The organism is Bradyrhizobium sp. (genome assembly GCF_035484855.1).
GTDB lineage: Bacteria > Pseudomonadota > Alphaproteobacteria > Rhizobiales > Xanthobacteraceae > Bradyrhizobium.
This window is the reverse complement of record NZ_DATHOP010000273.1, coordinates 1-57671: the sequence shown is the minus strand read 5'-3', so window position 1 is coordinate 57671 and position 57671 is coordinate 1. Positions and strand designations below refer to the sequence as shown.

Sequence of the window (57671 nt, the reverse complement as noted above, 5' to 3'; positions counted from 1 at the left end):
CGTCTTGATGAGAAGGTGGTGTCCCTGCGGCAAATGCCGCCGACCCTGACCGACCCGGACCAGCACTGCAGCGATGGCGAGCACAATGGCGAACAAGATCGGCATGCGGCCGGAATACAGCAGCGCATAGCCGATGGGACAGAGAATCGACAGTTGCGCGAGAAACGCCGCCCAGCCGCGGACTTCCTCGCCCTTCAGGACAAACAGCACCAGCGAAACGAAGCCGAAGGAGAAAGTGAGATAGCCTGCGTAGAGCAGCGGGGTCCGTCTGATTTCGATGACGTCGATCAATGTCGGGGCGCAGCGGAGCAATTCCGCATATCCGCTGTTGCCGATACCGCTCAGCACGATGCGATCGAAAGCGATCGACGCGATTCCAGCCAAGCCGAGCAGCGACATCGCGATCACGGCAATGTTGAGCGTGCCGACCGGCGGCGCGGGCGGGCTTGGACGAAGTCGCGACCAGGCGCGGAAGCACCAGGCGCCCGCCCGGTCGCCAACGACGAACAGCGACACGCCGACTGCTACCAGCACCAGGACCGCGACCGAGGGCTGCCGCGGAAAATCGATAGGACCGAACGCGACGCCGATCAGGGTTGCGCACCAAACTACCGCCATGAGGATCGCAGGCGACGACAAACCGCGGGTTATTTTGACGAGCTGCGGCATGCTGTCCGGTTCTGACGGATGATCCACTGTTACGTGGCGGCTTCGAATTCCCTGGTCCGCCTACGGGTATAGCATACCCGTCTCCGTTGAAAGGCCGGCCAAGGCGGAACAAGCCACTGTCGCAAGCCCTTGCCGACCGACCAATGGCCCCTTTCCACGGCGAACAAAACCATGTCGTTATTTACGGTACGGTGGCGGAGATTACTTCAATCCAGCTCGAACCTATCCTTGTAGTCGAGGCGCAGAGCGAGGTCTGGTCCTCCTTCGGTGCCCAATAGACCTCGCGCAGATCCTTCTTCATTGTTGCCTGCGCCGAGAGCGGGACCTTTCCAGGATATTGACGGTCTTGTGCACCCAGCATCGCTGGTGGCGCGTGCCGGGGAGGACCTCGTCGAGCGCCTTCCAGAAGCCGAGCGCGCTGTCGCCGACCGCAATTTCGGGGGCGATCCGCAACCCGCACTGCTTGACGTCGATCAGGAGCTCGCGCCAGTTCTGCGCGCTCTCCCGCACGCCGACCTGAAAGCCGATTAGTTCCTTCTTGCCTTCCGGCGTCGCGCCGATCAGCACCAGCATGCATTCGCCGTGGCCTTCCATGCGGGCCTGAAGGAAGACGCCTCGGCCCACACGTACACATATCGCCGCGCCGACAGATCGCGCCTCTGCCAGCGCTCGTACTCGCCTTGCCACTCGGCCGTCAGCCGGGACACCACCGCAGGCGACAGGTTGGGGGCGTCCTTGCCCAGCAAGGCCGTCAGCGCCTCATGGAAATCGCCGGTCGAGACGCCACGCAGGTAAAGCACCGGCAACAGCGCATCCAGACTTCTGGTCCGCCGGCCCACAGCGGCAGGATCGCCGAGCTGAACCGGATCCGCTGGCCATCTCCGGCCGCCCCGCGGTCGCGAATCTTCGCCCGCGCAACCTCGACCGGGCGACCCATCTCGATAAGGACGAGCTTCGATGGTTTAGATCGATAGTCGGCGAGGATCTCGCGACTCCGTCTGTGTTTCGGTAAATCCAATTTGGGCTTGGATCGTTAAGAAAAACGCGCTTGATGGCGGATCGGTCCGCGCCGTTGAGCAGCAAGAAACCGGCAGGATTCCGCATATGGTCGAGCCCCCGGATAAGCCTCACCCAGCCACCGCATAGTGCGAGCCTCCACCCCCCCCTTTAGCTTTCGACTAAGGCCAGCCGACGTTCGAAAGCTGCAACCGCTGCGCATCAGCGATATCATCCAGCCTGCAGCGAAAATGCCATGGACTGAAACGGTATCGCAGTTCCGCTTTCAGTTGTCCGGTGAACAGGAACGCGCCTTGGTTGACATTGGCTCGCTGAAAACGCGCCTGCTTGCCGTCCACAATGTCGACGTCGAAGCAGTGGCTGAACTCGACCGGCAAGATCAGCAGCGAGGTGCCCTCGCTTTTAGCCTCAACGACGAGGCGATCACGAAAGACCCTGATTTCCGAAGAGCTGCCTGCGACGAGCGACGGCGGCACGTGTTCGTATACCGTCGCATCGTTTGAGCTCCCGGGATCGGCCATCCATCGCATGGCCGCATCCGTCGTCTGAACCAGAGCGGGCGAGGTGGACCAATACCCTCCCGTTTTCGCGTCCCGAATTTCATACAAGAACAGAGTCCACTTCTCCGGATTCCCCGGGTCGGTGACGAAACGGCTCTTGGGCGCAAGATTTGGAACTGGATGGTCGGTGATGACGAACCGTACTCCCAGCATTGCAAACAGGCGCGGCTCGAAACGCGTAAACGTCGTGACGACTCGTACGTGCTTTTCTGTTCGCGCGCTCAGCAACCGCGAGTTGATTGCGTGAAAAAAAGGCGACGAGAACGGGTTGATTTCGATGAGAGTGGGGATATCGAAGTACCACATCCCATAGTAGCGGTGATCATTGCCCGTCCTAAACGAAATATCTTCGGAATAAATATGCTGCCTGGTGAATGGCAACGGGACGTCGTGGCGTTCAAAGTCGGTCCCACTTAGGTTTACAACACGCCCGCGGAAGACGGCTCCTTCCTCGAGACCGATTTCGGACTTTAGCAACTCCACCAGCGACGTACTCCGCGGTGGCCAGCGTAGAGGATTTTCCTGACGGAACTGGCTGTCCGAATATGGGTGATGCAGTGCAAATATGGATGCCCACGGCAATAGAACAAGGCCGGGCATGGCCCACCTGAAAAGCCGCGGTGAGTCTATCCACCAGCCAACGAACAAATAAGCGCTAAAGATTGCATAGAAAGGCAGGCAGAACATATCTACATAATAGCCGATGATACTGGGCCCTGACCACTTCACGCCGCCAATCTGCGCATACAAGAGAATGCTCAGCTGCAGCACGATGAAAAGGAGAAAAGCAATCGCGAAGATTCGCAACCGCCCTCGCTCGCGCCACCCGACGAGCACCGCGCCGGCCAAGGACGTGGGCCACAAATACGGTCCAGGTCCAGCGCCAGAGCCAGAGCCAGCCGTAAGTATGAGAAAGGACTGGTCCGTCCATTTGACTGGTTGCTCGACGAAATCATCCCAGAAGAATGTGGTGGGGGCGTAATAGAGCAGAGCGTAGCCGTAAGCCAAAAATGCCGCGGCGAGAGTCAGAGAGACAAACGCTGCTGCGGCCGATTTCCGCAACCGCTCCGAATTGTCTTTGGCTGCGGCGACAGCAGCCAACCCAAAAACCAGCAGCATTACGCTGGCAAGCGCGGCGAGGACCGGCCGGGCGATTGCGAAGTGCCCAAGCAAAACCAGGATAGTCAGGACAAGTTTCGCATCCGTCCTGGTCCGGGTTCGTCCGATCGCGATAAAGGCGCATAAGGCCAAGGTACTTTCCGCAATAGCTTCCATGAAATGTGGGTTGCCCCACATCCGCTGCCCGGTGAATGCCGGGACAAAATATGGCAGCGTCAACAAGGCTCCGATCAGGGCAGCGGCCAGGCTCGTGAGGCGGCCGGCGCCGAGGCATCTTGCCAGGACGATCGTCGAAAAAAAGAATTCCAGTGCAAATGCCAACAATGCAACAACCGGCATCCACTCATCGGCGACGAGCGACGCAAGGATAAATCCCGGCATCAGCTGCGTTGCTTGCGGAACCCACATATCCCCGAGCCCCTGCAAGAAATTCAATGAAAAGCCTATCTCCGGACTCATCCATTTCTTTTGCGAAGTCACGATCGCAAGAATGAACGTTCCGTCAAAACGGTAGAACAAGGCGTCCCGCATATAGGAGAAATTGACTGCGCTGAGCGCCGCGAACGAAGTAGCAGGCAGAGCCCACCAGTAGCGACCGCGCACGATGGTGGAGAAAATCGTGCTCTTCACGGAGCGCTCTGAAGACATTGGGCGTCTTTCAAGTCACCTGTTCGGCGAGTGCTTCTGGCGCGACAGTCTTGCTATAAATGCGCCATGTCGTCCAACTCGATTCAAACAAATTCGGTAACCGCTCGGCTGATGACGTCGCAATATGTCGCGGCACTCGCCGGATTTCAAGAGCGTGAATCTGCGATTGGGGACCTTTGGGTCCGGGCCGGCTATCGCCAGACCGCCTTGCCGGTCGTCAAGGCCTATCGTGGGGATTCTTCTTACAGCTTCCGGAAACGAGTCGGCAACTCAGCACCCGCACCCATTCGGCTTCCGGCACTCCCAGCTTGACCCGCAGTTCCTCCTGGATCAGCCCGGTCATCTGAATGCAGAAATTGCGCCGGCCCGACCACATGGCATTGGTGTAGATGCCAAACAGCACGAGGACGGCGATGGCTTTGATCAGCAGCAGTTCCGCATATCCACTATTGTCGATCCCGCTCAGCACCAGACGATCCAGCGCGATCAACGCGATTCCCGCCAGGCCGAGCGGCGAAGTCGCGACCACCGCAAGGTTCAGCGTGCGCGCCGGTGGCGCGGGCAGGTTTGAACGAGATTGCAACCAGGTGCGGAAGGCCCAGATACCCGCCCGGTCGCCTGCGATGAACAGCGACACGCCGACGGCTACCAGCATTGCGCACCAAACGCCCGCCATGAGGATCGCAGGCGAGGACAAACCGCGAGCTGTCTTGATGAGATGCTGCATGCCGTCAGGTTCTGGCGGATGATTCACTGTTGCGTCGAGGTTTCGAATTCCCTGGCCTGTCTACGGGTAAAACATATCAGCCTCTGTTGAAAGAGCGGCCACGGCGGAAGAAGCCCTTGGCGCAAGCCCGGACACTAGGTCTCTGGATCGTGCCGAGAAATCGAAATGGACGAAGGCTCCAGAACTTCCCTGCCTTGCAACTCGCTGTCAGATTGTCGGGCGCAGGTCGTCGTCCGGGATCGGGGGATCGCCGTTTCCACCCGCTCTGCGGTAATAGAGCCTGTACAATTCATTAACCGCGAATGCCCAGTCGCCAAGTCTGCCTTGCGTCCGCAACTGGTAGACGAACATCTGTCCGAACGGAGCAACGCTGGCGAGTTGTCCGTTTTCGACGAGCGCGAGCCAGCTATCCACATCCGCGACGGCGCGGCTCAGGCATTGATCGGCAAGCTCTTGGTCGGGCGGTTCGCTCATCGTCCGGACGCGTCGACTTGTCGGGATCGCCGGCAGCTCTCGGTTCTGCGGATCATCCATTGCTCGTGTCGCAAGGCGGGAACGCGTTTCCTCGCCCTGCCTAGGGGTAGAGCATATCGGCTTCCGGTGGAAGGCCGGCCGACCGGGCCACGCCCCCGGTCCCAGTCCAATGATGGACAGATCGTCGCGGGCCGGCGCGGCGAGGCCCTGCGGCCCCTTTTCACGGCGAACCGAATCATATCGTTATTGACGCGGGCGTGCCGGCTTCGAGGCATGACGGAACTTTGGAGGCCGTCACGCCGCTTCATCGAATTGTTGCGTGATCGAGTTTCTTCATCGCCACTCGTGATCCTTCGATTTGTCTTGACGTTCCGGTCATTTGGAAGCCGTGATCGAAAGCATGCGTTCGCTGGAAGATGGGGATCAACGGTGCTAACGGTCCGCCGCCGGTAATTGCTCCCCGGGTTTCGCCCGGACTTTCGAGGGACATCCGTTTCCCATGCCCGGTAAAATCGTGATTGTGAGTCAGTATTTCGCTCCCGATCCCACGACCACAGCGACTTATGTAACCGCGATCGCCAATGGACTGACGACCGACAGCGAGGTTCTCGTGATTTCCGGAACCGCCCATTCCAGTGCCGCTGCCGCCGGGTTCCGCGTCGTGGAAGTCGCAAGCTGGACGCCGCAGAAGGGCGCGGTGCTGCGCCGGGCGATCGCCATGCTGTGGCTGTCCGCAAAAATGTTGGTTGCCACGCTCAGGCATGTCGGCAGAGACGATGTCGTGCTTTGTGTGACCACGCCGTTTGCACTGCCCTACCCGGTCGCGCTGGCGACCAAGCTGCGCAAGGCGCGCGCCGTCCTGTTGATTTATGATCTCTACCCCGAAGCGCTGATCATGGCGGGACTGGTGCGGCCGCGATCGCTGGTGGCGAAAGTCATCCGCTTTGCCAACGGCCTGCTGTTCCCGGCGCTCGACGCCATCATCACCATCGGGCGCGACGTCGAGGCGTTGCTGCTCGCCTATAGCAATGTCGTGAAGCGCAATATCCATTTCATTCCGAACTGGCCGCTGCTGCCGATCCGATACCGCGAAATCTCCGCGGCCAAACCTTTTCGCGCCTTCCCGGACAAGCTGGTGGTCGGCTTGTCGGGCAATCTGGGGTTCACCCACAGTGCGGCCACGGTTTTTGAAGCGGCGCGACTGTTGAAAGACGAACAGAATATTCACTTCATGCTTTCCGGATGGGGAAGCGGATGGACACAATTGACCGGGCTTTACGCCGCAACGCCGCTTCCCAACGTCACGCTCGTCGATCGGGTGCCGGAGTCCGAACTCGAGGCATTCCTCGCGGCGGCCGACGTCTGGGTGATTCCCTATCGTCGCAATGTGGTGGGCGTGTCGGTCCCGAGCCGGATCTACAATCTGCTGGCGGTCGGACGGCCGGTCATCGTGACCGCCGAAGCCGGTTCGGAAGCGGCATTGATGCTGAAAGAGGAAAATATCGGCTGGGTCGCAAGGCCTGAAGATCCGCGCGATCTGGCCGACGCGATCCGCTCTGCCGCGGCCGATCGCCAGGAGACGCTGGCCAAGAGCAAGCGTGCCGCGCTTGCCGCGCAAAAATATACCGCGGACCGCGCGATCGACCGGTACCGGCAGGTCGTCGGCGACATCATGAACTCGGTCCGGTAGCGCGAGCATGGCCCCGATCGTCCTCATCACTGGCGCCGACGGGTTTGTGGGACGTCACATGGTGGCGGCGCTGGCGGAAGCCGGCTGGCAGGTGCGTTGCGCCCAGCGCTCGATCTGCCCGGCGGCCCGCGCGGACACGGTTGGAGGCCTCGAACTCGGGCCGGCGACCGACTGGCGAGCCGCTCTTCGCGGGGTCGACGCGGTGATCCATCTGGCGGCACGCGCGCACCGCTCCCGCAGCGTGCAGGAACGCGAGAGCGATCTGTATCATTGCGTCAATGTCGAAGGCACCCTGCAATTGGCGCGCTGCGCGGCCGCGGCCGGCGTGCGCCGGTTCATCTTTCTGAGCAGCGTCGCGGTCAACGGCGGCACCACCGAGGGACGGACGCCGTTTTGCGAGCACGACGGCATCGCGCCCAAAACCGTCTACGGCAAGACCAAGGCCGCCGCGGAACGGGGCCTGGCGGAACTGGCTGTTGGGACCGCGATGTCGATCACCGTGATTCGCACGCCGATGATCTTCGGCACCGGTGCCGTCGGCAATTTCGGCCGGCTGCTGTCGGCGGTGCGCGCCGGCGTGCCGCTGCCCTTTGGCCTGATCGACAACCGGCGCGCCTTTCTCGGAATTGAGAATCTGACTTCCTTTGTCAGCCATCGCCTGACCGCGCAACATTCCGCGCCGTTCGACGTGTTTCTGCTGGCCGACGCCGAGCAGGTTTCCACGCCGCAATTCATCCGGCTATTGGCGCGCGCGAGTGGCCGGCCGGCACGCCTGTTGCCGATTCCGCTTTCCGTGCTGCGGGCGCCGATGAGCTATCTCGGACTGACCGACGCCTTGATCGGGTCGCTGGAAGTGGATGCCCGCAAGGCCAACGCGACGGGGTGGCGTTGTCGGCTCAGCCTCGCCGAGGGCCTCGCGCATGCCGTCGCAACCTTGCCGGCACTCGACACGGCCGCCTGAGCCCGGTCCGGTTCATTCGCCGAGGCACACCTTGCCGCGCCGGATCCGCCGGTAGAGCGCAAACGACAGCGGCGGTTCGAATGTCGAGAATACCGGCTCCGCGACCTGCTCGAAACATTTCTCCAGGCCGGTTTTGATCAGCGGCGCATCGGGCGCCCAGATCAGCCAGGGCAGGACATGATCGACCGGCTGCCGCTGCACGACCATCCAGTTGCCGTTTTGCTGTATCCACTCTCTGGCGGTCTCATCCGTCCATGCCGTAATTTGTCGCAGCTCCTCCCTTGCCTGCGCAGCGTCCTCAGCGGTCACATTTGCATTCAACTCACGATAGGATGACGTCAGAACGAGAGTAACTGGTGGGACCCGGATTTCCGCCAGTGCCAACGCCAACGGGATGCGTGAATCGCGGCCGACAAATTCCACCGCCGAGCCGGGAGGCAAAAGCGTGCGCATCACCTCGCCGGCCGTACGAACTTCTTCCGGCAAAGAGTTGGCGCGATTGCGGATCGAGGGTAGTTGATTATAGACGCCGGTGAGACTCCAGGCTTGTTCCGCGGCCAGCCCGATCGAAGCCCCAGCTACCCCAACCGCGATGACGCGAGCCCGCAGATCGCTCCGACTCATCAGCATTAAGCCGTGCAAAGCAAGTCCGCCTGCCAGGGCGGCGAGATAATTGAAATAATTCGCATAGGCCTGGATGCAGCCGCCGCAAATCGGCTGCAGCCCAAGGTGGTTGAAAGCGAACATGTACCAATAGGATGCTGCAAACAGCGCAGTCCAGCCACGATTGGGGATCGGACGAAGCGCGGCAACGATCGTTGCGGCCAGTGCGCTTGCGATCGGCACGATATGGTGATTGAGAAAATAATGTCCCATAATGTCCCAGCCGAAGGCGTATGCGAGCAAATCTTGCAGCGTTGGGTGAGAGATCACGCCCAACATTTGATGGCTGAGACGCAAAGCGTGCGGATAGAGGCTCGGCAGCACCCCCGCCTGAATCAGCCAATCCGTCACACCTGGAACCCAGAGGGTGACGTAAACGAACCGATGCCCCCAAAGCAAAGCCATTAACGACCACGTCAGCACAAGTATCGCAGCCGAACAGAAATACACGCGACGGCGATCCCGGCCGGCCCTCAGCCAGACAATGCCGAGGCTCAACGCGATAAATGCAACCGAATTGATGCGAAGCAGATAAGCCATGGTCAGGACGGCGCCGAAGGCTGTCGCGACCGCAAAACTGGCACTCTTCTTCATTTGCAGGAGAAGATGCAGTGCGACCAGTTGCAGACAAATGAAGACGGCATATGGCGTCGCGCTGTTGAAGTAAAAAATACTGTCTTCGTTCAACGCAAAAACGACAATGGCAAATGCAATCGGCCAGACCGAACAGCCCAACCGTTGCAGCAGGCTCGCCAGCAACCCGATGTTGATGCCCGTCATGACAAGCGAGAAGGTGCGTGCCGAAACGACGCCATGACCGAAGATCCACTGCCAGGCACCCAGGGCATAGAAGAACAACGGCTGATACCAGGTCGCATCCTCGGCAGTGTAGGGCCTCACCGCGCCGCTGACGTACCACCACGATTTGATGATGTAGTCCGTTTCGTCGCCCCAGGTGCCCTGCCGCAACACAGCCGTGATCGAGAGCGCGATCCAGCAGACCAGGACGGCCAGCAGGACGCCGGCGCCGGCCCTGCTAAAGCGTCTATTGTCGTACGAAACGTCCATAAGGATATCGGTTCCCGCGGTTGTCTCGCAGAATCACGGGTTGGTTTCAAGCCGCGGTCTGGGCGACCGGTTTGCGGGGTATCTTGCCTAGGCAGTAGCCTCTGGGACATCCAATGCGTTTGTCACGTTCAGGAAGCCTTGCGGGCGATCATGATAATGTGGTCGTACGGAATCCGCAGCAAGTCGTTCAGGAAAAGGGTTTGAACGTCGAACCCCATACCGTTCAATAACCGGAGATAGCCCTCCGGGGTTCTGATGTTGGTTCCGGAGTCCAGATAGTTGAACAATCGGACCGCAACGCGCTGTCGGGGTAACCAGACGTTGTCAATCGTGACAATCCTTCCGTTCGGTTTCAGCAGACGCGCGAGCGACGCAAAAAGCGAAATAGCCTCGCTGTCCGCGATATGGTGAAGCAATGCGGAAATATTTATGAGATCGAATTGCTTGCCCTCCTGCTTCAAATCATCGGCGGCATTTCCAGCGATAAAGCGGCCGCGGTCGCCGTACCGCCGTCGGGCGTAGGCGATGTGCTTCGCGTTCAAGTCGATGCCGGTATAGTCGAGCGAAGGAAGATAGGACAGTATGTTGGCCGGTCCGCATCCCACGTCCAGCATTTTCATGCCAGGCGTCGGCCGCAAGACTTCGTTCACGTACCGTGTAATCGCTTTGTCCGCACCAAGCGAAAACATTAATCCCTTGTGGATCGACGGAACCGTTATTAGTCGGTAAGCGCCAGAGATTCGTTGCGCCATTGTTAACCCCCGAAACACCCCAAAATATGCCGCTCGTCGGCATCACGTTAAGCTGGGGAACGTATCGGAACATCCCCGCCGGGAACAGTCCACGTATTTCCAGACGCGGGCTCGGACGCCGCGCGGGTTCGCCCCGCCGCACAGCGGCTTGTCTCGAAAATCGGCCTTGAGATACCCGCGAGAGCGCACCTGACATCACGCCTTCGCAGCTTTCCCATTCCAGGGCACCAGCGATGGAGATCATGGGTGAGCCCCCGTACCGGGGAACACCGCTAAAGCGCAAGTCTGGCAAGTGAGCGACGATAGTCCCCGCAATACCGGCCCGATGCCGGACAGCCAGCGGTGCGGAGCTAAGACCCGCAAGGGCGGCTCCTGCAGGTCGCCGACGGTCCACGGCAAAAGACGCCGCCGGATGCACGGCGGCGCAGCGGGGTCGGGGGCGCCCAAAGAAAACGAGAACGCGCTTAAGGATGGCCTATTTACAAAAGAAGCAATTGAAGCGCGGAAACACCTACGAGAACTATTGCAACAGTCCCGGAGGCTTCTGCAGAAAATCCAGTGATGTGACGAAAATTGCCCCAAATTCCAAAGTTTTTTTATCCTACTTTGAGTGTGGACAATAGCTGAATGCGGAATATCGATGTCCTGCAGCTCGGCCCGACCATTCAAAACACGCGGTCAAATGCGAGGCAAGCACACACCGGAAGGCCGCCTCCGAGGTGGTTTTGATCCGGCCGGCGTCACTTTTGATATCGACTTTTCCGGCGACCGTCCCTGCATACCGGTCATCTCCGCCGCGGACGCCAAGGGTCGCTTCCTGGTCCACCCCCCGGCAACCAAGCGCGTCAAACTTATCAGGGTGCGTGGGAAAACCTAGGTTATGTGATCAGAAACATGATGCCGTGACAAGATCTTTCGATCGGCTTCCAATGCCGCATCGATAGAAAGCCTGGGGTTACAATGCCGATTTTTGGTATCATTTCACTAATACGTATGTCGGCGGCGAACACCGCAGCAGTACGATGCAGCGTGACGCCTGCACCAGGATCATCCACGGGCTGAATTCGCGACTTTTGTGCCGCTTGCCTCGAAATCGGCCTTGAGTTATCCACCGCGTACCTTGCCGCAGAGGGGAACAGGTATGTCAAGCACTGGCCAGACGCTGTACCGGCGCGCGCGCAAGGTCATGCCCGGCGGCACGCAGTTGCTCTCGAAACGTCCGGAAATGTTCCTGCCCGGCCAATGGCCGACGTACTACAGGTCGGCCAAGGGGGCCGAAGTCGTCGATCTCGACGGAAAAACCTATCTCGACATGAGTTACTGCGGCATCGGCGCCACCGTGCTCGGCTATGCCGATCCTGACGTCAACGCCGCGGTCAAGACCGCAATCGACATGGGCTCGATGTCGACGCTGAACTGCGCCGACGATGTCGAGCTCGCGGAACTTCTGATTGAGCTGCACCCGTGGGCGGACATGGTCCGCTTCGGCCGCGCCGGCGGCGAGGCCATGGCGATCGCGGTGCGGATTGCGCGCGCCGCAACCGGGCGCGACATGGTGGCGTTTTGCGGCTATCACGGCTGGCATGATTGGTATCTGAGCGCCAATCTCGGCGAGACCGCCGCGCTCGACGGCCATCTCCTGCCTGGTCTCGCCCCCAAAGGGGTGCCGCGCGGCCTCTCCGGCTTGATGCATCCGTTCCACTTCAACAAGCTCGACGAAATCGAAACCATCGTCGCCGGGCACGGCGAGCGGCTCGCCGCGATCGTGATGGAGCCTGTTCGTAGCACCGACCCGGCTCCCGGGTTTCTCAAGGGGATCCGCTCGCTCGCCGATCGCTGCGGTGCGGCCTTGATATTCGACGAGGTGACCGCCGGATTTCGCCTTAATTCGGGCGGCGCTCACCTCGCCTATGGCGTCGATCCCGACGTGGCCGTATTTGCGAAAGCGTTAGGAAACGGATTTCCGATTGCAGCGATCATCGGCCGTCATTCGGTGATGGATGCTGCACAAGAGACCTTTGTCAGCTCCACGGCCTGGACCGAGCGCGTCGGACCGGTTGCGGGGCTCGCCACACTGCGCAAGCATCGCGAGCAGAACGTCGCCAGGCATCTGATCCGGATTGGAACCCGCGTTCAGCGCGGATGGCAGGACGCCGCGGGCGCGAATGACCTTCCGATTCAGGTCTCCGGAATGGCGCCACTCGGGCATTTTGTATTCGACCGATCGGACGCACAGGAGATCAAGACATTGTTCACGCAGATGATGCTGGACAAGGGCATCCTCGCCCACGGCTCGTTCTACGCGATGCTGGCGCACACCGACGCGCATGTCGATCGGTATCTTGAGGCGGTCAATGAGGTGTTTCGCGCCTTGAAGATCGCCATCGATCAGAACGCCGTGCGGCAATTGCTGCGCGGACCTGTGGCGCATTCCGGGTTCAAGCGGCTGACGTAAGCAAGGCCCTCGAAATATCGCTAGCCACATTGCGGCCAGGTCCGATCTTGTCTTCCGATCCCTATCGACCGAAAACCTGCCGGATCGCTTCCGCGTTTTCATGCACGGCCTTGTTGGCAAGGAACATGAAGATCGGAATGGCCACCATCAACAGCAACATCATCACCAGGCGCGTGCGGCTGAGAAAGCGCCTGGGTCGGTTGATGGGATGAAGGTTCGAGCGGTCGTCGTTCTCTTTGATTTCCATCACTCCAGCTTATCCGAACCCGCGCGACGGATTGGGCCACAGCCAGGGGCCTAGGCCGCAACCCGACGCGGTTTCACCAGAAGATCGGCCGGAATCTTCCACGCTTCGCTGATCCTATGGATCATCTCAACCGTCAGCGGACGCCGCCGGTTCAACAGCTCGGATGCACGCGACCTCGAGCAGAGCAACTCGCGAGTTCGGCCTGCGAATGGCCGAGTTCCTCGATGGCGTAATTCAGCAAGTCGATCGGATCGGAGACATCGATATTCGGCCAGCGACGGTCCTCGTATTTCTCGACGAGGGTTGCGAGAATGTCGAGCTTGTCGCCTTCTTCAGTCCCCGGCGCAGCGCCCCAGAGTTTCTCGATCTCCCGAATTGCCGCGGCGTGATCGTCGTCGTTTCGAATGGGGTGAATTTCCATGTTGTTCTTCCTAGAGTTGCGAAACGGTCAAGGCGTCGACCCTATCGTACTCGGCATGCGTTCCGATGAATTTGACGAACGCGATGCTCCTCGTGAAATCGAAGGCAACAATCATCCGAAAATCGCCGCCCGCGATTTCGAAGCGCGCTCGCTCGCCATTCAGAATTTTTGCATTCGGAGCGGCAAACCGCACATCCTCCATCGAATTCCATTTGGCATTCTTGACCAATGTTCTCCAACGTTGCAGCGGAACCTTCATTTCCGAATGTCTCTCGGCATAGGACGAAAGCACGTTCTACGAAACAGTTTGTTCCCAAATCGGGAACATTGCAATACTCGATGTAAACACCCGCAAATAATTCTGGATTACGGAAATGGTGCTTATGAGTCTGACCTGCGACGTTTTGTCATACTGCCGAATTTCAGAAGAATCACTTGCCGGCCCACCCAAATCACTTGGTCCGGGCTCAAGGCTGGCGCGTGGGGAATGCCGGATGATTCCGGTGTGACCTAACTAACGCGTATTCGCTCTACTACTACCCTTTGCACACGCGGCTATCGGGCGCATCGGGCGCCCGGCATTCCCTGCACCCTCTGTTTGGAGGGCGGGAAATAAATGAATACCTCGCGCAAAAAAAGGATGCGGCGAGATCGCGAAGTCATGTCCCATCGTCATTGCGAGGAGCACTCTTGTCCGCCGAAGCCCGCCTTCGGGCGAAGGCGGATGCGACGAAGCAATCCAATCTTTCTTTTTGTTGCGCGATGGATTGCTTCGCTTACAATGACGGTGTCAGGCAGATAGTGCCGGTGGTGCGGCTAAGCCCCGAAAATATCGCGGACGACATTGCGATTCGTGTGCGACCGCCCGGCGTTCGGATAAACCCCGTGCAGCACGCTGTCGGCTTCGAGCTTGCCGCCGTCGATGACGATGGCGCCGGTCGACACAAAACTGTTGTCGTCGACCGCGGTGTTTCCGATCACGCGGCTGCCGCCATACATCACGATGCCGCGGCCGAACGAGGGATAGTCGTTGTCGAGGTTCGCGCCGACCGTGCAGTTGTGGTAGCAGAGGAAATAATCCGAATAGCTGGCGCGGCCGAGCACGGTGCCGACCGGGTGCTGGACCGCGAACACGTCGGGCAGCTGCACCTCGTAATAGGCGTCGAGCGCGTGCAGGGCCTTGTTGAGCGCATAGGCCTTGTCGGCAATGGGGTGGCCGGGCTTTTCGCGAAAGGTCGAGTTGGAGAGGTAATACAGGAAGATCGCGTATTGATCGCAATGCAGATGCGAAAAACGCGGCTGGCCGTTCGCGAAATAGCCCTTCAAGCGGAGGCGGGAGAAGCAGTGCTCGACCCGGTCGAGCGCGAGATCGACGAGGCGCGGCAGGTCGGCCAGATCGGCGGCGTCGGGAAACAGGTTTTCGAGCTGCTTTCGCAGATACCGGGCGAGGTCGGTTCGGCTGAGCGAGGTTTGCACGGACCTAGTTCCTGCTGCTGGCGCTGGTGCGGACGTCGAGGCCGCGCGAGGCGAGATGGCTGCGCAGCTTGATCGGACTGTGATCGGTAAACAGGAACATCGAGGAGATCGCGACCGCCGAGGCGCCTGCCTCCAGCGCGTCGATGGCGTGCTGCAGCGAGCCGCAGCCGCCGGAGACGATCAGGGGAACGCTGAGCCGCTCGGCCGCCTCGTGAATCATGTCGAGATCGTAGCCTTCCATGGTGCCGTCGCGATCGATCGAGCCCAACAGAATCTCGCCGCAATGCAGATCCTCGCAGCGCAGCGCCCACTCGATCGGATCCAGCGCGGCCGGCTCGCGGCCGCCTTCGATGAAGACTCTGGCGCCCTCGGTGCCGGTGCGCTTGTAGTCGATCGAGACGGTGATGCACTGGTCGCCGAAGGTACGCGCCGCCTCGCGCACGAATTCGGGACGCCGCACGGCTTCCGAATTGACCGAAACCTTGTCGGCGCCGGCGCGCAACAGACGGTTGACGTCCTCGAGCGTTCGCACCCCGCCGCCGACCGTGAACGGCATGAAGATTTCCTCCGACATCCGTTCGATGATCTCGACCACCCGTCCCCGCGACTGCTCGCTCGGCACGATGTCGAGCACGATCAGTTCGTCGACGCCGTAATCATTATAGACCTTGGCCGTCGTCACCGGATTGCCGGCGATGCGCTCATTGTCGAAGAAGCGTGTGTATTTCACCAGCCGTCCGTCGCGCAGCAGGAATTTCGGGATCAGTCGCTTTTTCAGCATTGCGCGTATTTCAAGGATTCCACCGCAGGAAATTGCCGACCAGTTCGATGCCGCTATCCTGGCTTTTCTCGGGGTGGAACTGGGTCGCCACGATATTGTCCCTGGCGACGATGGCGGTGACGTGCTGGCCGTAGTCGGCCCAGCCGACGAGATCGCCTGCATTGTCGCAGCGCATGGCAAAGCTGTGCACGAAATAAAAGGCGAGATTGCCGTCGCGCATATTGGCCAGCACCGGATGGTCGCGCTCCTTGGTGACGCTGTTCCAGCCCATATGCGGGATTTTCAACGCGGGATCGTTGGGGCGCAGCCGCAGGATGTCGGCGTCGAACCAGCCGAGCCCCTCAAAGGGCGGGTTGCCGTCGGCGTGTTCCTCGGAGGTTTTCGCCAGCAGCTGCATGCCGAGGCAGATCGCCAGAAACGGCTTGGCCTTTTCGCGCACCTGGCGTTCGAGGATTTCGTCGATGCCGCGGGCGCGAATATTGCTCATGGCATCGCCGAAGGCGCCCACCCCGGGCAGGATGACGTGGGAGGCATCGGCGATTACGGCGGCATCGTGGGTGACAACGGGGTTGAAGCCGCAATAGTCGACGGCGTTGCGCACCGAGCGGACATTGTTGATGCCGTAATCGACGATCGCGACGTCTGACATCGTTGGCTCCCCTGGGCGCCCGGCTTAGGCGCCGCTTGCGATCAGCCCTTGCCGCCGATTTCAATGCCCGGATGGTTCGGCCACGGCACGGCGGTAGCGTCCCATTGCTCCATGTCCGGCATGCGCTTGCCCGGCTCGACCTGGTTGGGCGAGAACTGCCACGGGCTGACTTCATGGCGCATCGCGACCTCGAGGAACTGCTCCTCGCTGATCTGCAGGTAATCGAGGAACAGATCGAGGCTCGGCGGCCGCTTGCCGTCATACTGCCGGACCAGCTTCTCGCCCTCCTCGCGGGTCATGCGGTGATTGCGGATGTCGATGTTGGCGAGGTGATTGGTCCGCCCCATGCCGCGCTTGATGTATTTCAGGTAGTCGCGCACGCCCTGGAAGAAGCATTCGATCTTCTCGTAGTCGTATTCGGGGGGAATGCCCTCGACCTCCTGGCCCTTCCAGCCAAGCTCGCGCTTGATGATCTCGACGTGCTTCTTGGTGTCCCATTTGATGTAGCTGCCGAGGCAGATCGAGCGGCACTTGATGCGCATCAATTCCTTGCGAGGCGGGTAGACGAAGGGATAGAGGTCGCGCTTGGCGACGCGGCCGCCGAGGAATTCGTACATGTCGTCGGCGGTGATGCCGAGGTTCATCGCGCGGTTGAAGCGTTTTTCGTCGACCTCCTCCATCTCGTCGTAGGAATAGAACGACTGGTACTCGGCGAGACTCTCACCCCAGAACAACAGCGACGTCTCGTAGCGGATGGCGATCTGCATGGTGTGGGCGTAGATGCCAGTGTGGCAGTGCCAGCAGAAGTCGCCGCGACGTTTCAGCGATTCCAGCATCAGCTCGCGAACGACGTGCCAGTTCGGGGTGAAATTCAGTACGTCGACGCCGAGCTGCTTGAAGACGGAGGTGTTGTTTTCCTCGATCAGCGGCCGGTAGAACCAGTGGTCGAAGCGCACGACCAGCGGCTTCAGGCCCAGTTTGCGCACGACATACCAGAGCTGGAACACGCTGTCCTTGCCGCCGGAATAGGGCACGATGCAGTCGTAGAGCCCCTTGTCGCGGTACTGCGCGACCAGTTCCTGCATCTGGGCATAACGGTCGTCCCAGTCGACCTGGGTGTCGCGCACCTCGATCTGCGAGCAAACGCTGCAGGCGCCGGCCTCGTCGAACGAGGTTGCCTCGGCCGTTTCCGGCAACAGGCATCTGCTACAGCTCAGCATGTCCCAAAAATCCCTTAATTCAATTCCACGATTTGCGTCGGCCTTACCATACGGTCCAGCCGCCGTCGACCGTCAGGCACTGGCCGGTCACATAGGCCGACAAATCGCTCGCCAAATAGGCCACCGCGCCCTTGAAATCCTCCTCCCGCGCCATCCGTCCCAGAGGGGTGCGGGCCACATAACGGCCGAGAAACGGCTCCGGCGTGTCCCTGAACACCCCGCCCGGCGCGATCGCATTGACCCGGACCTGCGGTGCCAGCGTGGTGGCAAGCCAGCGCGTGGCCTGGATCAGGCCGCCCTTGCTGGCGGCATAGGCGGCCGGATTGCCCAAATCGGTTCCCTCATAGAGCCGCCAGTCGGGGCCCGCGAGCCCATAAATCGAGGAAATATTGATGATGCTGCCGTGCCCCGACGCCCTGAGATCGCCTGCCGCGGCCTGCACCAGCACAAAAGGCGCGGTCAGATTGACCTCGAGCGCCCGCCGCCAGGTCGCGTCCGCCTGCTGCTCGAACGGCACCGCCCAGCCCTCAAGACCGCTGGTGCCGACGAATGCCGCGCAATTGACGATGATGTCGATGCGGCCGAATCGCTCCCGCACCCGGCGCGGCAGGTCGCGCACCACCTCGGCCTGTTCGAGATCGCAGTCGAATCCGGCGGCGGCCACCTTCCATTGCCGGCTCAGTTCGGCGGCTGCGTCGGCGGAGCCGGAGGACGAAATATCGATGACCGCAATATCAGCCCCGAGCTCGGCCAGCGCATGCCCGATCGATCTTCCGATGTGGCCGGCGCCGCCCGTCACCAGCGCCACCCGCCCCTTCAGCGACATCAGCTCGCGCAGGGAGCGGTCGGCGTTCACCCGAAAATCCTCTGGAATTCATCGGAGGCGCGCTGCAGGTCGTCGAGACGACCGACATCGATCCAATATTCGCGCAACGGAAAGCCGACCGATGATTTGCCCTGCGCGATCGTGCGCTCGATCAGGGTCGGCATGTCAACCGTCTCGTTGGCATCGAGATGATCGAGGATGCCGGGATCGAGCAGATAGACGCCGGCGTTGACGAAGAATTTCTGCGTCGGCTTCTCGCGGATACCGAGCAGGCGATGACCGTCGAAGTCGACTACCCCGAACGGCACGGTGATGGAATGCTCGCGGACGCATACGGTGGTAAAGGCCTTGTGCTCGCAGTGGTATTTCAGCATTTGATCGAAATTCACCGTTGTGAGCAGGTCGCCGTTCATGACGAAGAACGGCTGCGTCGGACGCCCTGGCAATAACGAAAGCGCGCCCGCGGTGCCGAGGCGCTCACTTTCTTCGAGATAGCCGATATCGACGCCCCACGCCGTCCCGTCGCCGAAATAGTCGCGGATCATCTCGGCCTTGTAGTTGACGGAAATGTAGAACCTTCCGAAACCCGCTTTGATAAACCCACTGAGCACGGTCTCCAGGATGGGCTTGTCGCCGATCCGCAGCAGGGGCTTTGGAATATCATCAGTGAGCGGCTTTAGCCGCGAGCCGAGGCCGCCGGCCATCAGAACCACCCAATGATCGGATTGCGGAGAGGCCGCCAGATCGTCGATCAATTTGACGTCCGTGACGTTGCCTTCGGCATCGACGATCGGCAATTGATGAATTGAATGGCGTCGCATCAACATCAGCGCAGCCATGTTCGAAATTCCAGCCTGCCCGGTAATCGGCGAGCGATTCATCACCGCCGAGATCGGCGAATCCAGGGGGACCGAGGCCAAGATCGCGCGCCGAATGTCGCCATCCGTCGCCGTTCCAAGCAATTTGCCGTCTCGACAAACCAAGGCGACCTGCTGACTGCCGTCGCCGATCACCCGGATCGTTTCGAAGATCGAGGTCGTTTCGGAAACCGAGTGGCGGGTTATCAGTGTCATGCCGTTACCTATGCCAGCGGCTCGCGATTCGGCACGTCATACCTGAATTCCGTGCCGCCGATATTGATCGTCGGCCCGGGACGACCCGGATAGACCGTCGCCCGCACCCTGCGCGCGATCTCTTCGTCCGCCATGTCAGGCGAAATGCTGCACAGTTCGTCCAGCTGCGCCCTGGTGAATGGTCGGCGCGACCAGGAAGCGGAGGCCTCCGGCAATGGTTTGCCTGCGGCAATGTCGATCAGAATGTCGTGGTAGAGCGACAGCATTACGACCATGGTCCTGAATTTCAGCGTCTCGACGGTTTCATTTTCGAGCACCCGGAAACGCCGTTCTTCAACGATTTTTCCGCGATCGACCTTCTCGACCATGTGGTGACAGGTTGCCCCATAATACGGCGCGCCTTCATAGAGACAGAAGTTGTAGCATCCGATGCCCGGGTAATCGCAGGACGCCGGATGAAAATTGATCGCCATCTTCGCGGCTTCCAGCACCTGCTTCGGAACAATCCACGGCGACAAGAACGAGATGAGATAGTCCGGCTTAGGGCGGAGCGACTGGCCCGGGAAGCGATCACCCAATGTTCCCTGAACCCAACACAGCCCTTCGCCAAACACGATTTGGGCGAGCTGACCGGCCTTTTGGCACCAGGCATCGCGCTTCGTCAAGACGACGACTTTTTCCATCGGTCGCTCTCCCTGGTTTCACTAGAAGTCGATGTCAAGCAAGACTCGTTGATCATGTCATCGGACGCATAGTCGCGATTCGCGGGACGCCCGAGAAGCTCCCAATAATGTTCGGGTGACATGCCGTCGCCGGGTCTTTTCACCGCGACGTTATCCGCCGTATAAGGCTCCCCCCTCGTGATTTTCATCGCCGCGACCAGACTGCGCCGGGCCATGCCGCGATTCGAAATCTCTTCGACCGCGGGAATCTTGCGCCCGTCGCCGATCGCAAGCTCCACCTCGCGAATGGATTCGATCATGGCCGCAAGTTCATCGGGCTCCAGCGACGCCCGATGATCGGGACCGGGGAGCGAGCGGTCCACGGTGAAGTGTTTTTCGATAGCAACGGCGCCGAGGGCGACAGCAGCAACCGCAATGTGAAAACCCGCGCTGTGATCGGAGAATCCCACCGGCAAGCCAAAAGCGCCGCGCAGCGTCGCCATTGCCGTAAGATTAATCGAATGTGGGATGGCCGGATATTCCGTGGTGCAGTGCAGAAGCGTCACCTTGTTCTGCAGTTCTGCCCAGGCTGCATGATCGAAAAGTGTCCTGGAGAAGTCCCCGCGGGTCGGCGTCCGGCCCGCCTCGCGCAAATATCCGAAGGCGATCACGCCAAGCGCCTGTTCGACTTCCGCGAGCGTCGCCATCCCGGTCGACAGGATGATCGGCAGACGAAACCGTGCCAGGTGCAACAGCAACGGTGCATTGGTCAGATCGCCCGAACCGACCTTCAAAGTGGCGACACCGATGGACCTCACCAGATGCGTCGCGCTATCGGCGTCGAACGGCGTCGACATAAAGGTAATGCCGGCGGAAGCGCAGGCCTCGGCAACGCGGCGCTCGTCGTCCCCGCTCAGTTCCAGGGCGCGCAGCATCTCAAACTGTGATTGTTCCCTGCCAGTCGTAGTCTGCTGGTAGTCCGCCTTGCGGGCGCCGGCAGTGGCAAGTTTATTGGCGCGAAATGACTGGAACTTGACGACGTCGGCGCCGGCGCGCGCCGCCACCTCGACCAGCTCCAATGCACGCGCGCAATCGCCGTTGTGGTTAACGCCCGCCTCGGCAATGATCATTGTTCGGTGCTTCATGGGTCCCCGGCAACCGACAAATTGCCCCTCGAAATCAGGCGGTTGTCTTAGTCGAGTACATTGGTAAAAGCAACGCGGGCGAGCTGGAGGCCCCTCCGGGCCCGTCTTGACGGGAAGATCGCGCCAGCTTTCGCCGATGCTCGCGGCGCGATCAATGGGGACGAAGGTGACTTAAATGGAAATATTGTTCCTGCTGGTCGGACGCGGCGGCTCGAAGGGATTGCCGGGCAAGAACCTGCGCGAGATCGGCGGCCTCAGCCTGATCGGCTACAAGGCGATATCGGCGCGGCAGTCGCGTTATTGCTCGCGCCTGATCGTGTCGAGCGATAGTCCGGAGATCCGGGCGGAAGCAAAGCGCCATGGCGCCGAGGTGCTGTTTTCGCGTCCCGCCGAGCTTGCGACCGATACCGCCTCTTCCAATGACGTGATCCTCCACGCCATGGACTGGATCGAAACCCATGAGGGCCGCCGTTACGACGCGATCATGGTGCTGGAACCGTCGTCGCCATTCGCCCGGTCCGGGCATTACGATGAGGCCGCCGAACTTTTCAAGGCGCGCCGTGCCGGCCTGGTGGTCGGACTGCGCGAGACCGAGGTGTCGTCGATCTTCATCGGACCGCTCGGCAAGGACGGCTCGATCGGCGCCATCGTCGACAGGATGCTGACGACGCCGGCGCTGCGCCGGCAGGATCAACCGCCGGAAGTGACCATGAACGGCGCGCTCTATCTGATCGGCTGGGATGCGATGCGAAGGCATCGCAAGGTCTATGCCGATCCGGCGGCGAGCTACGGCATATTGATGGACCGGCTGCATTCGATCGAAATCGAGAACGCCGCCGATCTCGCCTACGCCTGCTATGTCGTGGAGCACGGGTTACTCGACACTTCGTCCTGGCGTCAGGCCCGGACATGAGCGCCCCGCCCCGACGGATCGCGGTGGTCACCGGTTCGCGGGCGGACTACGGACTGCTTCGCGGCATGCTCCGCGAGTTGCAGGGGATGGGCGACGTCGACCTCAGGCTCATCGTCTGCGGCATGCATCTGGCCGACAAATTCGGCGCGACCTGGCGCGCCATCGAGGCCGACGGCTTTTCGATCGCAGCGAAGATCGACCTGCAATTGAACGACGATCGTGCCGAGACGATCGCCCGCAGCACCGGGATCGGCGTGATCGGCTTTTCCGAGACGCTCACCGAACTGGCGCCGGATCTGTTGGTCCTGGTCGGCGATCGCTTCGAAATCCTCTCGGCGGCGGTGGCGGCCACGCTGCTCAACATCCCGATCGCCCATATTCACGGCGGCGAAGTCACGGCAGGCGCCTTCGATGATGCGATCCGCCACGCCATCACCAAGATGGCCAGCCTGCATTTCGTCGCCGCCGAGCCCTACCTGCGGCGCGTCATCCAGATGGGAGAGAATCCGGAATTCGTCTTCAACGTCGGCGCGCCGGGCCTCGATGAGGCAACGGCGGCGCCCGCGCTCGACCAGCCTGCCCTGTTCAAGGCACTTGGCATTTCGGCAGGCCCCAGCCGTTTCCTGCTGGCGACCCTGCATCCGACCACAGCGCGGCCCGACGCCGATGCGAAAACCGTCGCGGCGATGCTAGGGGCGCTGGCGGCGATCGAAGACCACACCATCATTTTTACCGGTGTCAACGCCGACCCCGGGCATCGGTCGATCGACGACGCGATCCGCGCCTTCGTGGCGGCGCGCCCCGGCCGCGCGCATCTGTTCACCTCGCTGGGCAGCGAACGGTACTGGGCAGCGCTGCGGCTGGCCGACGCGGTGGTGGGCAATTCCTCGAGCGGCATAGTGGAGGCGCCGGCGGTCGGAACGCCGTCCATCAACATCGGCGATCGCCAACTCGGCCGGTTGCGCGCGTCCTCGATCATCGACTGTCCGCTCGACCAGGCGGCGATCCTCGCCGCACTACAAGGCATCCTGAAGGGCCGGTTCCATCCGGATGCCTCGCGTGAGCCGCCCTATGGCCGTGGCGGCGCCTCGAAGAAAATTGCTGAAATCATTCGCAAGGTGGACTTCGGGCGGGCCTTCCCGAAGCATTTTTGCGATCTTACGCAGTTCGTGTCGATATGAGCCTGACGGGCGTCACCAAACCACGACACCATGCAGGTCACGAGCAATATGCTCTCTAGAAAATTACAACGTGCGCTCCGAACTGCGGCTCGGCCATTCATCGGGAACGCGAGCGTCAACATCCTTCTGGTACGCGCGGCAACACTTGCGAGCCGGTTTCTGTTGTCGATTATCATGGCGCGGGCGCTCACGCCAGAAGACCTCGGCTATTTCGGCCTGCTGTCGGCTGCATTGCCGTTCGGTATCGTCCTGATCGGTCTGGAGTTCCATAATTTCCTGGTTCGGGAGCAGGTTCTCGCCTCTCCGCAGCAGCGCGTCGATCATATCCGCAATCAAGGCGCGCTCTATCTCTGTACCTATCTGGTAATGTTATCGGGCGCCGCGGTCTTTCTGTTATTCCGACCGGACCTCCTGATTACGGCATGCTGGTTCATTGCCCTGCTCGCAGTCGAACATCTGAACATCGAGGCGTTCCGGAATCTGATTGCGTTCGGACGTCCCCTTGCGGCCAACCTTGTGTTGCTGGTCCGTGGCGGTCTGTGGGTCTACTTCGTCGGCGCCGCAATGGCATTCATACCGGCGATCCGTCACGTAGAAACCGTCTTTGTCGCGTGGTTGACGGGCGGCGTTTGTGGAGTCCTTCTGGCTTTCACACTGTTTCGAAAGTTGCCCTGGAAAGAAGTGCGGTGGCACGGGATAGACTGGAGATGGATAGCAGGCGGTCTGAAAACTTCGATACCCTTCATGCTGATTGTGGCAAGCGTTCTGACGAGCACCTATAGCGACAGGTTCTTTGTCGATGCCTACCTGCAGAGGCGGGACGTCGGAATCTACAGTTTCTACTCCATGCTCACGATCGGCATCCAATCGCTGATAACAAGTGTCTCTCAGCAATATTTGCCCGTGATCATTGCAGCCCGGCGCCGCGGTGCGCTCGCCCACAGGGACTCGCTCCTCGGTTTCACGAAAACCTTGATCTTGTTTTCAGCTGCGGCCAACACGCTGGCAATCTTTGCCATTTTTCCGTTGCTTTGGCTGATCAACAAATCCGATTATGCAGCGAATCTGACTATCTTCTACGTCCTGCTCGCAAGCTCCGCGTTCAGGGGGTTCGCGGATGTTCCGGCGCACGCTCTTTATTCGGCCGGCGCCGACCGCGATCTCCTCGCGAGCAACATTGCATCGGCCCTGACGGCGATCTTCCTGGACCTTTTACTGATTCCAACCCTGGGACTCTTGGGTGCTGCGCTTGGATCGCTCGCCGGAGGCTTGGTTCTGCTTGTCGCAGAAGGCGGTTTTGCTGTGGTACGTTTCGGCAAGACCTGGTCAGTCGCCGGGGGCCGGACAATCATTGCCGCAGATAAACCCGATTGATATATGGGTCCCACCGGGCAAGCTCGTCTTTTCCGCTCGAGCGGAGGAAAGGTTGCTTCGGACTGTAAATCAGCGGCCTCAGCGAATAGAGCACCTGGAAGATCAAGCGCGGCCTGGTGGCGGCAGGTATTCCGCGGTGGATGCCGAATGTATTCTCCAAGAAAACGGTCCCGGCTGGTCCGACAAAGCGCAGAATATTGTCGGATCCGAATTCCCTTGCCACCAGGTCTTCGGGCAAACGCCGCTTCGCCTCGGTATGTTTGTTGACACGATGCGAACCGCGCACGAACACATGCGGACCCGAAGCTTCATCGACATCGGTAAGATAAACGAACAATTTGATGAACCGATAATCGTCGATGTCTCGATGAAACATCTCGGCATGTTCGGGCTTGCCGTCCGCGCGGGGCAGCGACCACCATGCCGACATCGCGGCGATGGTGGGCTTTGCACCGAGCATCGCCGCAACCACCGCAAGCACTTGCGGGTGATTTGCGATTGCAAAGGCATGCGGGGCGCCCGCAACCGTTTCGATGGAATAATTGGCGACATGAGTCTCCCGCGGAGGATTCGTCGGTCCGCGAAAGTGGCCGAGATGCGGGCGGTACGGATCGTAGCAGTCCCTGCCGTTGAAATAATCCACCATCTCCGGAATCCAGGACGGCCGAATGATGTCCGAAAGCGGGCAGTAGCCTTCCGTTCTAAGTGTTGACACCTGCTCCTCGTTGAAAATACCCTGGTACCGCGGAAGACGTGCAGCCAATGCGTCAGCGTATCTTTCGCGCTTTTCCACGTCGCCGACCCAGCGCTGGATATAAAAGCTCCTGTCGCGGCGATTGGTTAGCTCTCTTGCGCGCTTGACCAGTTTTGACAGCAACATGCTTCCCTTCCTTCGGTGGGGCCGTGCCAATATTGGAGAAACAAATAGTTCCTATTCGGACAAGCCTTAGTCAAACACTCAATCGATTGCAATATTTGCAATATTCGGGCGCATCGCCTAGGTTAATAGTGTTTGTGTTCGGACGTCACCGTCCGAAATCACGGTGCAAATCCCGCAAAACATCTGGATGCGCGCGCCAACGGTATTGTGAATGCTGTTCAACTCCCTTGAATTTTTGGTCGTGTTCCTGCCGATCACCACGTTCGGCTTTTGGGTATGCCGCCGATGCGGAGACGTCCGCTGGGTCATCTTGTGGCTGTTCGCGTGCTCGCTCGTGTTTTACGGCGCATGGGAGCCCTCCTACGTCCTTCTGATTCTCGGCTCCATCGCATTCAACTACGCCGCAGCGATGCGAATCGCTCGAACGCGATCGCGATGGACGTTGGGCATGGCGATAGCCGTCAACGTCGCGGTTCTCGGATATTTCAAATATGCGAATTTTATCCTGCTGACCTACAGCACCGTGTCCGGCACCGATTTTCACCCTGTGGCGATCATCCTGCCGCTCGGCATTTCATTCGTGACCTTCATTCAGATCGCTTTTCTTGTCGACGTTTACAACGACCGGACTGACGACCTTGGGCTTCCGAAGTATGCATTGTTCGTCTCGTATTTTCCGCATCTGATAGCAGGGCCGATCATTCATCATAAGGAGGTGATGTCGCAGTTCACCAACGAACGCATTCGGTCGGTGTCCCAGTCGGACGTCGTCGTGGGGCTCAGTTTTATCGTCATCGGGCTCTTCAAGAAGGTCATTATGGCCGACACCCTGACCGGGTACGCCTCCCTCGGCTTTCGGCTCGCTGCTGACGGACAACCGATCAGCTTTTTCGATGCCTGGGGAGCAGTGCTGGCTTTCACCTTCCAGATCTACTTCGACTTTTCGGGATACAGCGATATCGCAATCGGATTGTCGCGCCTGTTCGGAATAAGGCTCCCGATCAACTTCAACTCGCCCTACAAATCGGGCAGCATCATCGAATTCTGGCGGCGGTGGCACATCACGCTGTCGCGTTTCCTTCGCGACTACGTTTATATTCCGCTGGGAGGAAACCGCGGCGGTGGATTCCGAAGATATCTGAATCTTCTGGCGGTGATGCTGATCGGCGGATTGTGGCATGGTGCCAGCTGGCTGTTTGTGGTCTGGGGCGGCCTGCACGGCGTGTATCTGGTCGTGAACCATGCGTTTCGCTATGTGATGCAGTGGCCCACCATCGTCAGATCCGGCCTTCCGCGAATCCTCGTTCCCGCGTCCTCGCTTCTGGCGTTTCCGGCGGTCGTCTTCGCCTGGGTCTTCTTTCGCGCAAACACCTGGGGGGGCGCCATGGTCATGCTTCACGCGATGCGCGGCGCAAACGGGGTACTTCTGCCGGAGCGATTTCAGGCGTTCCTTGGCCCGTTTCGCGACACCGTCATGCAACTCTTTCACATGCATACCGGCGATCTCGTCACCTTTCACAGCTTGCGGGCCATATTGTGGGTGGCGATGTCGGCGTTGTTTGTGTTACTGCTGCCGAATTCCCAGCAACTTCTGGCAAGGTTCAAGCCGGCCCTGGACCAGATCTCGGTTCCAGACAACATGCTGTATCGAACCCTGACGTGGCGCCCAAGCCCGGGCTCCGCTGTCGTCACCGCGCTGGTCGCGATAGTGGTGCTCCTGAAGATATACATAGGTACCCCAGGTGAATTCATCTATTTCCAGTTTTAGACGCTGGCTCGTCATTTTCTTTGCACTCATCCTGGGTGTCTGGATTCCATTTCTGGCTGCGTCCGAATGGATGCTGCGGACGTATGTGCTGCCGGTCGATGGGTTTGAAGAAATTGTCCGGCGAATAAATAATTCCAACACACCGAATGCTGCCTTTGGAGATTCTCACGCGGCCGCAGTCTCGGATTTTAACGAGAAAGGTTTTGTCAATCTCGGACTGGGGGGAACAACGATCCGGCAAATGTCGGAACGCGCGCACTACTATTTCACCAAAGTCAAACCTGGAGAGGTCATCATCGAAGCCGATTCACACCTTTTTGCGGACTATCGTCTGGAAGCTCCAGGTGTTCACGTTCCGGACTCCTATGCCTTGCATCGGCTCGCGGTCTTTGATGAACGCCATCGCGGATTCCTGCTCGACTACTGGGAGCGATTCAAAACCGAAGGCCTGAAGCCAAAAGAATCGAACCGTCCCGATCAGCTTTGGAAGATTACAAACGGACTGGCCAGTTCGGAAGCGCCTCCACCAGCGACCAACTCGGCAACACCTCCATCGGCGACCAACGTAGCAACCCAGCCGACACCCCAAGCCCCCGCGCCAGCCCAGCGGCAACCCGATACCAGCATACCCCCTCCTCCTGCCGAGACGGTTGTGAAGAAGGTCTCGGCAGACAGCACGACCCCATCAGTTCGGCCGGCACCCCAACAGCAGGCTGCTCCCGTGGCGCCCGACAAGGATGCGAGCGAGCCGAATGGCGGCAGGGGTGCCACCGGCACGGACGCCGAATTCAACGCGTTTATGGACTATGAAGTTCGCACCCATACGCCGGTAGACGATTTCCGGCAGCGCGACGAAGCGCGTATCTATGCCGAAATGATCGACTTCCTGATAGCTCGCGGCGCGCGGGTATGCCTGATGACCTATCCGGTCGATCGCTTCTACCGCGAACGCGCGGACAACATTCCGACCTTTTTGGAGGTCAGGCAATTCTACCAGAACCTCGCAAGAGAGAGAAACATTCCCTACGTCAGCTTTTGGTCCCGATTCGATGATCCGGCAATGTTTCAGAATACGGATCACGTGGGCCCCAGGGGTTCGGCGATTCTGGCAAAGGAGGCGCGCCGCGCCTGTTTCTCGGACTGAAAAATTGCCTGCAATTCCGTTGCGTCAAGACGCTCCCGACGGCAATGGGATCCGTCGCGGCGGAGTGGTTGAGGTAGTCGCTAGTTGTTCGGGAGCGAACGTGGCTGCTTTGGCGCGTGATACGCTGTCCTTGCGAACGAACGCGAGATTGATCTGATCCGAGGGCCAGCGTGAAGCCGTCGAGCACATCATTTGCCCCGAACCCGGCATCGCTTCCGAACGCTATTTCGACTTCGATGACGGCGCGAACCTCAAACCCCAAGCGGCCTGGGACGTTTGAAGAAAGTGTATCCACACGCGACAGACGCAGCCGAAGATTTCCAACACTTGTTGATCGGACGAAAACCGGCTGAGATGATCCCATTCATCAATTTCCAGACGGGTATTCGGTTGGTCCGATTGAACAATTTGGATTGCAAATTTGCAATCGACTGGCCGGTTTGGTAAAGCACCGTGATAGACTGGTCAAGCGACTGCTTTTTCTATCAAAAATAGCGAATTGCGCGATGAAAGTTCTGGTAACCGGCAGCTCTGGCTTTATTGGCCGGGCGTTGGTGCGGCGACTGAAGGCTGCGGGCTGGGAAGTCGCCGGCCTTGACAAGGGATCCGGCACGGCATCGAAATATGTGTGCAACATCCTCGACGCGGCGCGGCTGACCGAATCAATTCAGGATTGTTCGCCGGATGCGCTCGTTCACCTTGCGGCGCGCACCGATCTCGACGAGAAGGCCACGCTTGCAGGTTACGCTCCCAACATCGACGGCGTACAAAACCTGATCGCCGCGGTTCGTTCCACTCCTTCGATCAAACGGGCGATCTGGACTTCGTCGCAGCTGGTATGCCGCGTCGGATATGTCCCGCGCGATGATACCGATTACACCGCCGATACGCTCTACGGCCGCAGCAAGATCCGCACCGAACAAATCATCCGCGAACAGGACGGCGCCGGCCGCGATTGGTGTCTGGTTCGCCCGACGACGGTCTGGGGGCCCGGCATGAGCCCGCACTATCAACTGTTCCTTCGAATGATCCAGCGCGGACATTACTTCCATGTCGGACACAATCCGCTGTGGAAGTCATACAGCTATATCGAGAACATCGCCTTCCAGTACATGCGGTTGATCGAAGCGCCTGCGGAAGTGATCCACGGCAAGACGCTGTATCTGGCCGACTACGAACCGATCGATTTGCTCGCCTGGTGTGACGCGTTCCAGCGTGCCTTCCAGTCGAAGCCGATTCCGCACGTGCCGCTCGTCCTCGCCCGGACACTCGCCTATTGCGGGGATGCGGTGAACGCGGTCGGGGTGCAAAACTTTCCGTTCAATTCGTTTCGCCTCAATAATGTGCTGACGCAGTATCGATTCGACACCACGGCCACCGAAGCGATCTGCGGACCGCTGCCCTACACCATGGAGCAGGGCGTCATAGAGACCGCGGCATGGGTTCACGGAATGACTAAGCGCTGACTGTCCGGCCAGAACATGATCCGGAAAAGTGAGCAGCGGTTTTCCTAAAAAGATCATGCTCAAACAAAAAGGTAGAGCGGGATGACGATCCGAATGAAATCATCGCGCTCTAGTACTCGGAATCAGAGCTAAGTAATCCGACCGCGTCCTCGTTGTGGTCCAGACGAAGGGTTCAGCTCTTGAATCGCGACTGTACCAACAATAGTGGGTGCTAGGCTAGCATTGCCGGCCTCAGTTCTCGACGCCGTCGCCCGGAACCGGTGCTCAGGCTCGAGAAATCGGCCGCAATTCCGACGATTGCGAGCGACACCAAGACCATTGCCGAGTTCGCAATTCCCAGCGGGCCCTGAATAGGACTCAGCAGGATGCTTGCGAGAATAAATGTCAGCAGGAGTGGGGGCAGCACAAGTTCCGAATGTCTGGTTCCAAACGCGCTCCAGCCAGCGACAAATCCCCAGATCAAGATGTAGATGCCCGCCCCGACGGCGCCGAAATCAATATAAGCAGCCGCCCAAACCGTGGGGAAAAAGCCATAAATATTCGCGGATTTCAATTGCTCGCCCATCGACGCCAGCAACCGGTTTTGCGGAAAGAAAACCCGAAGAATCGGCGACAGCACACCGATTTCGTAAATGCCCCAATTCGGGGTGAACTGCTCGCGCGCATGCCAGGTAAGATCAAGCATGCTGATGCCATGAGTGAGATAAAAGTATGTGCTCAACGCGTTTGTGAGAATGCGCGGCGAGAACCGGCCGGACTCGATCGCCGACAGGACGTATTCGCGCGGCGTCACGTTCCAAGATTCCTTCATCTTCGCTACCAGCGCCTCGATCTCGGCCGAATGCACCGCTTGAGTGGCAGCTGACGAAAGCTGACTGGCGACCGGCGAAGGCTTTGTCCCATCGACCATTCTGGTCAGATCGGCAGCACTGATCGAATCGGCCGATCGCCGCTGGCCGGTCTGCGCGGCTTGAGGCCGATCAAACCCCGGCCGCAGATTCTGGCGAGGTTCTGTTTTTCGAGGAACCGAAGGGGTGCTGGCCGGCCCCGCCTGCGCGAGGTCGCGCTCTTTCATTCTTTCCTGCAGTTCCAGGACCAATCCGCCCACTCGAGCACAGAAGGCTTGCCGACTCGACCACACCGCACTGGAATAGACGGCGAACAAGATGAACGCCACGACCATCTTTATCAGCAGGTGGCGGCCTTGCGGCACGATCCGCCGTCCCTGGCGAATGCGGACCAGCATGACGGCAAGGATAAGGGTAGCGACGAACAAAATCGGCATGCGGCCCGAATAGAGCAGCGCATAACCAACCGGAGAGAGAATCGAGAGCTGTGCTGCAATTGCTGCTCCTCCATTTATCTCCTCCCCCTTGAGGAGAAACAACAACAGTGAAGCAAAACCGAAAGAGAAGGTGAGATATCCCAGGTAAAGCAGGGGCGTTCGCTGAATTTCGATGAAATTGACCACGTCCGGCGCGCATCGCAATAGCTCCGCATATCCCCCAAGGCCAACACCGCTCAATATCGTGCGATCAACCGCAATCAGCGCAATTCCCGCTATGCCTAGAAACGATGTTGCGGCCACAACCCTGTTCAGCGTCCGAGCTGACGGCGCCGGCAGGTCCGGTCGCTGCCGTGACCAGACATTGAAACACCAGGCACCGGCTGGTTGCGCCAGGGCAAATAACGAGACGCCGGCGGCTACCACCACCAGCACGGCCAACGAGGGTTGCAGGGGATATTCGATGGGTCCGATTGCCACAACGATCAAGCCAGCGCACCACACTGCGGCGATCAGGATCACAGGTGACGACAACACGCTAGCAATCTTCAGAAATGGGTGCATTGCAGTGTTTGTAATTGCGCCAAGCCAATGTTTCTCTTAGCAAGCTCTAATTCGCGCTGCAATGAGAGGCAGTGCTTCGACCCCTACTGATCTGGCATCGTTAATTTAGGCGCATCCATCCCAGCAGGGGTGCGCGCAGATGAATTCGCATCGTGTCGTCATCTTGGCGGTTCCCCGGGCCGAAACAAGCTGCGGGCCCGTTAGCGCGGGGTGCGGGAAGATTTGGGGTGCCCCAGCAGCCTCGGCAGATACGCATTCAGCGACCGCGCCAACGACTCGACGGCGTCGCGCGTAGTCTGGCTTTCAGGATCGAAGCCCTGCCAGGTAAAATAGTCACCTTCGATCCCGATCGTCAACAAATGCCGGACTATTTCGCGGCGCGCCGCGGCCAGATCGTCGGGCGGACGCCATTGCTTGAGCCGATCGATCAAACTTCCGATCTCTTTGAAGCTGGCGACATCGACGAAGTACTGACCTGTCGCATAATAGGGTGCGGTGACCACCGAGCAAAGTCCGGCGAGCGCGGCCTGAAAGCCGATGGTACCGGTAAAGGTGACCGAGACGGCGCAGTGGCCGATCAACTCGCCGGCCGGCACTTCATAGGGGACCAGCACTACGAAGGGCAGCTCCGAGAGCCGCTGAATCAGCTCACGTTGGCGAAACCCGAACTGGAGCGGGTGGTCCTTCACTAGGATGAGATAGCCGGCTTCCCCGAGCGTCTCGCAGTACCGCACCACCACATCGTCATGCGCGAGCATGTCATGCGATTCCAACCAATAGTCCATCGAGGCTTCTGGAAATAGCTGAAGCCCTAGGAAAACGCGGCGTTCGCGCGGAGCATCAGCAAGTCGCGCCTCCCAATTCTTATCCAAGAGACTCAGGACTGCGACATCGCCCACGCGAATCTTGTGCTTGAGGCGCTTTAGCGCGTCCATATAGTGCGCGTTAAAAGGATCTCGCCGGAGGAAACGCAAGACGTTGAAGTAGGCCCCGCGCAGCGCGAAGTAGCCGAACAGGCGCCAAAACCTCCAGACCGAGAACTTCTTCGCCCTGCGGACATAGGTCGGTGCGAAGTCCTCCTTGCAGAGCACACTTACCGCGGCATCAACCTCGCTGTCCGAAGGTTCGCGAAGGTGGACCGGGCGTCCCCGGCGCATGAACATGACTTCGCCCGGGACGATCGAAGTAGTCATCTCCAGAAGATCGATGCCGCGAGCGAGAGCCGTTCGCGCCATCACATCCATGACGTAACGGTCTATGGTGAAGGTTAACACGAGGTTAGGGTCAAGCTCATCAAACGCGCATTCGATGGCTTGTGTCATACTCCCGATCATCTGGAGCGCAAGCTCGCGCTCCAGGCTTCGCAGCAACCGGCAGCGCAGGATGATTTCGGCGCATCCCTGCTCGCCGAATCGCGCGACCGCAGCACCGGCCGGGTCGCCGCTGCGCATGAAGCGATAGAAGTCGTCGACCAGCGACCAGTCGCCGTCGCGGCGCAGGTCGCTCAGCACGATGACCTCGGCAAAATCAATTTGCGAACCGAGATATTTCCACCACCGTGTCGTGTTGTGAATCGTAAAAAAGATAATGCGGGGCATCAACTTTCGATCGCTGTTGATTGCTCGCTGGCGGCCAGGAACGGACTGCTGGGCAGATTGATACAGCGCGCATGCATGTCTTCGGCGACAGGCAATCGCGCGCGCGGGCACTCGCGATACATCGGAAGCAGGTGCATCGGCGTCCACAGCGGCCTGGCGTGGACGCCCGCGGCGTGCAGCGCCGAAAGCAGATGATCGCGTTCAACGGCGTATCCGCCGTCGAGCACGAGCGTATTGAGCCAGTAGTTGCTGCGCGCCCCCTGCGGCTCGCGGTAGACGCGGACCCCGGGAAGATCGCCGAATATTTCGAGGTAACGCTCGGCCAGTTCGCGTTTGGCCGCGACGAAGCCCGGCAACCTTTCCATCTGGGCGCATCCGAGCGCGGCGTTGATGTTGGGTAGCCGGTAGTTGTAGCCGATTTCGTCATGATCGAACGACCATGCGTGCGGCTTTTTCGCCGTGGTGGTGAAATGCCGGGCACGCATCGCATATTCGTCATCGTCGGTCAGGATCATTCCGCCGCCGCCGGTGGTGATGATCTTGTTGCCGTTGAAGGAGAGCACCGCGGCATGGCCGAAGGTGCCGCAAGCCCGCCCCTGCCAGGTCGAGCCGAGCGATTCGGTTGCGTCCTCGACGACGACGACGCCGTATTTCGCGGCTACCGAAAGCAGCGGGGCCATATCGACGGGGTGACCGAAGATGTGGACGGGGACGACGGCGCGCAGACGCCGCCCGGTCTGCCGGTTCACCAGCTCGCCGTTACGCCGGACCGATATCTCCGCAAGGTGCGCCTCCAGCGCCGCGGGGTCCAGCCCCAGCGTATCCCAGGTCGAATCGACGAAATGCGGAACCGCGCCGGCATGGCTGACGGCGTTCGCGGTCGCCACAAAGGTGATCGACGGCATGATCACCTCGTCATTTGGCTTGACGCCCTCGAGCAGCAACGCCGCGTGCAGGGCCGCGGTGCCGTTGACGACGGCGATGGCGTGAGCCGCTCCGGTCGCCGCGGCCACCATCTGCTCGAAGCGGTCCACGTATTTGCCGGCGGACGACACCCAGTTGGTGTCGATGCAATCCAGCACGAATTCCCGCTCGCGTGCGCCCAGCCGCGGTTCATGCAGCGCCACCGGGCGGGCGGCCGGTCCAAGAACGGTGTCGACCGCTTCGAGCACGGCCCCGATGTCGAGCGCGGCGCGGCGGCTGGGTACTGTGGAGGGGCTGCTCATGCTCACAGTGTGTAGACGTTCTGGCGATAGCGCGAAAGATTCTCGTTCTTGGTGAACCAGGCGATCGTCTGCTCGAGACCCTTGCGCAGTCCCTCGACACCGCCGAGCCGGGGCGACCAGCCAAGCAGCTTGGCGGCCTTGGCGTTGCTGGCCCAAAGGCGGTCGACCTCGCTGCGCTCCGGACGAAGCCGGACGGTGTCCTGTTCGATTTCGATCTTGGCGTCCATCAGCTGGGCGATCAGTTGCGCAACCTCGCCGATCGAAATCTCGAACCCGCTTCCGATATTGACGACCTCTCCGATGCCGGCCCTGGTCTCGAGCGCGGCGAGAAAGCCGGCAACCGTATCGGCCACGAAGTTGAAATCGCGCGTCGGGTGGATGCTGCCGAGCTTGACGGCGCGCTGACCCGCCGCGATCTGGGTGATGATGGTGGGAACCACCGCGCGCGCGGATTGACGCGGACCGTAGGTATTAAAAGGTCGCACGACGGTCACCGGAGTGCCGAACGAACGTTCGAACGACAGTGCGAGCTGGTCGGCGCCAATTTTGCTGGCCGAGTAAGGCGACTGTCCCTGCAGCGGATGCTGTTCGGTGATCGGGACGAATTGCGCGGTGCCATAGACCTCGCTGGTCGAGGTATGAACCACGTGCGAGATGTCCCAATCCCGCGCCGCCTGCAGCACGTTGAGCGTGCCGCGAATATTGGTTTCGACGTAGGTGTCCGGCGAGTGGTAGGAATAGGGAATCGCGATCAGGGCCGCCAGATGCAACACCGCATCGCATCCCTTCATCGCGGTGCGCACGCCGTTGGGATCGCGGATGTCGCCCGAAAAGAATTCGAGCTGGTCTCTGATTTCGCGCGGCGACGAATCCAGCCAGCCACAGGAGCCCATGCTGTTGTAATGCACGAACGCGCGCACGCCGAAATTCCTGCGGACCAGTTCCTCCGCGAGGTGCGAGCCAATGAATCCAGCAGCGCCGGTTACCAGTATTTTTCGCAAGGTCGCGTCCCCAATACCCTCTTCATTTTGCCGAACGCCCGAACCCGGCAGGGTCGCTTCTAAACATTACGGCGGACGGAAACCAGTTCGAAAGAGACAATAAACACAGCCCGCGCGGCTATTTTCCCGCCGCCCCGTCCCGTCGTGCTAGCAAAATCCTACCCGGCATTGAACCGGGTTTCCGTGAGGCCGCTCATAATTCTTATAACACGTTGATAAATATTGACTATTTACAAAGTCCCTCATTCTTGGAGGGTGGCCCGGCCAGTTCGCCAAACCGGGGCGCGGCGGCCGCGCCGATCAAACCAGATCGATCATCGGCCGCTGCTGTTCCGGCTGATTTCGGCGAACATCGGCGGCGACAAGATTCTGCTCTGGTCGCGATAGGCATTGGGAAATTGTTCGGGGCGGATGGCCGAGCCGGCGGTGGGCGGCAACAAACGACAACGCCACGTGATAGTTGATCGCGGTCTGCACGCCGCCCGGGCGCGGATGCCTGATCGTATAGAGATGATGGACGTGGGTGCGATCGGCGGCGACGTCTGGCAAGACCACATCCTCGATCTGGTTGAGGCCGGCGTCGTAGAGTTCGGCGGCATCCTGACGCGCCCGAGCGGGGTGATCGCGCGCATGAACGCTCACGACATCGCCAAAGAACCATTCCGGCCGAGGATGAGCCGGGCCGAAGCGGCCGGCTTCCAACGGACATCGCGCTTGCGAATTCCGAGTTGTACGCTCCTGTCGATTGAGATACCAAACTCGAAGCTTGACCAGGGGCCCCGCCGGGCGCGAACACGACATGATCGATGGCCTCCATTTGCAGCGGGAACGGCCTGCAATCGTATTGCTGGTTTTCCTCCACGCCGCGGTCTGCTGCGTATCCCTCATTTGCGTGGCCTACCTCAATCCGGCCTACCACATCACGTTCGACCCGAGCCGGCTGCTGGTTCCGGCTGCCGCGGTAGCCGCATTTGCTTTGGTCGGGCTGCTTTTCGCGTTCGCCGACTTCAGCATCGGCTATTTCGCCGGATTCTATTTTTACGGCATGGTCGCCGGATATATCTGGGAGAATTTTTTTTCAGAGTTCTTCTACAATCATCAGCTGTCCGCGCTTTCCGCTGCCGCCTCAGCCGTTGCATTCCTGATACCCGCACTGTTCATCACCTCGCCGGTCAGACGTATCCGGATCATGTCGCCGGAGGCGTTCGATCGTCTGCTGACGTCCATGCTCCTGTTGTCGCTTGCGACCGTGGTGCTGGCCGCAAGCTACAATTTCAAATTCGTCTCGATCAAGAATATCTACGACTTTCGCGAAGAACTTACATTTCCACCGGTGTTGAACTATTTGCTTACAATAACTTCCAGCACGCTGTTGCCGTTCCTTTTCGCCTGCTATGTGACGCGCGGGAATCACTGGCGCGCGGGCGGCGTCCTGCTTCTGCTGATGTTCTATTATCCCATTACCCTGAGCAAGCTCACGCTGTTCGCGCCGGCCTGGCTCCTGATCATCGCCGCGCTCTCGCAAGTCCTCAGACCCAGGTTGACGGTCATCGTGTCGCTGCTCGGACCGCTGGTCGTCGGATTGCTGCTGTTCGCCCTGTTCGAGGCCCAATTGGCGTCCTACACCGCCACGATACCTTATTTCGAAATCGTCAACTTCAGAATGGTCGCGATTCCGTCAATCGCCCTTGACTTCTACCACGATTTTTTCGCCCGGCACGACCCTACGTATTTCTGCCAGTTGCGGATATTGAAAATGCTGATCCCCTGCCCCTATCGGGAACCGCTTTCAATCGTCATCTTCAATGAATACGGGGTCGGCGGAAACTTCAACGCATCGCTGTTTGCCACCGAGGGCGTCGCATCCGTCGGCCCGCTGCTCGCCCCCATTTCGGTTTTCGGGTGCGGACTGGTGATAGCGCTGGCAAACCGCTTGTCCGCCGATCTGCCGCCGCGCTTCGTCCTGATATCGGCGGCGATCCTCCCACAGATCCTGCTTAACGTACCGCTGTCGATAACCTTGCTGACCCATGGCGGGGCATTTCTCTTCATGCTCTGGTACCTGACGCCACGCACCATGTTCGAACGGCAAGCCAGCACCCAGGTTGCGCTCGCGCATTGACGGCCGGATGGGATATGAAAGGCACTGCGTCGGCATCCGCCGGCAACGATATGCTTGGGATACATTCGCCAATTGCATGCCACAACGCAATGTCTTAGCTTGAATATCGCATCTGGCTCGCGAGGACGAGAGCTGCTTGCGACCGCGCTTCCAGGCCTCAAGTGCGCTCACCGATGAATGATCCAACAACCGTGCTGGTGACCGGCTCCGACGGCTTCCTCGGGCGTCATCTCGTGCCTTATCTCGCCGCGCTGGGCTACAGGGTGATCGCCGCATCCAGGACGGCGTCCGACCACCAGCGAGAAAACGTGGTCCGGGTCCCGCTCCCCGATCTTTCCGTGCCATTCAACTGGCAATCCCTGTTGCGGGAATGCCATGCCATCGTCCATCTCGCCGGTATCGCCCACACCTTTGCCGACGATGATCTCTATGACCGGGTCAATCATCAGGCAACCGAAGCGCTGGCGCGCGCGGCCTTTCGCGGCGGCATGCATCTGGTTTTCGTTTCGTCGATTGCGGCGCAATCCGGCTCATTTTCGGATCGCGAATTGACCGAGGACGACCCGCCGAGGCCGGACAATGCCTACGGCAGATCGAAATTGGCCGCCGAACTGGCGGTTCGCGCGGCAGGCGTATCGTTTACGATCCTGCGACCGGTTGTCATCTACGGCGAAGGTGAAAAAGGAAATTTCGCGACCGTTCACAGGATCTCGCGCCTGCCGGTTCCGCTGCCGTTCGGGGCACTGAAGGCCCGACGATCCGTGCTGTCGGTGCAGAATTTCAATTCCGCCGTCGCAATCGCCCTTACCGATCCCCGCGCGCGGGGCGAAACGTTCATCGTGTCGGATCCTGCGCCGCTCAGCGTTCCCGACGTCATTGCGCGCTACCGGGCGAGACTCGGCAGATCGCCCTGGCTTATACCAATACCCGAAAGATACCTCGAGCTTTCCCTCAAGGCCATCGGTCAGGGCGCGATATGGCAACGGATCGGCTGCCCGTTGATCGCAAGACCGGGAAAACTGCTTGCGGTCGGATGGAAGCCGTCCTGATGATCTACCATGGCGGGGCTGCCACATCGCGCTCGTTGCACCGCGACCTCCCTGCGTCGGCCGCGGCAGCAAACCGCCGCGCCGTCCCGGCGTCCACGACCCCGGATCGACGAGCATGACCAACTCCACGGACGGCGACCAAAATTTGGTGTCCTGGCGATCGAACGCCCGGCTCCGGCTCGCCCTGCTGCTGGCCTTCCATATCCTGATGTGTTGCCTGTCGCTGATTTTCGTCGCCGCATTCTACCCGAAGCTGCAGGTCGTGATGTTCGACAAAACCCACCTCTTCGAGGCTGTGCTCAATGTCGCGCTGTTCGCAACCGTATCGGCGGTCTTCATATTCGGCCGATTCAGCTTCGGCTATTTCCTGGGATTTTATTTTTACACGATGATTCTCGGTTATCTCTGGATCGTCGAATTCTCGAGGTTTCACTACGACCACAGACTGTCGGCGATTTCCGCCTTCGCGGCTGCCGTTGCGTTCCTGGTACCCGCGCTGTTCGTCGACTCGCCTATCAGGCAGAGATATGTCCTGTCGGCACCGGCGCTGGATCAACTACTGACCGTGATCCTGATGGTGTCGGCGGCAGTCGTGGCAACCGGCGCTTTCCACCATTTCAGGCTGGTCGGCGTCGAGGATATCTACAATTTCCGTGACGAAATCGAATTTCCCGCATGGCTGAGATATGCGACGGGCGCGACGTCGAATACGCTGCTGCCATTCGCCTTCGCCTGCTTCGTGGCGCGCGGGGACCGGTGGCGCGCCGCTATCGCGTTGCTGCTGCTGGTGCTGTTTTACCCGGTGACTCTCACCAAGCTGGTGCTGTTTGCGCCGTTCTGGCTCATGTTTCTGGTGCTGCTGTCCCGCTTCGTTGAAGCCAGGATTTCGGTCGTGCTATCACTGCTACTGCCGCTGTTGTTTGGAAATCTGTTGGGGTTGCCGGTCGAGGCGGGAGCATTTCCCTACGAGCGGGTCATGTATTATTTCGGCTCGATCAATTTCAGGATGATCGCCTTTCCATCGGTCGCGCTCGATGTGTACAGCGATTTCTTTTCGACCCACGCGCATACCTATTTTTGCCAGATTTCCTTCCTGAAGCCCTTCGTCGGCTGCCCGTACGACGAATACCTGTCGATCGTGATGGAGAAGGCCTATCAGCTGGGCAACTTGAACGCCTCGCTGTTCGCGACCGAAGGCGTTGCTTCGGTCGGACCGATGCTGGCGCCGCTCGCCGCGCTCGCTTGCGGACTGGTGATTGCTCTCGGCAATCGCCTCTCCTCGGGCCTGCCGGCAAGATTCATTCTGCTGTCGGGCGGCCTGTTTCCGCAGATCCTGCTGAACGTGCCGCTTACCACGACGCTGCTGACCAACGGGGCCGCACTTCTCTTCCTGCTTTGGTACGTGATGCCGCGCGCCTTGTTCGACGGCAGCGCGGCGATGCCGGTCGAACCTTCGCCATGAACCATCGGGCGCACGGTCGGCACTCGGCACGACCCGCAAAATCGATCGGTTTGTCTGGCTATTGACGGTCCAAATCCGACCGATTATCACTCGCCGCCGGCGGAATGATCGCCTCGGGGCAGCCGGGACTGCCCCGCCGGTTCGTGCGTCTTGCCGAACTGACATCGCTTGATTGCAGACATCGCTTGATCTCTGGTGAAATGGCGGTGATGGATCCCGTTCAAGGAAACATCCTCGGGTGACGGACAACCAAGGGGCTCCGATGCAGCACGTTCTGATCACCGGCGGCGCCGGTTTCATCGGCCAGAACCTGGTGCATGCATGGTGCAAGGCGCGCCCGGACGACCGGCTGGTTGTCGTCGATGCCATGACCTATGCGGCGAACGTCCGCAGCCTGGAACCGTTGATTACGGATCGCCGCATCCAGTTCGTCAGGGGTGACATCGGGGATGCGGCGCTGATGCGGCGGCTGTTCGACGAGCATCACTTCACCCGCGTCGCCCATCTCGCCGCCGAATCCCATGTCGACCGATCCATCGCCGATCCGGAGGCCTTCCTGCAAACCAACGTGCTCGGCACCTTCACCCTGCTCAAGACCGCGCTTGACGCGTGGCGCTCGTCGGGCGCGATCGATCGCGCGCGCTTTCTTCATGTCTCGACCGACGAAGTCTACGGCTCGCTCGGGCCTGATGATCCCGCCTTTACCGAATCCTCGCCGTACCGCCCGAATTCGCCTTACGCCGCGAGCAAGGCGGCGAGCGACCATCTGGTGCGGGCGTTCGTCGCGACCTACGCGATGCCGGCCTTGATCACCAATTGCTCCAATAATTACGGGCCCTACCAGCACCCGGAAAAGCTAATTCCGCTGATGATCATTCACGCGCTGGAGGGCAAGCCGCTGCCGGTCTATGGCGACGGCTCCAACGTCCGCGACTGGTTGCATGTTTCCGACCATTGCGGCGCGCTGATGAGCGTGATCGAGCGCGGCCGCATCGGCGAAACCTACAATGTCGGAGGCGGCAACGAGCGCAACAACCGCGAGGTGGTCGGGCTGATCTGCGAAACCCTCGACGAGGCCTTCGCCGCGCACAAGGACCTTGCCTCGCGTTTTCCATCCTGTCCGGCGGCATCCGGAACCGGTTGCCACTCGCTGATCGGTTTCGTCACCGACCGGCCCGGACATGATCACCGCTATGCGATCGACGCCGGCAAACTCGCGACCGAACTCGATAGCCGATGCAGCGTCGGCTTCGAGAGCGGCCTGCGTCAGACCGTGCACTGGTACCTCGCCCACGAAGACTGGTGGCGCGACGTGACCAGCGGCGCCTATCGGGCGTGGATCGACAAGAATTACGGCTTCCGGATCGCGGTCTAGCCGGCCATGCGCATCCTCGTGCTCAACGCGGATTACTCGCGCTTCCTGGCTTGGCTCTATCGCCGTGAGCCAGGGCTCGAGGGCGCTTCCTACGCCGCCCAGATGGCCGCCCGGAACGCGAGCCTGTTCGGGCTCGCCGATTTCTATTCCAGGAACTTCGCAACGCTTGGCCATCCCGCGGCCGAAATCCACGTCAACAATCCCAGGCTTCAGGCCGCATGGGCGCGCGAGCACGGCATGGCGTTTGATGCGCCGCAGGATGTTGCCGAGCGCCCCACATTCCCCGGCTGGCTGGAACGCGCGGTGACGCCGTTCAAGCCGATTCTGCGGCCGCTCGCCCGCAAGGTCGGATTGAGCCCCAAACTCGACCAACAGGCCGAGAACATCCTGCTGGCGCAGATCGAGGAATTCAGGCCCGATCTGGTGCTCAACCAGGATGTCTTCCATGTCGATACCCGCCTGATGCGCCGCATCAAGGGCATCGGCAGCCCGATCCTGATCGGCCAGGTCGGCATCGAGCCGTCGCGCGGCGAGGACTGGGGCATCTACGATCTCCTGATTTCGCAACTGCCGACGACGGCGAAGTTCTTTCGCACCCTCGGCGTGCGCGCCGAAGTCAATCATCTGGCGTTCGAACCGGCGATTCTCGACGCCCTGCCCGCGGCGCCCGCAACCGACGTCGATGTCTCCTTCGTCGGTTCGATTTCGCTTGATCACCGGCAGCGGATCGCGCTGCTGGAAGCGGTCGCCGAACGCTATGATCTCAAGCTATGGGGCAACCGTCCGCAGGCGCTGCCCGCTTCCTCGCCGCTGCACCGCTGCTTCCAGGGCGAAGTCTGGGGCGTGGACATGTACCAGGTGCTGCGGCGCTCCCGCATCACGCTCAATTCGCATATCGATCTGGCGGGCCGGGAAGCCGGCAACATGCGGCTGTTCGAGGCGACCGGCGTCGGCGCTTTTCTCCTGACCGATTTCAAGGACAATCTGGACACGCTGTTTGCCGGGGATCGCGAGGTCGCGGTGTGGCGCTCGATCGACGAATGCCTGCAACGCATCGAACACCACCTCAGCCACGACGAGGGTCGCGCGGCGATCGCGCGCGCCGGCCAGGCGCGGACCCTGGCGCAACATACCTATCGCCATCGCGCCGCCGAGATTCTCGGCTTTGTCGACGGCATACGGGGGTCGCGATGAAGCTTCCCCGCATCGTCAGGCAGATCGGCAAGCACTTAGTCAAGGCATCGCCGATCCTGCGCCGCCATGTCATGAGTTCCAGCGACCATCGCGTGCTCGGCGGCAAGGAAGAGGCCGAGCGCGCGACGGCTTCGTCAGCCGGCTGGCTTGCGGCTCGCACGGTGTCGCGACAGGAACGCGCCTATCGCGGGCTGATCGCCGACATGAAGCGCGGCGAACCGCGGCTCGATTTCAGGGTCGGGGCAGAGGCGGTCTCGGCGACCGGAATCGCAGACCCACGCGTGCTCGAGGTCGGCTGCGGCAGCGGCTACTATTCGGAAGTTTTTGCCACGCTCGTCCCCGGCGGCGTGCGATATACCGGCGTCGACTATTCCGACGCCATGATCGCCCGCGCCCGCCTCCATTATCCATCGATCGCTTTCGAGGTCGCCGATGCAACCGCGCTGCCCTACCCGGACGGCGCCTTCGACATTGTCTTCAATGGCGTCTCGTTGATGCACATCGTCGAGTATGAGGCGGCGATCCGCGAGGCCGCGCGGGTCGCGGCACATTATTGCATCTTTCACACCGTTCCAGTGTTTGTCGGTTATCGGACGACCTACTTGCGAAAATACGCCTATGGCGCGCCGGTGGTCGAGATCATCTTCAGCAAGCCCGAATTGATGGCGTTGTGCCAACAATCCGGATTGCGGCTCGAGCGCGAATGGGCAGGCATTCACTACGACATGTCGGAGGTAACCGGCCATCATTCGACGACGCAGACCTACCTGTTCTCGAAGGTTGCGAAGCCCTGATCGCAGCAAAGCTGCGTGCGTCTAGAGCGGCAACAATATCGTCTTCACGAACGGGCTGAGCACATTGTCCATCAAGGCGAGCTCCTTGATCTGCCTGAGGCTGGCCCAACAGAACATGGTCATGTCGGTCTCGATGACGCGTTCATCGTCGAGAAACGCGATGATGTTCTCGTTCGACTTGCGCCAGAACCGGCCGCCCTCTTCGTTGTGCTCGGCGCGGTAGACGATCCGGACGCCGGCTTCGGCGGTGAGGACTTCCACCATCGGCGGACGCTTGCCGGCATGGGCGCGCCTGATGTTGGACCACGTGCTCTGAATTGTCGGGGAGAACTGAATCACGCCGATATTTCCCGGCTCGGGCTTTCCATTCAGCAGAAACTGAACGCCGTTCACCGGCGTCTCGCGGGCCAATAGCGCGAGGATACCGCCTTCCGGCTGGGTATAGATCGGCTGATCCCACGAGGAGACCTCGCGCAGGTCGCCGCTCTCGACCCGCACACCCTCGACGGCGAAGAACTGTCCGCTTTTGTGCCGCACATTGCCGTTTTCGTCCCGCGACCAGCCGCGGACCTCGTCCAGGCCGATCAAATCCGCCTTGAACCGGATGCGATTCCGCTGCGCCTCGCGCCAGGCCAGGATCGGCGCCGGATCCCTTGGCTCGATCGCCCGCGACGCGGCGAGCCGCTCGCGAAACCAGTCGAGATGCGTGCGCTCGGCCATCAGATCACTTCCCTCAAGACCTCGATCACCGTGTCGACTTCCTCGTCCGTCAGGTGCGGATACATCGGCAGCGAGAAAATTCGCTGCGCCTTGCGCTCGGCCACCGGGAACTGGCCTTCGCGATAGTCCAGGTCGGCCATGCCGCGCATGGTATGGATCGGCCAGCGGTAGGAAACATTGCAATTGATGTCGCGTTGGGCCAGCCGCTGCAGCACGCCGTCGCGGTCGGAGGGATGTTCGACCACGTAGACGTAGTAGGTATGCCGGCTGTGCGCGTTCTGGCGCGGCAGCAGCAGCCCGGAGCCGGCGAGCCCCTGGTCATAGCGCGCGGCAATCGCGCGGCGACGCTCGATCCAGCCGTCGATACGCGGCAGCTTGAGCGACAGGATGGCTGCCTGGACCTCGTCGAGGCGGGAATTGTAGCCGTGCCGTTCGGAATAATAGACGGTTTCCATCCCGTAGAAGCGCAGGCTCCGCGCCAGGCGCGTGACCGCCTCGTCGTTGCTCAGCACCATGCCGCCGTCGCCGTAGGCGCCAAGCACCTTGGTCGGGTAGAACGAGAACGACGAAGCATCGCCGACGCTTCCGGACTGGTGGTTCTTGTAGAGCGCGCCTTGCGATTGCGCGCAATCTTCCATCACCTTGAGCCCGTGGCGGCGCGCCAGCGCCATCAGCGGATCGAGGTCGACGCACTGGCCGTAAAGGTGAACCGGAATGATGGCCGTGGTGCGTGGCGTGATCGCCGCCTCGACCTGTTCGACGTCCATCAGGAAATCGTCGTCACGCACGTCGACAAAGACCGGCCTGGCGCCGAGGGTCTGGATCGCCGAAACCGTCGGCACCGCGGTATTGGGCACCGTGATGACCTCGTCGCCGACCTTCACGCCGAGCGCTGCAAGCGCGATGTAGATCGCGTCGGTGCCGCTGTTGACGCCGACGCCGTCGGCGACGCCGAGATAGGCCGCCATCTCGCGTTCGAATTTGACGCCTTCCTGACCGAGCACCAGCCGGCCGGAGCGGAACACCCGATCCACCACGGCGAGAATCTCCTCGCGCAGTTCGTCATATTCCCGCAAGTAATCCCAGACGTTAATCGGCATGGCGGCCTCGTTGGCAGTTCGGCGCGAGCGCGTCCGCGATTTTCGCCCGGCACTCCGCGTCCGCCAGCAGGTCGCGATGCAAGGGCTCGTGATCGCCTGACGCGATCGCGCGCGTCGCCGCATCCAGGAAGCGGGCGAAGATATCGGCGGCCTCGAACGTCACCACAGTCTCGACATTGCGCACGCGCTGGCGCCACTCGATCCGGTGATCGGCAGGCGGGCTGAATACGCGCTCGGTCGTCACAGAGCCCGAACGCGCCACGATGAGCAAGCGATTTTGATATTCGCCCTCGAAGCTGAAATGACCGGAAAAGATCCCGCCATTGAAAAGCCGCGCCTGCATCGAAAAGCCCATATCGACGCCGGTCTCGGGATGACGCGTGCCCGGCAACGCCGTGATTTGTGATGGCGGGCCGCCGCCGAGCATCCGCGTCAAGGCGGCGGCATAGGGACCCATGTCCAACAGGCAGCCGCCGCCCAGTTCCCGGTGGTTGCGAAAATTGGCGATCGGGAGCGGCGGAATGATGAACTCGGCGTCGACAAGGGTCAGCGGTCCGTGCTCGGCCACAAACCCCAGCAGCGCGTCGAAATACGGGTGATAGCCGAACACGGTGGCCTCGGCGAGCAGACGGCCCGAACGCCGCGCCTCGATTACACCGCGTTCGCAGGCCTCCCGCGTGAGCATCGCCGGCTTGTCGACCAGGACGTGCTTGCCGCTGCCCAGCGCCGCCAGCACCCAGTGTCCGTGCATCGCATTGGGCAGCGACAGATAAACGATGTCTGCATCGCTTTCCCGCAGCGCGGTTTCATAATCGGAAAAAAACCGCCCGCGTTTCGGCCACCCTTCATCCGGTTCCGGGCGGCTCTTGCTTGCGATCGATATTCCCTTGATCGCCTCGCTGCCTGCCGCGGCGGGTATCACCCGTCGTTGCACGATCGAGGACAATCCTAGGATCAACAATTGCATGCCAATTCCCGCACAACAGCGAAGCGCCTACCGGGCCGGGGCATCCGGCGACGGGATCGCCCGACCGGTGACGATATCGAGACCGCGATTGATCACGGCTCTCACCCTGCGCAGCGCGTTGGATACATGATCGCGACGGCTGGCGACAGCAGGCTTGCGGATGGTCTCGATCGGCAGATCCTTCAGATGGGAGTCGACCGTCAATTCCGCTGCGGCGAGGGCTGCGACGTAGGGTTCGTAGATCCGCTGCCTGACGAGGTCCGGAAACGGCGCGTGGTACAGCCGGTGGCTGTTGAAATAATACCGGCCGCTGCGCTTGACGCCAAAGAAATGAAAGAACAGCAGCGGATAGCGCCCTTCGATCTCGACCGATCCATCGCGCCACCCGACCTCATAGTCGGCGAAATTCCACGGCGCAAGATTGGCGCCGAGATGCTCGATCACGTGGACGCCGGCAAACAGCTCGGGCAAGCGATCGAGATAGCGCTGATCGGCGAAGCGGTCGCCCTCCACGCGATCGTAGCACCATTCGATGCAGCGTTCGCGCCACCAGCGCAATGCGGCGATGCCCGGCTCGTGGCGGCGGACACTGACCCAGCCGACATTGTAGATTCCGAACCGGCGGTGGTCGGTTAGCCGTCTGCTGAAGCGATGCGGGATGATACCGAACGCGCCATCCTTCATCTCGTCGTAGATCGGGCCAGGTGAGGCAAAAAAGAACAAATCGCTGTCGAGATAGGTCACCCACTCGGCTTCCGGTTCATTGTTCAGGACGAAGAGCATCCAGGCCGGCGAGCAGGTGAAATAATATTCGATCAGGCTGCGGGTCGGCCGCGTCGCCGCCACTGCCGGTTCGGCCGCTTCGAAGTCGGTGAGCCGTCGCGGGGTCAGGTTCGGCAGGTCGAGCGCCACCAGGGTGCGGTAACAGGCTTCGCTCAGACATAGCACCCAAAGCCGCGAGCCCGGCGAATGGCGCTGAAGCGAATGATACAGTGCGAGCCCGCGCGGCAGGTAGTTGTGATCGAAGTAGGTGCAATAAACGCGGTTCAACATGATTTCGTTGTCAGCCAGGCCGCGGAACGCGACGGATGCGCGTTTGCGGATTCTTGCATTGCCCGCGCCACAAATCATTCCTATAGGAGCAGCCAAAAAGGCGCAATGCGGACCTTCTAAATCGTTGAAATATTGCAGATAACGGCGGAAAGCCTTTTGAGTTGTGCAATAGCGCATGTTAACGAGGCCGCTCCGAGGGCTGGCCGCATGGCCAAAACGAGCGCGCGCATGGATCGCAAGGGCATTATTTTGGCCGGGGGCCGGGGCACGCGGCTCTACCCGCTGACGCTCGCAACCTCCAAGCAGCTGTTGCCGATCTACGACAAGCCGCTGATCTATTATTCGCTGACCACGCTGATGCTGGCCGGGCTCCGCGAGCTCCTGATCATCACGACCCCGGAAGAGATCGCGCAATTCCAGCGCCTGCTCGGCGACGGCAAGCAATGGGGGATCGAGCTTTGCTACGCGATCCAGGACCATCCCGGCGGAATCGCCGAGGCATTCCTGATCGGCCGGGAATTCCTTGCCGGCAAATCGTCGGCGCTGATCCTCGGCGACAACATCTTCTATGGCGACAATCTGCGTGCGTTGCTGCGCGACTCCGCACAACAGCAGCGCGGTGCAACGGTGTTCGCCTGCTGGGTCGACGATCCCGAGCGCTACGGCGTCATCGAGTTCGACGCCGCGCATCGGCCGCTGCGGATCGTCGAGAAGCCGCAGGCGCCGAAATCGAACTACGCCGTCACCGGACTGTATTTTTACGACGAACGCGTGGTCGATGTCGTGCGCGAGATGCAGCCGTCGGCGCGGGGCGAACTGGAGATCACCGACCTCAACCAGTGGTATCTCGAACGCGGCGAGCTTCACGTCGAGCGGTTCGGCCGCGGCTATGCGTGGCTCGACGCCGGTACCCACGAGTCGCTGCTGGAAGCCTCACAGTTCATCTACGTCGTCGAGAAGCGCCAGGGCCTGAAAATCGCCTGCCCGGAAGAAGTCGCGTTCATGCAGGGTTTCATCGACGCCGAACAGCTGCTGCGGCTCGCCGAACCGATGAAGGCGACGGGGTATGGGCAATACCTGATCCGCCAGGCCGGCCAACGGACCTGAGATCCGGCCTCAGCGCGGAATCGCCGCCGCCAATCTTTGCCGCAGCGCGTTGTTCGCCAACGGGCTGCCAAGCATCGCGACCGCGGCAAGCCACAGCGTGCATTCGCCCAGAAAATGCACGATTCCAGTTCCGGGCCAGAAATATCTGATCACCGCACCGACCGCCGCTCCGGCCGAGATGATCGTTATCATCATCGCGATGAGGAACAGGGTGTGCCGCAGCGGGTGCCTGAGGGTTTCACGCGCGATGATCGTGAACAGAACGCCAAACTGGGCGATGATGTCACTCGACACCAGCGCGATGGCGGCCCCCAGCGGGCCGAGACGTGGGATCAGGCCGATTGACAGCGCCAGAAAGATGGCCAGCTGCAGAGATTTGGTCCGAAGCAACAGCGGGCCGCGATTGCTGTAGTTGGCGTAGCCGAGCGCCAGAATGGCCGGCGTTCCGATGCACATCCCCAACAGCAAGGTGGTTGCGAGGGTGGCGTCGAAGGCAATGGCGCCATGTGTCCATATCTGAAAGAAATCCGGCCAGAACACCAGCGCGCCCGACGTGGTCAGGCTTGCGAACGACACCAGGACAACCGATCCCCTGGCATAAAGCCGCTGCAGGCTCTCGCGCGCGCCGATGGCGTGATCGTGTCCGAGTTCGGCCGCCAGCGGCAGCGTCATCTGAACGCAAAGCCCCCTCAAAAGGCCGGCGATGGTGCGTGTCAGTCCCCACTGGGCGATGGCGATGCGGTTCGAAACCAAGGCTCCGATCATCAGGACGGAAAGGTAGCTGAGGCCGACCTCGGCGAAATTCATCACCGCAAACGGAAACGCTCCCGCGAATTGTCCAACGGTCCAGCGCCAGGAAATGCGCTGACGGAAGCTCTCGACGAATGGAAATTGCCGCTGCACGTCGACGAACATCATGTAGATCGAGGCGGCGATCTGTCCGGCCACATAGGCAATGACGACCGCGGTCAGGCTGCCGGTCGCGGTCACCGCGATGATCTCGCCGAGCTGGGCGGCCGCCATTCCCCACAATTGCACCCGCACGGCTCGCCCATAGAGCCCGCGGGCGCGGTAGAGCGCGCTTGGCAAATTCGACAGCAGCGTGAAGACCGTGCCCAGCGTCATGATCGCGAACGCCAGGTCAAAGTCCGGCTGCGCCGAGAAACCCAACACCCTGGAAGGCGAAACAGTTGCGAACATCAGCGCGAGCAGCGACGCCAGCACCGCGACATAGGCGACGAACAGCTGAAATGCGGCGCCGTAATAGCGGCTGCTGCGGCGATCGCAATCGTCGCGCGACTTGAACGAGAGAAAGCGGTTCAGGGTCCAGGCGTGCAGGCCGGCGTCGGCGGCGAGAACGAGGTTGCCCGCGGCGAAGATCGTCAGCCAGGCGGACAGGACGTCGCCCGTCCAGTACTTGAGGAAAAGCGGAATCAGGACGATCTGCTGCGTCAGGGCCAGCAGAATCTGCGCAAAGTTGGCCGACCATCCGCCGAAGATGCGACGCGCGCGGCTCGAAGCAAGAAGCGTCACGTTTCCTCGCGGATGTGGGGCGGCGCCTGGAGCAACACCCCGTTCGTCTTTCCTGCCATGGGCGTCCGGGGAAAGCCGTGGCCGCCGGATTCGCGCCGGTCAGACCGGTATATTCCCCTGGCCGATCCCGGGGATAAAGCCATAGGGTGCCGCGCCGGACAGGACAAGAGGGCCTCGCCTTCGGCGCCGGAATTTCATAGGTCCGAAGCACTGCCGCATGACACATCCGCGCTGGCGCATGGCGGATCCGGGAAGATCGCGACCTTCTACCCTTCGACGGTAGCGATCGATGAGGCGGCCGGCGCGACGGCGGAATATGCGATGGTGAAGATCGCCGGCGAAATCCTGGCAAAGTACCTGAACGAACACCTGCCCGATATTGCCGTCGTCTGCCGCCGCCTGCCCAGAATCCTGACGGATCAAACCGCGACAATCGGCGTTGCCGGCGCCGACAACGCGTTGGACGTCATGCTGCCCGTTGTATATGACGTGCAGCGGACGGCGCGGCCCGATCCCGCGCCGCGCGGCTGACGAAGCGGCCGGAACAGCTCGCATCGGCCGGCGGATAGCAATGACGACGGATTTTATTCCATTCAACCGGCCTTACGCGACGGGCAAGGAGCTCGCCTACATCGCGCAGGCGCAACGCAACGATCACCTGTCCGGTGACGGATCGTTCACGCGGCGCTGCCATCAATGGATCGAGCGGCAGACCGGTTGTGCCAGTGCGCTGCTGACGCATTCATGCACCTCGGCACTGGATCTCGCCGCGCTGCTGCTCGATATCAAGAGCGGCGACGAGATCATCATGCCGTCCTATACGTTCGTGTCGACGGCCAATGCGTTCGTGCTGCGCGGGGCGGTGCCGGTGTTCGTCGACATCCGCGAAGACACGCTCAATCTCGACGAACGGCTAATCGAGGCCGCGATTACCCCGCGGACGCGCGCCATCGTCCCCGTGCATTACGCCGGCGTCAGTTGCGAGATGGATTCGATCGCCGCGATCGCAAGGCGCCACCATCTTCGGATCATCGAAGATGCGGCGCAGGCCATCATGGCCGGCTACAAGGGTCGCGCGCCCGGCGCCATCGGCGATCTCGGCTGCCTGAGCTTTCACGAAACCAAGAACATCATGTCGGGTGAAGGCGGCAGTCTGCTGGTGAACGATCCCGAACTGATGCTCCGCGCCGAGATCATCCGCGAGAAGGGCACCGACCGCGGCAGGTTTTTTCGCGGCGAGGTCGACAAATATACCTGGCAGGATGTCGGCTCCTCGTTTCTACCGAACGAAATCACCGCCGCCTTTCTCTGGGCTCAGCTTGAAGAGGCAGAACGCATCACCCGCGAGCGGTTGGCGATCTGGCAGCGCTACCACGAGATGCTTGCGCCGCTCGAGCGGCAAGGCCTGCTGCGCCGCCCGATCGTGCCCGCCGACTGCCGGCACAATGGGCATATGTATTACATCCTTCTGCAATCCCCGAGCGCGCGTCAGAAGGTTCTCGCGGGGTTGAAGGCGAACGATATCAATGCCGTGTTTCACTATGTCCCGCTGCACTCCTCGCCGGCGGGCCAGCGCTTCGGGCGCGCGCATGGCGATCTTTCGCTGACGACATCGCTGTCGGAGCGCCTGGTCCGACTGCCGATGTGGCTGGGCTTGAGCGAGACCCAGCAGCAGCGGTTGTGCGAGGTCTTGACGGCGATCCTGACTCGATAGACGCGCGGTGTCCCCGCTCTAAAGACCGTCCGATTCACCGTTCTTCGGTGTCGAGCGCGGGACGAAGGGTGCATAGGAGTTGTCGACGGCACCCGCGACCGGTACGGCGGGAATGGCGGCGCCGGTGGGAACACCGGCAACGGCAGGAACGCTCGCGGGACCATCCTGGCGCTTGAGCGCGAGAACCTCGGTCTGGTCCGCCTTCTCGAATGTCACCTGGCGGGGCTGGACCGAACTCAGCAGCCAGCCGGCGTGACTGTCGCCCTGGCGCAGGCGGACGATCTTCTGATTGGTCCGGTCGAGGAAAACCGCGATGGCCTCGCCATCCCCGACCACGGCGCCGATCAGCGCCAGCGGCGGATGCTCCGGCTCGGCAGGTCTCTGGGCAACGGGCGCACTGACCGGATTGACCGGCGTGGCGACCACAGCCCGCTGCGGCGGGCGCCGGGAGGCCGAGAAAATCGGCCGCTCCTGCGTGGCGGTCAGGGCCGAGAGCGGAACGGCCCATAGCGGGTTGCCACTCGGCAGCGGCTTATTCGCCTCCCTGCCCGGCCCCGAGATCGGTTTCAGGCTGCCGAGGTCGACAGCGCCGGCAGCCTCGTCTGGCCCCTCGGGCAGGATGTCCAGCGTCGCCGAAGTCGCCGCGACCGCCTCCGGCGGCTGGCCGACCGTCAGGGTCCCGGCGAGCAGGACCAAACCGGCAATATCGAGCCCCCTCACCATGTCAGCCTCGCCCCCTCGCCGCCGGCTCGTCGCCGGCGGATCCGCATTCAGCCTAGCCCCAACCGGCGGCTCCTTCAACACGGCGCGACTCAACGTCAAGTCGTCACTATTCGGGGACCTCGATGCGCTTGCGTGAAGGAATAGTGGGAACTTTTGAGCCGCCAGGCCTCAAAGATGTTGCCGAACGGACACGCCTTCAAAAATACGAAACCGCGCACCGCGTGTACCCCGACAAAACATGCCCGGTTCGTTGCATAGGGTGGCAAAGCCATGAGAATATGGCCAAAACGGGGGTTCGGACCGGCGGTGGCGGATTTCCGGGAGACGACTGCCTGTCATCTTTGATGGGTACAAGTGGTTCTCGCAAGCCGGACGCGTGAGTTGATTTTCACTTTCGAGGCGATTTGAGAGATTTCATGGGCGAACCGGCAATTCGAACATCGAATAACCGAAACGGGCTGCGGTCAGCGGCACGGCAATCGCTTGCGGTGTTGCTCGCGACCACCGCGCTCGGCGTGGTGTCGGCGCACGCGGTCGATGGCACCTGGGTGAGCGGCAGCGGCGAATGGACCGACCCGACCAGCTGGTCGACCAATCCGACGGTGCCGAACGGAACGGCCACCTTCAACAACGGCGGCACAACGGCGGTCACCAACAACGGCGGCGTCGTTACGATCGGCGAAATTCTTTTCACCAGCGTACCCAACGCGCAGGCCTTTGCCTTTACCATCAACAACCCGTTCATCATCAACGCCACCGGCATCGTCAACAATTCCACCAATACGCAGACCTTCGAGGTGACATCAGGCAATTCGCTGGTGTTCCAGAACGGCAGCACGGGCAACAGCGGCACCGGCGCGGTTTCGATCACCAACGACAACGGCGGTTTCATCAACTTTCAGAATACCAGCTCGGCCGGCAACGCCAACGCCACGATCGTCAACAACAGCATTCTGCAGTTCAACGACACCAGCACGGCGGGCGGCGCCACCATCACCAACAACATTCAGACGGATTTCTTCAACGGCAGTTCGGCGGGCACCGCAAATATCACGAACGCCGCAGCCGCAACGCTCACCTTCAACAACACGGCCACCGCGGGCACGTCGACGATTTCCAATAGCGGCGCGATCCAATTCAACAATTCATCCACCGCCGGCGGCGCGAATATCACCAACGTCAGCACCGCGACGATTGCATTCAACAACTCCAGTAACGCGGGCAGCGCGACGCTGAACTCCTCCCTGGTCGGCGGCTCGATCACGTTCAACGACACGAGTTCGGCGGGCAGCGCCAATATCGTGCTGAAGGAGTCCAATCTCGTCTTCAACAATTCCGCGACCGCCGGCAGCGCCACCATCACCATGCCGGACGCCATGCATCCTGGAACGATCACCTTCAACAATACCACCACCGCCGGCTCCGCCAACATCACCGTCATCGGGTCACTCGGCATCACCAGTTCGCTGTCGTTCTTGAACGCCAGTACTGCGGGCAGCGCGACCATCACCAACAATCCCGGCATCGGCGCCGGCGGGCAAACCATTTTCGGCTCCCTCGGCGGCACCGACACCGCCAACGCCGGAACCGCCCATATCACCAACAACAGCAACGGCACCACAAGCTTCCTGGCCAGCACCTCGGCGGCAAGCGCGACGATCACCAACAACAGCGGCGGCGGCACCAATTTCCAGGATCAGAGCACGGCTGCCAGCGCCACCATCGTCAACAACAACGGCGGCACGACGACATTCGGCGTTCCGATCGTCGGTACCGATACGGCGACGGCCGGGAACGCGAACATCACCAACCAGGCCGGCGGCACCACGGAATTCACCGCGGCGACCACGGCCGGCAGCGCGACGATCACCAACAATACCGGCGGCTTCCTGCAGTTCGGCGATTCCGGGGCTGGAAGCTCGACCGCTTCCGCCGGCAGTTCGACCATCACCAACAACGGCACCACAAGCTTCAACGCCGACACCACCGCCGCCAGCGCCACGATCACGACCGGCAGCGGCGGCAACGTGTTCTTCTTCGATTCTTCGACCGGCGGCAGCGCGCAATTCCTCACCAACGCCGGCGGCACCTTCGACATGTCGGGCCTGACCGCGGCCGGCATGACCGCGGGCTCGATCGCCGGCGCCGGCAGCTACGTGCTCGGGGCGAAGAGCCTGACGGTCGGCAGCAACAATCTTTCGACCGCCGTCAGCGGCGTGATTTCCGGGGTCGGCGGGTCGCTGACCAAGGTCGGGACCGGCACCCTCACCCTGTCGGGCATCGACACCTACACCGGCGCCACCACGGTCAACGGCGGCACCCTCGTGGTCGACGGCTCGACCGCTTTGTCCTCGCTGACCACCGTGAACACGGGCGCGACGCTGGCCGGCAGCGGGACGGTAGGTAATACCGCCATTGCCGGCGGCACGCTGGCGCCCGGCAGCGCCGGCGGCAGCGTGTTCGGCCCGCTGACGGTGCAGGGCAGCCTCTCCTTCACGACCGCCTCGACCTACATGATCGAGGTCTCGCCGACGAATGCCGGCCGCACCAATGTCACGGGCACCGCGACGCTCGGCAACGCGACGGTGAGCGCGATCTTCTCGGCGGGCATCTATGTCAGCAAGCAATATACCATCGTCAATGCCACCGGCGGCGTCAGCGGCACGTTCAATGCGCTCGTGAACACCGACCTGCCGGCGAACATCACATCCGCCCTGAGCTACGACGCCAATGACGCCTTCCTGAATCTCACGCTGCATTTCGTCCCGCCTCCCCCCGGGCCGAACTTCCCGGGCGGTCTGAACATCAACCAGCAGAATGTCGCCAACACTCTCGTCAACTTCTTCAACTCCACGGGCAGCATTCCGTTGGCGTTCGCTTCCCTCAACGCGGCCGGCCTGACGATTGCCTCGGGCGAACTCGGCACCGGCGTCATCCAGTCCTCGATCAAGGCGGACGACCTGTTCCTCAATTTGCTGCTGGACCCGACGATCGCCGGCCGCACCGGCTTCGCGACGGCTTCCAGCGGTCCGACGCCGTTCGCCGACGATGGTCAGAGCCTGAGCTATGCCGCCAGGAACAATGCGACAGCCAGCGAGCGCGACGCCTATGCCATGGCGACCAAGGCACCTGTCATGGCGCCCCAGCCGCTCAACCGCTGGAGCGTCTGGGGCGCGTCCTATGGCGGATCCGAGACGGTCGGGGGCAGTGCCGTGGTGGGTTCGCAGGACACCAAGGCGAGCGCCTACGGCCTCGTGGCAGGCGCCGATTACAAGACCGACCCCAACACGCTGTTCGGCTTCGCGCTGGCCGGTGGCGGCACCGCCTTCTCGCTGGCCAATGGCCTGGGGAGCGGCTCAACCAACGTATTCCAGGCCGGCGCCTATGCGCGGCATGACATCGGCCCGGCCTATCTCTCGGGCGCGCTGGCCTATGGCTGGCACGACGTCACCACCAACCGCACCGTGGCGCTGGCGGGTGTCGACATGCTGCAGGCGCGCTTCGGAGCCGACAGCTTCTCCGGCCGGTTCGAGGGCGGCTATCGCTTCGCAAACCCCGTCGTCGCCATCACACCCTATGCGGCAGTCCAGGCGATCAGCTTCAGCCTGCCGGCCTATGCCGAACAATCGCTGAACGGCGGCGGCCTGTTCGCACTGAACTATGCGGCGCAGACCACGACCGACACCCGCAGCGAACTCGGTTTCCGCAGCGACAAATCCTACGCCATGCAGGACGGCGTGCTCACGCTGCGCGGACGCCTCGCCTGGGCGCATGACTACGATCCGAACCGCGCGGTGACCGCGATCTTCCAGGCGCTGCCCGGCGCCAGTTTCGTGGTCAACGGCGCGCGCCCCGACGCCGATTCGGCGCTGGTCAGCGCCAGTGCCGAGCGGAAATGGCTGAACGGCTTCTCGGTGGCGGCCATCTTCGAGGGCGAATTCTCCGGCAATGTCACGAGCTATGCCGGCAAGGGCGTCGTCAAATATAGCTGGTGACGCGCACTGGAGCCTTTTCCGTTTCGATGGAATCGAAACGGGGCTCCAGATTCTTGTTTTGACGCGTTTTCTTCACGCGAACCGGTGACTACTTCGCTCGAAAACGCTCTACTTGCCGCCCTGCCATTGCCCGGAAACGCCGAGTACGACCCTGATCCGTCCCGAGCCGCTTTCGTTGGCGGCGGTGGTTTGCGGCACCTGCACGTCGAGCTGATCGACGAACAGGAACGGCATGCCAGCCTCCAGATCGTAGAGCAGTTTCTGCAACGCGGGCTGTTCCATCTCGCAGCTGACGACGAGGCCCACGAGACCGTCTCTCGCCTGGGTGCCCAGCACGTCAACCTGGGAGGACTGGATTGTGCCGCCGACACTGGCCACGGCGGAAGCGACCCGCTGCAGCAGCGTGGCGCCGGCCACCGTCACCGTCGGTCCCTCCAGGAACGGCGTCCCCGGATGCCCGGCCGCGAGCGCGGCCGCGTCGTCGCGCGGCTTGCGCCCCCGCAACTGGTCCAGCAGGTCGGCGGTTTGCGAAAGCCGTTCGCGCTGGCCTGCGATATCGGAGATCGCGAAGACCGCCGTCGCCAGCAAGGCGCCGAATACGGCGACATACAGGGCGACCGCGATCAGCGGCGAGCGCGTCAGCGTGCGGGCGATGGCGTTTGCCAGACTCATGGGCTTGCCGTGTTGATCGGCTCGATCCGCGCCTCGATATGGAAGCGCTCGCCGGGATCGGAGGCCGAGCGCGTGGTCGGGGCATAGAAGGTCGCGCGGGCGAAATGCCGGGATTGCTCGATCAGCGGGATCAGCGCCGGCGCGTCGCGGGTGATGCCGGCGATCTGCAGCTTGTTGCCGGCCAGATGCAGTTCGGTGACGAAGGTGTTGTCGGGCAGCACCTGGCTCAGCGCGTCGAGCACGATGACGCTGGCCGGTGTCGCATATTTGCGCCGCTCCAGGGCGGCGATCGGCGAGCGGTCGCCATCGCTGCCGGCACGGATGGCGGCGCGGCGCGCCGAAATCTGCCGCGCCAGTTCGGCCTCCTGGGCGCCGACGCTGTCCGCCA

General features: G+C 61.2%; 51 protein-coding genes and 1 pseudogene (1 of these 52 running past the window's edge). 20 read left to right on the top strand and 32 right to left on the bottom strand.

Features of this window, described 5'->3' with window-relative positions:
• From VK804_RS31020 to VK804_RS31000, 5 genes and pseudogenes are all read right to left on the bottom strand, one after another.
• Positions 1 to 669: the 5' end (the start) of a hypothetical protein gene (locus tag VK804_RS31020; protein WP_325752101.1), read on the bottom strand. Its footprint begins 1083 nt before the window's first position; the window shows 669 of its 1752 coding nt (coding positions 1-669); its start codon is at positions 667 to 669; its stop codon lies off the left edge, out of view.
• Between the two features lie 265 nt (positions 670 to 934).
• Positions 935 to 1597 (bottom strand): annotated as a pseudogene (locus VK804_RS31015) (IS256 family transposase); the annotation flags it as partial.
• Between the two features lie 250 nt (positions 1598 to 1847).
• The gene (locus tag VK804_RS31010) at positions 1848 to 3995 is read right to left on the bottom strand and encodes a hypothetical protein (RefSeq protein WP_325752100.1); all 2148 of its coding nucleotides are present in this window, start codon (positions 3993 to 3995) and stop codon (positions 1848 to 1850) included.
• A gap of 235 nt (positions 3996 to 4230) precedes the next feature.
• Positions 4231 to 4740 carry a hypothetical protein gene (locus tag VK804_RS31005; RefSeq protein WP_325752099.1) on the bottom strand — a complete coding sequence of 170 codons (510 nt, stop codon included), beginning with the start codon at positions 4738 to 4740 and terminating at the stop codon, positions 4231 to 4233.
• A gap of 207 nt (positions 4741 to 4947) precedes the next feature.
• Complete coding sequence (locus VK804_RS31000) at positions 4948 to 5274, bottom strand: hypothetical protein (RefSeq protein WP_325752098.1); 327 nt, start codon at positions 5272 to 5274, stop codon at positions 4948 to 4950.
• A 439-nt stretch (positions 5275 to 5713) separates the two neighbouring features.
• Between VK804_RS31000 and VK804_RS30995 the strand changes: the two genes are divergently transcribed.
• Together VK804_RS30995 and VK804_RS30990 are read left to right on the top strand one after the other, a co-directional pair.
• Complete coding sequence (locus tag VK804_RS30995; protein ID WP_325752097.1) at positions 5714 to 6904, top strand: glycosyltransferase family 4 protein; 1191 nt, start codon at positions 5714 to 5716, stop codon at positions 6902 to 6904.
• 7 nt (positions 6905 to 6911) lie between these two features.
• Positions 6912 to 7865 carry an NAD-dependent epimerase/dehydratase family protein gene (locus tag VK804_RS30990; RefSeq protein ID WP_325752096.1) on the top strand — a complete coding sequence of 318 codons (954 nt, stop codon included), beginning with the start codon at positions 6912 to 6914 and terminating at the stop codon, positions 7863 to 7865.
• Between the two features lie 12 nt (positions 7866 to 7877).
• Here VK804_RS30990 and VK804_RS30985 read toward each other — a convergent pair whose 3' ends face one another.
• Entirely contained in the window at positions 7878 to 9596 is a 1719-nt protein-coding gene (locus VK804_RS30985) for a hypothetical protein (protein ID WP_325752095.1), read from the bottom strand.
• A 128-nt stretch (positions 9597 to 9724) separates the two neighbouring features.
• Positions 9725 to 10285, bottom strand: a complete 561-nt coding sequence (locus VK804_RS30980) for a class I SAM-dependent methyltransferase (RefSeq protein WP_325752149.1) — start codon at positions 10283 to 10285, stop codon at positions 9725 to 9727.
• Positions 10286 to 10673: 388 nt separating this feature from the next.
• Between VK804_RS30980 and VK804_RS30975 the strand changes: the two genes are divergently transcribed.
• Entirely contained in the window at positions 10674 to 10910 is a 237-nt protein-coding gene (locus VK804_RS30975) for an HGGxSTG domain-containing protein (protein WP_325752148.1), read from the top strand.
• Between the two features lie 579 nt (positions 10911 to 11489).
• On the top strand, positions 11490 to 12803 hold the full coding sequence (locus tag VK804_RS30970) for an aminotransferase class III-fold pyridoxal phosphate-dependent enzyme (RefSeq protein WP_325752094.1): 1314 nt from the start codon (positions 11490 to 11492) through the stop codon (positions 12801 to 12803).
• 61 nt (positions 12804 to 12864) lie between these two features.
• On the opposite strand, the gene VK804_RS30965 is transcribed toward VK804_RS30970, so the two are convergent.
• From VK804_RS30965 to neuB, 11 genes are all read right to left on the bottom strand, one after another.
• Positions 12865 to 13053, bottom strand: coding sequence for a hypothetical protein (locus VK804_RS30965; protein ID WP_325752093.1), 189 nt, complete (start codon positions 13051 to 13053; stop codon positions 12865 to 12867).
• A gap of 148 nt (positions 13054 to 13201) precedes the next feature.
• Positions 13202 to 13471, bottom strand: coding sequence for a hypothetical protein (locus VK804_RS30960; RefSeq protein WP_325752092.1), 270 nt, complete (start codon positions 13469 to 13471; stop codon positions 13202 to 13204).
• A gap of 10 nt (positions 13472 to 13481) precedes the next feature.
• Positions 13482 to 13730 carry a type II toxin-antitoxin system HigB family toxin gene (locus VK804_RS30955; protein ID WP_325752091.1) on the bottom strand — a complete coding sequence of 83 codons (249 nt, stop codon included), beginning with the start codon at positions 13728 to 13730 and terminating at the stop codon, positions 13482 to 13484.
• A gap of 557 nt (positions 13731 to 14287) precedes the next feature.
• On the bottom strand, positions 14288 to 14947 hold the full coding sequence (locus VK804_RS30950) for a hypothetical protein (RefSeq protein WP_325752090.1): 660 nt from the start codon (positions 14945 to 14947) through the stop codon (positions 14288 to 14290).
• Positions 14948 to 14951: 4 nt separating this feature from the next.
• The gene (locus tag VK804_RS30945) at positions 14952 to 15728 is read right to left on the bottom strand and encodes an imidazole glycerol phosphate synthase cyclase subunit (RefSeq protein WP_325752089.1); all 777 of its coding nucleotides are present in this window, start codon (positions 15726 to 15728) and stop codon (positions 14952 to 14954) included.
• Between the two features lie 10 nt (positions 15729 to 15738).
• Positions 15739 to 16377, bottom strand: coding sequence for an imidazole glycerol phosphate synthase subunit HisH (gene hisH, locus VK804_RS30940; RefSeq protein WP_325752088.1), 639 nt, complete (start codon positions 16375 to 16377; stop codon positions 15739 to 15741).
• A gap of 41 nt (positions 16378 to 16418) precedes the next feature.
• Positions 16419 to 17597, bottom strand: a complete 1179-nt coding sequence (locus VK804_RS30935) for an N-acetyl sugar amidotransferase (RefSeq protein ID WP_325752087.1) — start codon at positions 17595 to 17597, stop codon at positions 16419 to 16421.
• Between the two features lie 43 nt (positions 17598 to 17640).
• Entirely contained in the window at positions 17641 to 18453 is an 813-nt protein-coding gene (locus tag VK804_RS30930) for an SDR family oxidoreductase (protein ID WP_325752086.1), read from the bottom strand.
• Positions 18450 to 19496, bottom strand: a complete 1047-nt coding sequence (locus VK804_RS30925; RefSeq protein ID WP_325752085.1) for a nucleotidyltransferase family protein — start codon at positions 19494 to 19496, stop codon at positions 18450 to 18452. The genes VK804_RS30930 and VK804_RS30925 overlap by 4 nt, the downstream gene beginning before the upstream one ends.
• A gap of 8 nt (positions 19497 to 19504) precedes the next feature.
• Positions 19505 to 20179 (bottom strand): formyltransferase family protein, encoded by a 675-nt coding sequence (locus tag VK804_RS30920; RefSeq protein WP_325752084.1) that lies wholly within the window; start codon positions 20177 to 20179, stop codon positions 19505 to 19507.
• Positions 20158 to 21288, bottom strand: a complete 1131-nt coding sequence (gene neuB, locus VK804_RS30915; protein WP_325752083.1) for an N-acetylneuraminate synthase — start codon at positions 21286 to 21288, stop codon at positions 20158 to 20160. Before neuB ends, VK804_RS30920 begins: the two co-directional genes overlap by 22 nt.
• Before the next feature lie 190 nt (positions 21289 to 21478).
• On the opposite strand from neuB, the gene VK804_RS30910 reads away from it, so the two are divergent.
• The 3 genes from VK804_RS30910 (at position 21479) to VK804_RS30900 (ending at position 24771) form a co-directional block, all read left to right on the top strand.
• Positions 21479 to 22216, top strand: a complete 738-nt coding sequence (locus VK804_RS30910; protein ID WP_325752082.1) for an acylneuraminate cytidylyltransferase family protein — start codon at positions 21479 to 21481, stop codon at positions 22214 to 22216.
• Complete coding sequence (gene neuC, locus VK804_RS30905) at positions 22213 to 23397, top strand: UDP-N-acetylglucosamine 2-epimerase (protein WP_325752081.1); 1185 nt, start codon at positions 22213 to 22215, stop codon at positions 23395 to 23397. The genes VK804_RS30910 and neuC overlap by 4 nt, the downstream gene beginning before the upstream one ends.
• 162 nt (positions 23398 to 23559) lie before the next feature.
• Positions 23560 to 24771 (top strand): hypothetical protein, encoded by a 1212-nt coding sequence (locus tag VK804_RS30900; RefSeq protein ID WP_325752080.1) that lies wholly within the window; start codon positions 23560 to 23562, stop codon positions 24769 to 24771.
• On the opposite strand, the gene VK804_RS30895 is transcribed toward VK804_RS30900, so the two are convergent.
• Positions 24746 to 25651, bottom strand: coding sequence for a phytanoyl-CoA dioxygenase family protein (locus tag VK804_RS30895; RefSeq protein ID WP_325752079.1), 906 nt, complete (start codon positions 25649 to 25651; stop codon positions 24746 to 24748). The genes VK804_RS30900 and VK804_RS30895 overlap by 26 nt on opposite strands.
• Positions 25652 to 25862: 211 nt before the next feature.
• On the opposite strand from VK804_RS30895, the gene VK804_RS30890 reads away from it, so the two are divergent.
• The 3 genes from VK804_RS30890 to VK804_RS30880 all read left to right on the top strand — a co-directional run bounded on the left by VK804_RS30890 (position 25863) and on the right by VK804_RS30880 (position 30029).
• Positions 25863 to 27419, top strand: coding sequence for an MBOAT family O-acyltransferase (locus VK804_RS30890; protein WP_325752078.1), 1557 nt, complete (start codon positions 25863 to 25865; stop codon positions 27417 to 27419).
• Positions 27394 to 28563 (top strand): hypothetical protein, encoded by a 1170-nt coding sequence (locus VK804_RS30885; protein WP_325752077.1) that lies wholly within the window; start codon positions 27394 to 27396, stop codon positions 28561 to 28563. The genes VK804_RS30890 and VK804_RS30885 overlap by 26 nt, the downstream gene beginning before the upstream one ends.
• Positions 28564 to 28976: 413 nt before the next feature.
• Positions 28977 to 30029, top strand: coding sequence for an NAD(P)-dependent oxidoreductase (locus VK804_RS30880; RefSeq protein WP_325752076.1), 1053 nt, complete (start codon positions 28977 to 28979; stop codon positions 30027 to 30029).
• Positions 30030 to 30240: 211 nt separating this feature from the next.
• Here VK804_RS30880 and VK804_RS30875 read toward each other — a convergent pair whose 3' ends face one another.
• The 5 genes from VK804_RS30875 to VK804_RS30855 form a co-directional block, all read right to left on the bottom strand.
• Positions 30241 to 31878: a hypothetical protein gene (locus tag VK804_RS30875; protein WP_325752075.1), complete on the bottom strand. Its 1638-nt coding sequence runs from the start codon at positions 31876 to 31878 to the stop codon at positions 30241 to 30243.
• A 200-nt stretch (positions 31879 to 32078) separates the two neighbouring features.
• Positions 32079 to 33476: a hypothetical protein gene (locus tag VK804_RS30870; protein ID WP_325752074.1), complete on the bottom strand. Its 1398-nt coding sequence runs from the start codon at positions 33474 to 33476 to the stop codon at positions 32079 to 32081.
• Positions 33476 to 34702 (bottom strand): LegC family aminotransferase, encoded by a 1227-nt coding sequence (locus VK804_RS30865; protein WP_325752073.1) that lies wholly within the window; start codon positions 34700 to 34702, stop codon positions 33476 to 33478. Before VK804_RS30865 ends, VK804_RS30870 begins: the two co-directional genes overlap by 1 nt.
• 2 nt (positions 34703 to 34704) lie before the next feature.
• Positions 34705 to 35703: an NAD-dependent 4,6-dehydratase LegB gene (locus VK804_RS30860; RefSeq protein ID WP_325752072.1), complete on the bottom strand. Its 999-nt coding sequence runs from the start codon at positions 35701 to 35703 to the stop codon at positions 34705 to 34707.
• A gap of 300 nt (positions 35704 to 36003) precedes the next feature.
• Positions 36004 to 36345 (bottom strand): hypothetical protein, encoded by a 342-nt coding sequence (locus VK804_RS30855; RefSeq protein ID WP_325752071.1) that lies wholly within the window; start codon positions 36343 to 36345, stop codon positions 36004 to 36006.
• A 157-nt stretch (positions 36346 to 36502) separates the two neighbouring features.
• Here VK804_RS30855 and VK804_RS30850 point away from each other — a divergent pair, with 157 nt between their 5' ends.
• From VK804_RS30850 to VK804_RS30825, 6 genes are all read left to right on the top strand, one after another.
• Positions 36503 to 37825 carry a hypothetical protein gene (locus tag VK804_RS30850; protein ID WP_325752070.1) on the top strand — a complete coding sequence of 441 codons (1323 nt, stop codon included), beginning with the start codon at positions 36503 to 36505 and terminating at the stop codon, positions 37823 to 37825.
• A gap of 173 nt (positions 37826 to 37998) precedes the next feature.
• Positions 37999 to 38874 carry an NAD-dependent epimerase/dehydratase family protein gene (locus VK804_RS30845; RefSeq protein WP_325752069.1) on the top strand — a complete coding sequence of 292 codons (876 nt, stop codon included), beginning with the start codon at positions 37999 to 38001 and terminating at the stop codon, positions 38872 to 38874.
• A 115-nt stretch (positions 38875 to 38989) separates the two neighbouring features.
• Positions 38990 to 40336, top strand: coding sequence for a hypothetical protein (locus VK804_RS30840; protein WP_325752068.1), 1347 nt, complete (start codon positions 38990 to 38992; stop codon positions 40334 to 40336).
• Positions 40337 to 40598: 262 nt separating this feature from the next.
• Positions 40599 to 41711, top strand: a complete 1113-nt coding sequence (rfbB, locus tag VK804_RS30835) for a dTDP-glucose 4,6-dehydratase (RefSeq protein ID WP_325752067.1) — start codon at positions 40599 to 40601, stop codon at positions 41709 to 41711.
• 6 nt (positions 41712 to 41717) lie between these two features.
• Positions 41718 to 42905, top strand: coding sequence for a CgeB family protein (locus VK804_RS30830; RefSeq protein ID WP_325752066.1), 1188 nt, complete (start codon positions 41718 to 41720; stop codon positions 42903 to 42905).
• A complete protein-coding gene (locus tag VK804_RS30825; RefSeq protein ID WP_325752065.1) occupies positions 42902 to 43699 on the top strand; it encodes a class I SAM-dependent methyltransferase in 798 nt (265 codons plus the stop codon). The genes VK804_RS30830 and VK804_RS30825 overlap by 4 nt, the downstream gene beginning before the upstream one ends.
• Positions 43700 to 43720: 21 nt before the next feature.
• Here the strand turns inward: VK804_RS30825 and VK804_RS30820 are convergent, their stop codons facing one another.
• Genes VK804_RS30820 through VK804_RS30805 form a run of 4 tightly spaced genes read right to left on the bottom strand, consistent with a single transcriptional unit; the run spans position 43721 to position 47539 of the window.
• Positions 43721 to 44419, bottom strand: coding sequence for an NDP-hexose 2,3-dehydratase family protein (locus VK804_RS30820; protein WP_325752064.1), 699 nt, complete (start codon positions 44417 to 44419; stop codon positions 43721 to 43723).
• Positions 44419 to 45519, bottom strand: a complete 1101-nt coding sequence (locus VK804_RS30815; protein WP_325752063.1) for a DegT/DnrJ/EryC1/StrS family aminotransferase — start codon at positions 45517 to 45519, stop codon at positions 44419 to 44421. The genes VK804_RS30820 and VK804_RS30815 overlap by 1 nt, the downstream gene beginning before the upstream one ends.
• Positions 45509 to 46486, bottom strand: coding sequence for a Gfo/Idh/MocA family oxidoreductase (locus VK804_RS30810; RefSeq protein WP_325752062.1), 978 nt, complete (start codon positions 46484 to 46486; stop codon positions 45509 to 45511). Before VK804_RS30810 ends, VK804_RS30815 begins: the two co-directional genes overlap by 11 nt.
• A 27-nt stretch (positions 46487 to 46513) precedes the next feature.
• Positions 46514 to 47539: a hypothetical protein gene (locus VK804_RS30805; protein WP_325752061.1), complete on the bottom strand. Its 1026-nt coding sequence runs from the start codon at positions 47537 to 47539 to the stop codon at positions 46514 to 46516.
• A 228-nt stretch (positions 47540 to 47767) separates the two neighbouring features.
• Here VK804_RS30805 and rfbA point away from each other — a divergent pair, with 228 nt between their 5' ends.
• A complete protein-coding gene (rfbA, locus tag VK804_RS30800; RefSeq protein WP_325752147.1) occupies positions 47768 to 48646 on the top strand; it encodes a glucose-1-phosphate thymidylyltransferase RfbA in 879 nt (292 codons plus the stop codon).
• A gap of 9 nt (positions 48647 to 48655) precedes the next feature.
• On the opposite strand, the gene VK804_RS30795 is transcribed toward rfbA, so the two are convergent.
• Complete coding sequence (locus VK804_RS30795; RefSeq protein WP_325752060.1) at positions 48656 to 50179, bottom strand: hypothetical protein; 1524 nt, start codon at positions 50177 to 50179, stop codon at positions 48656 to 48658.
• Positions 50180 to 50191: 12 nt separating this feature from the next.
• Here VK804_RS30795 and VK804_RS30790 point away from each other — a divergent pair, with 12 nt between their 5' ends.
• Positions 50192 to 50710, top strand: a complete 519-nt coding sequence (locus VK804_RS30790) for a hypothetical protein (protein ID WP_325752059.1) — start codon at positions 50192 to 50194, stop codon at positions 50708 to 50710.
• Between the two features lie 40 nt (positions 50711 to 50750).
• Positions 50751 to 51893 (top strand): dTDP-4-amino-4,6-dideoxygalactose transaminase, encoded by a 1143-nt coding sequence (rffA, locus tag VK804_RS30785; RefSeq protein WP_325752058.1) that lies wholly within the window; start codon positions 50751 to 50753, stop codon positions 51891 to 51893.
• Between the two features lie 18 nt (positions 51894 to 51911).
• Here the strand turns inward: rffA and VK804_RS30780 are convergent, their stop codons facing one another.
• Positions 51912 to 52616, bottom strand: coding sequence for a hypothetical protein (locus tag VK804_RS30780; protein ID WP_325752057.1), 705 nt, complete (start codon positions 52614 to 52616; stop codon positions 51912 to 51914).
• A gap of 416 nt (positions 52617 to 53032) precedes the next feature.
• Between VK804_RS30780 and VK804_RS30775 the strand changes: the two genes are divergently transcribed.
• A complete protein-coding gene (locus VK804_RS30775; protein ID WP_325752056.1) occupies positions 53033 to 56611 on the top strand; it encodes an autotransporter outer membrane beta-barrel domain-containing protein in 3579 nt (1192 codons plus the stop codon).
• A gap of 108 nt (positions 56612 to 56719) precedes the next feature.
• Here the strand turns inward: VK804_RS30775 and gspM are convergent, their stop codons facing one another.
• Both gspM and VK804_RS30765 read right to left on the bottom strand, forming a co-directional pair.
• Positions 56720 to 57283 (bottom strand): type II secretion system protein GspM, encoded by a 564-nt coding sequence (gspM, locus tag VK804_RS30770; protein WP_325752055.1) that lies wholly within the window; start codon positions 57281 to 57283, stop codon positions 56720 to 56722.
• Positions 57280 to 57671: PilN domain-containing protein (locus VK804_RS30765; protein WP_325752054.1), on the bottom strand; the 392-nt coding region annotated here is incomplete at its 5' end. The genes VK804_RS30765 and gspM, both read right to left, overlap by 4 nt.

Bases quoted from the DNA above. Each gene is read 5' to 3' on its own strand.
- VK804_RS30980 (WP_325752149.1), bottom strand. From the start codon at position 10,285: ATGTTTTCGCTTGGTGCGGACAAAGCGATTACACGGTACGTGAACGAA.
- VK804_RS30890 (WP_325752078.1), top strand. From the start codon at position 25,863: ATGCTGTTCAACTCCCTTGAATTTTTGGTCGTGTTCCTGCCGATCACC.
- VK804_RS31000 (WP_325752098.1), bottom strand. From the start codon at position 5,274: ATGGATGATCCGCAGAACCGAGAGCTGCCGGCGATCCCGACAAGTCGA.
- VK804_RS30955 (WP_325752091.1), bottom strand. From the start codon at position 13,730: ATGAAGGTTCCGCTGCAACGTTGGAGAACATTGGTCAAGAATGCCAAA.
- VK804_RS30985 (WP_325752095.1), bottom strand. From the start codon at position 9,596: ATGGACGTTTCGTACGACAATAGACGCTTTAGCAGGGCCGGCGCCGGC.
- VK804_RS30790 (WP_325752059.1), top strand. From the start codon at position 50,192: ATGTGGGGCGGCGCCTGGAGCAACACCCCGTTCGTCTTTCCTGCCATG.
- rfbB (WP_325752067.1), top strand. From the start codon at position 40,599: ATGCAGCACGTTCTGATCACCGGCGGCGCCGGTTTCATCGGCCAGAAC.
- VK804_RS30920 (WP_325752084.1), bottom strand. From the start codon at position 20,179: ATGGAAAAAGTCGTCGTCTTGACGAAGCGCGATGCCTGGTGCCAAAAG.
- neuC (WP_325752081.1), top strand. From the start codon at position 22,213: ATGAGCGCCCCGCCCCGACGGATCGCGGTGGTCACCGGTTCGCGGGCG.
- VK804_RS30995 (WP_325752097.1), top strand. From the start codon at position 5,714: ATGCCCGGTAAAATCGTGATTGTGAGTCAGTATTTCGCTCCCGATCCC.
- VK804_RS30805 (WP_325752061.1), bottom strand. From the start codon at position 47,539: ATGTTGAACCGCGTTTATTGCACCTACTTCGATCACAACTACCTGCCG.
- VK804_RS30990 (WP_325752096.1), top strand. From the start codon at position 6,912: ATGGCCCCGATCGTCCTCATCACTGGCGCCGACGGGTTTGTGGGACGT.
- VK804_RS30935 (WP_325752087.1), bottom strand. From the start codon at position 17,597: ATGCTGAGCTGTAGCAGATGCCTGTTGCCGGAAACGGCCGAGGCAACC.
- VK804_RS30945 (WP_325752089.1), bottom strand. From the start codon at position 15,728: ATGCTGAAAAAGCGACTGATCCCGAAATTCCTGCTGCGCGACGGACGG.
- VK804_RS30845 (WP_325752069.1), top strand. From the start codon at position 37,999: ATGAATGATCCAACAACCGTGCTGGTGACCGGCTCCGACGGCTTCCTC.
- VK804_RS30780 (WP_325752057.1), bottom strand. From the start codon at position 52,616: ATGGTGAGGGGGCTCGATATTGCCGGTTTGGTCCTGCTCGCCGGGACC.
- rffA (WP_325752058.1), top strand. From the start codon at position 50,751: ATGACGACGGATTTTATTCCATTCAACCGGCCTTACGCGACGGGCAAG.
- neuB (WP_325752083.1), bottom strand. From the start codon at position 21,288: ATGATCATTGCCGAGGCGGGCGTTAACCACAACGGCGATTGCGCGCGT.
- VK804_RS30975 (WP_325752148.1), top strand. From the start codon at position 10,674: ATGCCGGACAGCCAGCGGTGCGGAGCTAAGACCCGCAAGGGCGGCTCC.
- gspM (WP_325752055.1), bottom strand. From the start codon at position 57,283: ATGAGTCTGGCAAACGCCATCGCCCGCACGCTGACGCGCTCGCCGCTG.
- VK804_RS30810 (WP_325752062.1), bottom strand. From the start codon at position 46,486: ATGCAATTGTTGATCCTAGGATTGTCCTCGATCGTGCAACGACGGGTG.
- VK804_RS30925 (WP_325752085.1), bottom strand. From the start codon at position 19,496: ATGACACTGATAACCCGCCACTCGGTTTCCGAAACGACCTCGATCTTC.
- rfbA (WP_325752147.1), top strand. From the start codon at position 47,768: ATGGATCGCAAGGGCATTATTTTGGCCGGGGGCCGGGGCACGCGGCTC.
- VK804_RS30830 (WP_325752066.1), top strand. From the start codon at position 41,718: ATGCGCATCCTCGTGCTCAACGCGGATTACTCGCGCTTCCTGGCTTGG.
- VK804_RS30970 (WP_325752094.1), top strand. From the start codon at position 11,490: ATGTCAAGCACTGGCCAGACGCTGTACCGGCGCGCGCGCAAGGTCATG.
- VK804_RS30815 (WP_325752063.1), bottom strand. From the start codon at position 45,519: ATGCCGATTAACGTCTGGGATTACTTGCGGGAATATGACGAACTGCGC.
- VK804_RS30820 (WP_325752064.1), bottom strand. From the start codon at position 44,419: ATGGCCGAGCGCACGCATCTCGACTGGTTTCGCGAGCGGCTCGCCGCG.
- VK804_RS30910 (WP_325752082.1), top strand. From the start codon at position 21,479: ATGGAAATATTGTTCCTGCTGGTCGGACGCGGCGGCTCGAAGGGATTG.
- VK804_RS30840 (WP_325752068.1), top strand. From the start codon at position 38,990: ATGACCAACTCCACGGACGGCGACCAAAATTTGGTGTCCTGGCGATCG.
- VK804_RS30775 (WP_325752056.1), top strand. From the start codon at position 53,033: ATGGGCGAACCGGCAATTCGAACATCGAATAACCGAAACGGGCTGCGG.
- VK804_RS30875 (WP_325752075.1), bottom strand. From the start codon at position 31,878: ATGCACCCATTTCTGAAGATTGCTAGCGTGTTGTCGTCACCTGTGATC.
- VK804_RS30960 (WP_325752092.1), bottom strand. From the start codon at position 13,471: ATGGAAATTCACCCCATTCGAAACGACGACGATCACGCCGCGGCAATT.
- VK804_RS30895 (WP_325752079.1), bottom strand. From the start codon at position 25,651: ATGTTGCTGTCAAAACTGGTCAAGCGCGCAAGAGAGCTAACCAATCGC.
- VK804_RS30870 (WP_325752074.1), bottom strand. From the start codon at position 33,476: ATGCCCCGCATTATCTTTTTTACGATTCACAACACGACACGGTGGTGG.
- VK804_RS30850 (WP_325752070.1), top strand. From the start codon at position 36,503: ATGATCGATGGCCTCCATTTGCAGCGGGAACGGCCTGCAATCGTATTG.
- VK804_RS30865 (WP_325752073.1), bottom strand. From the start codon at position 34,702: ATGAGCAGCCCCTCCACAGTACCCAGCCGCCGCGCCGCGCTCGACATC.
- VK804_RS30825 (WP_325752065.1), top strand. From the start codon at position 42,902: ATGAAGCTTCCCCGCATCGTCAGGCAGATCGGCAAGCACTTAGTCAAG.
- VK804_RS31005 (WP_325752099.1), bottom strand. From the start codon at position 4,740: ATGCAGCATCTCATCAAGACAGCTCGCGGTTTGTCCTCGCCTGCGATC.
- hisH (WP_325752088.1), bottom strand. From the start codon at position 16,377: ATGTCAGACGTCGCGATCGTCGATTACGGCATCAACAATGTCCGCTCG.